The 56,532-nt window shown below is 71.4% G+C and carries 50 protein-coding genes and 1 riboswitch (2 of these 51 cut by a window edge); of the genes, 35 read left to right on the top strand and 15 right to left on the bottom strand.

Annotated elements, in window-relative coordinates; genetic code table 11:
- The 4 genes from ACZ6S0_RS17745 to ACZ6S0_RS17760 all read left to right on the top strand — a co-directional run.
- Positions 1-303, top strand: partial view of a serine/threonine-protein kinase gene (locus ACZ6S0_RS17745; protein WP_465918371.1) — the 3' portion only. The gene continues 1,527 nt to the left of window position 1, outside the view; only the last 303 of its 1,830 coding nucleotides appear in the window; its start codon lies off the left edge, out of view; its stop codon occupies positions 301-303.
- A gap of 35 nt (positions 304-338) precedes the next feature.
- Positions 339-1,553 carry a serine/threonine-protein kinase gene (locus ACZ6S0_RS17750; RefSeq protein WP_465918375.1) on the top strand — a complete coding sequence of 405 codons (1,215 nt, stop codon included), beginning with the start codon at positions 339-341 and terminating at the stop codon, positions 1,551-1,553.
- 218 nt (positions 1,554-1,771) lie between these two features.
- Positions 1,772-2,551 carry an electron transfer flavoprotein subunit beta/FixA family protein gene (locus ACZ6S0_RS17755; protein WP_465918377.1) on the top strand — a complete coding sequence of 260 codons (780 nt, stop codon included), beginning with the start codon at positions 1,772-1,774 and terminating at the stop codon, positions 2,549-2,551.
- A gap of 18 nt (positions 2,552-2,569) precedes the next feature.
- Complete coding sequence (locus tag ACZ6S0_RS17760) at positions 2,570-3,523, top strand: electron transfer flavoprotein subunit alpha/FixB family protein (RefSeq protein ID WP_465918380.1); 954 nt, start codon at positions 2,570-2,572, stop codon at positions 3,521-3,523.
- A 110-nt stretch (positions 3,524-3,633) separates the two neighbouring features.
- Here the strand turns inward: ACZ6S0_RS17760 and ACZ6S0_RS17765 are convergent, their stop codons facing one another.
- The 3 genes from ACZ6S0_RS17765 to ACZ6S0_RS17775 all read right to left on the bottom strand — a co-directional run bounded on the left by ACZ6S0_RS17765 (position 3,634) and on the right by ACZ6S0_RS17775 (position 6,172).
- Positions 3,634-4,131 (bottom strand): HIT family protein, encoded by a 498-nt coding sequence (locus ACZ6S0_RS17765; protein ID WP_465918384.1) that lies wholly within the window; start codon positions 4,129-4,131, stop codon positions 3,634-3,636.
- Positions 4,132-4,143: 12 nt separating this feature from the next.
- Complete coding sequence (locus tag ACZ6S0_RS17770) at positions 4,144-5,334, bottom strand: MFS transporter (protein ID WP_465918388.1); 1,191 nt, start codon at positions 5,332-5,334, stop codon at positions 4,144-4,146.
- 328 nt (positions 5,335-5,662) lie between these two features.
- Positions 5,663-6,172 (bottom strand): TetR/AcrR family transcriptional regulator, encoded by a 510-nt coding sequence (locus tag ACZ6S0_RS17775; protein WP_465918391.1) that lies wholly within the window; start codon positions 6,170-6,172, stop codon positions 5,663-5,665.
- A gap of 60 nt (positions 6,173-6,232) precedes the next feature.
- On the opposite strand from ACZ6S0_RS17775, the gene ACZ6S0_RS17780 reads away from it, so the two are divergent.
- Positions 6,233-7,390, top strand: a complete 1,158-nt coding sequence (locus ACZ6S0_RS17780; protein WP_465919290.1) for a cysteine desulfurase family protein — start codon at positions 6,233-6,235, stop codon at positions 7,388-7,390.
- Between the two features lie 21 nt (positions 7,391-7,411).
- On the opposite strand, the gene ACZ6S0_RS17785 is transcribed toward ACZ6S0_RS17780, so the two are convergent.
- Positions 7,412-8,464 carry a DUF695 domain-containing protein gene (locus tag ACZ6S0_RS17785; RefSeq protein WP_465918395.1) on the bottom strand — a complete coding sequence of 351 codons (1,053 nt, stop codon included), beginning with the start codon at positions 8,462-8,464 and terminating at the stop codon, positions 7,412-7,414.
- A gap of 66 nt (positions 8,465-8,530) precedes the next feature.
- On the opposite strand from ACZ6S0_RS17785, the gene mnmA reads away from it, so the two are divergent.
- Positions 8,531-9,589, top strand: a complete 1,059-nt coding sequence (gene mnmA, locus ACZ6S0_RS17790) for a tRNA 2-thiouridine(34) synthase MnmA (protein ID WP_465918399.1) — start codon at positions 8,531-8,533, stop codon at positions 9,587-9,589.
- Between the two features lie 22 nt (positions 9,590-9,611).
- Here the strand turns inward: mnmA and ACZ6S0_RS17795 are convergent, their stop codons facing one another.
- Entirely contained in the window at positions 9,612-10,244 is a 633-nt protein-coding gene (locus ACZ6S0_RS17795; RefSeq protein ID WP_465918403.1) for an MBL fold metallo-hydrolase, read from the bottom strand.
- 24 nt (positions 10,245-10,268) lie between these two features.
- Between ACZ6S0_RS17795 and ACZ6S0_RS17800 the strand changes: the two genes are divergently transcribed.
- The 7 genes from ACZ6S0_RS17800 to ACZ6S0_RS17830 all read left to right on the top strand — a co-directional run bounded on the left by ACZ6S0_RS17800 (position 10,269) and on the right by ACZ6S0_RS17830 (position 20,827).
- Entirely contained in the window at positions 10,269-11,261 is a 993-nt protein-coding gene (locus ACZ6S0_RS17800; protein WP_465918406.1) for a methionine synthase, read from the top strand.
- Positions 11,262-11,349: 88 nt separating this feature from the next.
- The gene (gene ligA / locus ACZ6S0_RS17805) at positions 11,350-13,539 is read left to right on the top strand and encodes an NAD-dependent DNA ligase LigA (RefSeq protein ID WP_465918408.1); all 2,190 of its coding nucleotides are present in this window, start codon (positions 11,350-11,352) and stop codon (positions 13,537-13,539) included.
- 193 nt (positions 13,540-13,732) lie between these two features.
- Positions 13,733-15,799, top strand: a complete 2,067-nt coding sequence (locus tag ACZ6S0_RS17810; RefSeq protein WP_465918411.1) for a putative bifunctional diguanylate cyclase/phosphodiesterase — start codon at positions 13,733-13,735, stop codon at positions 15,797-15,799.
- A 116-nt stretch (positions 15,800-15,915) separates the two neighbouring features.
- On the top strand, positions 15,916-16,215 hold the full coding sequence (gene gatC, locus ACZ6S0_RS17815) for an Asp-tRNA(Asn)/Glu-tRNA(Gln) amidotransferase subunit GatC (RefSeq protein WP_465918413.1): 300 nt from the start codon (positions 15,916-15,918) through the stop codon (positions 16,213-16,215).
- Positions 16,212-17,702, top strand: coding sequence for an Asp-tRNA(Asn)/Glu-tRNA(Gln) amidotransferase subunit GatA (gatA, locus tag ACZ6S0_RS17820; RefSeq protein ID WP_465918416.1), 1,491 nt, complete (start codon positions 16,212-16,214; stop codon positions 17,700-17,702). The genes gatC and gatA overlap by 4 nt, the downstream gene beginning before the upstream one ends.
- Positions 17,703-17,763: 61 nt before the next feature.
- A complete protein-coding gene (gatB, locus tag ACZ6S0_RS17825; RefSeq protein ID WP_465918419.1) occupies positions 17,764-19,269 on the top strand; it encodes an Asp-tRNA(Asn)/Glu-tRNA(Gln) amidotransferase subunit GatB in 1,506 nt (501 codons plus the stop codon).
- 139 nt (positions 19,270-19,408) lie between these two features.
- Complete coding sequence (locus ACZ6S0_RS17830) at positions 19,409-20,827, top strand: MFS transporter (RefSeq protein ID WP_465918421.1); 1,419 nt, start codon at positions 19,409-19,411, stop codon at positions 20,825-20,827.
- Here the strand turns inward: ACZ6S0_RS17830 and ACZ6S0_RS17835 are convergent.
- The 3 genes from ACZ6S0_RS17835 to ACZ6S0_RS17845 are packed head-to-tail and all read right to left on the bottom strand — an operon-like array spanning position 20,811 to position 23,774.
- On the bottom strand, positions 20,811-22,319 hold the full coding sequence (locus ACZ6S0_RS17835) for a tripartite tricarboxylate transporter permease (RefSeq protein WP_465918424.1): 1,509 nt from the start codon (positions 22,317-22,319) through the stop codon (positions 20,811-20,813). The genes ACZ6S0_RS17830 and ACZ6S0_RS17835 overlap by 17 nt on opposite strands.
- A gap of 1 nt (position 22,320) precedes the next feature.
- On the bottom strand, positions 22,321-22,806 hold the full coding sequence (locus tag ACZ6S0_RS17840) for a tripartite tricarboxylate transporter TctB family protein (RefSeq protein WP_465918426.1): 486 nt from the start codon (positions 22,804-22,806) through the stop codon (positions 22,321-22,323).
- Positions 22,806-23,774 carry a Bug family tripartite tricarboxylate transporter substrate binding protein gene (locus ACZ6S0_RS17845; protein ID WP_465918430.1) on the bottom strand — a complete coding sequence of 323 codons (969 nt, stop codon included), beginning with the start codon at positions 23,772-23,774 and terminating at the stop codon, positions 22,806-22,808. Before ACZ6S0_RS17845 ends, ACZ6S0_RS17840 begins: the two co-directional genes overlap by 1 nt.
- A 136-nt stretch (positions 23,775-23,910) precedes the next feature.
- Here ACZ6S0_RS17845 and ACZ6S0_RS17850 point away from each other — a divergent pair, with 136 nt between their 5' ends.
- The 3 genes from ACZ6S0_RS17850 to ACZ6S0_RS17860 all read left to right on the top strand — a co-directional run bounded on the left by ACZ6S0_RS17850 (position 23,911) and on the right by ACZ6S0_RS17860 (position 28,282).
- A complete protein-coding gene (locus tag ACZ6S0_RS17850; protein ID WP_465918433.1) occupies positions 23,911-25,524 on the top strand; it encodes an ATP-binding protein in 1,614 nt (537 codons plus the stop codon).
- Positions 25,521-26,177 carry a response regulator gene (locus ACZ6S0_RS17855; protein WP_465918438.1) on the top strand — a complete coding sequence of 219 codons (657 nt, stop codon included), beginning with the start codon at positions 25,521-25,523 and terminating at the stop codon, positions 26,175-26,177. The genes ACZ6S0_RS17850 and ACZ6S0_RS17855 overlap by 4 nt, the downstream gene beginning before the upstream one ends.
- Before the next feature lie 92 nt (positions 26,178-26,269).
- Entirely contained in the window at positions 26,270-28,282 is a 2,013-nt protein-coding gene (locus ACZ6S0_RS17860) for a VanW family protein (protein WP_465918442.1), read from the top strand.
- A 58-nt stretch (positions 28,283-28,340) separates the two neighbouring features.
- Here ACZ6S0_RS17860 and ACZ6S0_RS17865 read toward each other — a convergent pair whose 3' ends face one another.
- A complete protein-coding gene (locus ACZ6S0_RS17865) occupies positions 28,341-29,399 on the bottom strand; it encodes a PQQ-dependent sugar dehydrogenase (RefSeq protein WP_465918446.1) in 1,059 nt (352 codons plus the stop codon).
- Between the two features lie 128 nt (positions 29,400-29,527).
- On the opposite strand from ACZ6S0_RS17865, the gene ACZ6S0_RS17870 reads away from it, so the two are divergent.
- The 12 genes from ACZ6S0_RS17870 to ACZ6S0_RS17925 all read left to right on the top strand — a co-directional run bounded on the left by ACZ6S0_RS17870 (position 29,528) and on the right by ACZ6S0_RS17925 (position 41,766).
- Positions 29,528-30,346: a 2-hydroxyacid dehydrogenase gene (locus tag ACZ6S0_RS17870; RefSeq protein WP_465918449.1), complete on the top strand. Its 819-nt coding sequence runs from the start codon at positions 29,528-29,530 to the stop codon at positions 30,344-30,346.
- A 237-nt stretch (positions 30,347-30,583) separates the two neighbouring features.
- On the top strand, positions 30,584-33,211 hold the full coding sequence (locus tag ACZ6S0_RS17875; protein WP_465918452.1) for an EAL domain-containing protein: 2,628 nt from the start codon (positions 30,584-30,586) through the stop codon (positions 33,209-33,211).
- A 204-nt stretch (positions 33,212-33,415) separates the two neighbouring features.
- Positions 33,416-35,155 carry an acetolactate synthase large subunit gene (locus ACZ6S0_RS17880; RefSeq protein WP_465918456.1) on the top strand — a complete coding sequence of 580 codons (1,740 nt, stop codon included), beginning with the start codon at positions 33,416-33,418 and terminating at the stop codon, positions 35,153-35,155.
- Entirely contained in the window at positions 35,148-35,672 is a 525-nt protein-coding gene (gene ilvN, locus ACZ6S0_RS17885; RefSeq protein ID WP_344882356.1) for an acetolactate synthase small subunit, read from the top strand. The genes ACZ6S0_RS17880 and ilvN overlap by 8 nt, the downstream gene beginning before the upstream one ends.
- Before the next feature lie 23 nt (positions 35,673-35,695).
- On the top strand, positions 35,696-36,679 hold the full coding sequence (ilvC, locus tag ACZ6S0_RS17890; protein WP_465919293.1) for a ketol-acid reductoisomerase: 984 nt from the start codon (positions 35,696-35,698) through the stop codon (positions 36,677-36,679).
- 234 nt (positions 36,680-36,913) lie between these two features.
- A complete protein-coding gene (locus tag ACZ6S0_RS17895; RefSeq protein ID WP_465918463.1) occupies positions 36,914-37,276 on the top strand; it encodes a hypothetical protein in 363 nt (120 codons plus the stop codon).
- A gap of 15 nt (positions 37,277-37,291) precedes the next feature.
- Positions 37,292-37,615, top strand: a complete 324-nt coding sequence (locus ACZ6S0_RS17900) for a hypothetical protein (protein ID WP_465918466.1) — start codon at positions 37,292-37,294, stop codon at positions 37,613-37,615.
- Positions 37,616-37,716: 101 nt separating this feature from the next.
- Entirely contained in the window at positions 37,717-38,298 is a 582-nt protein-coding gene (locus tag ACZ6S0_RS17905; RefSeq protein WP_465918470.1) for a PadR family transcriptional regulator, read from the top strand.
- 87 nt (positions 38,299-38,385) lie between these two features.
- Complete coding sequence (locus tag ACZ6S0_RS17910) at positions 38,386-39,369, top strand: NAD(P)-dependent alcohol dehydrogenase (protein WP_465918474.1); 984 nt, start codon at positions 38,386-38,388, stop codon at positions 39,367-39,369.
- Between the two features lie 85 nt (positions 39,370-39,454).
- A complete protein-coding gene (map, locus tag ACZ6S0_RS17915) occupies positions 39,455-40,222 on the top strand; it encodes a type I methionyl aminopeptidase (protein WP_465918479.1) in 768 nt (255 codons plus the stop codon).
- A gap of 281 nt (positions 40,223-40,503) precedes the next feature.
- Positions 40,504-40,752: a hypothetical protein gene (locus ACZ6S0_RS17920; protein WP_344882374.1), complete on the top strand. Its 249-nt coding sequence runs from the start codon at positions 40,504-40,506 to the stop codon at positions 40,750-40,752.
- Positions 40,753-40,863: 111 nt separating this feature from the next.
- Entirely contained in the window at positions 40,864-41,766 is a 903-nt protein-coding gene (locus ACZ6S0_RS17925; RefSeq protein WP_465918485.1) for a hypothetical protein, read from the top strand.
- A gap of 116 nt (positions 41,767-41,882) precedes the next feature.
- Here ACZ6S0_RS17925 and ACZ6S0_RS17930 read toward each other — a convergent pair whose 3' ends face one another.
- The 3 genes from ACZ6S0_RS17930 to ACZ6S0_RS17940 all read right to left on the bottom strand — a co-directional run bounded on the left by ACZ6S0_RS17930 (position 41,883) and on the right by ACZ6S0_RS17940 (position 45,149).
- Entirely contained in the window at positions 41,883-42,719 is an 837-nt protein-coding gene (locus ACZ6S0_RS17930) for a CAP domain-containing protein (RefSeq protein ID WP_465918488.1), read from the bottom strand.
- Between the two features lie 231 nt (positions 42,720-42,950).
- Positions 42,951-44,498, bottom strand: a complete 1,548-nt coding sequence (gene dacB / locus ACZ6S0_RS17935) for a D-alanyl-D-alanine carboxypeptidase/D-alanyl-D-alanine endopeptidase (RefSeq protein WP_465918489.1) — start codon at positions 44,496-44,498, stop codon at positions 42,951-42,953.
- A gap of 99 nt (positions 44,499-44,597) precedes the next feature.
- Positions 44,598-45,149, bottom strand: coding sequence for an FHA domain-containing protein (locus tag ACZ6S0_RS17940; RefSeq protein WP_465918490.1), 552 nt, complete (start codon positions 45,147-45,149; stop codon positions 44,598-44,600).
- 171 nt (positions 45,150-45,320) lie between these two features.
- Between ACZ6S0_RS17940 and ACZ6S0_RS17945 the strand changes: the two genes are divergently transcribed.
- Positions 45,321-46,001, top strand: coding sequence for an ABC transporter ATP-binding protein (locus tag ACZ6S0_RS17945; RefSeq protein ID WP_465918491.1), 681 nt, complete (start codon positions 45,321-45,323; stop codon positions 45,999-46,001).
- Entirely contained in the window at positions 45,998-48,559 is a 2,562-nt protein-coding gene (locus tag ACZ6S0_RS17950) for an FtsX-like permease family protein (RefSeq protein WP_465918493.1), read from the top strand. The genes ACZ6S0_RS17945 and ACZ6S0_RS17950 overlap by 4 nt, the downstream gene beginning before the upstream one ends.
- Here ACZ6S0_RS17950 and ACZ6S0_RS17955 read toward each other — a convergent pair.
- Complete coding sequence (locus ACZ6S0_RS17955; RefSeq protein WP_465918496.1) at positions 48,519-49,880, bottom strand: MFS transporter; 1,362 nt, start codon at positions 49,878-49,880, stop codon at positions 48,519-48,521. The genes ACZ6S0_RS17950 and ACZ6S0_RS17955 overlap by 41 nt on opposite strands.
- A gap of 110 nt (positions 49,881-49,990) precedes the next feature.
- Positions 49,991-50,845 (bottom strand): hypothetical protein, encoded by an 855-nt coding sequence (locus tag ACZ6S0_RS17960; protein ID WP_465918498.1) that lies wholly within the window; start codon positions 50,843-50,845, stop codon positions 49,991-49,993.
- A gap of 242 nt (positions 50,846-51,087) precedes the next feature.
- Here ACZ6S0_RS17960 and serA point away from each other — a divergent pair, with 242 nt between their 5' ends.
- Positions 51,088-52,677, top strand: a complete 1,590-nt coding sequence (gene serA / locus ACZ6S0_RS17965; protein ID WP_465918500.1) for a phosphoglycerate dehydrogenase — start codon at positions 51,088-51,090, stop codon at positions 52,675-52,677.
- Between the two features lie 591 nt (positions 52,678-53,268).
- Positions 53,269-53,658, top strand: coding sequence for an SSI family serine proteinase inhibitor (locus tag ACZ6S0_RS17970; RefSeq protein WP_465918502.1), 390 nt, complete (start codon positions 53,269-53,271; stop codon positions 53,656-53,658).
- 117 nt (positions 53,659-53,775) lie between these two features.
- On the opposite strand, the gene ACZ6S0_RS17975 is transcribed toward ACZ6S0_RS17970, so the two are convergent.
- Positions 53,776-54,180 (bottom strand): C40 family peptidase, encoded by a 405-nt coding sequence (locus ACZ6S0_RS17975; protein ID WP_465918505.1) that lies wholly within the window; start codon positions 54,178-54,180, stop codon positions 53,776-53,778.
- On the opposite strand from ACZ6S0_RS17975, the gene ACZ6S0_RS17980 reads away from it, so the two are divergent.
- The 3 genes from ACZ6S0_RS17980 to ACZ6S0_RS17990 all read left to right on the top strand — a co-directional run.
- Positions 54,179-54,322: a hypothetical protein gene (locus tag ACZ6S0_RS17980; protein ID WP_465918508.1), complete on the top strand. Its 144-nt coding sequence runs from the start codon at positions 54,179-54,181 to the stop codon at positions 54,320-54,322. The genes ACZ6S0_RS17975 and ACZ6S0_RS17980 overlap by 2 nt on opposite strands.
- A gap of 173 nt (positions 54,323-54,495) precedes the next feature.
- Positions 54,496-54,637: riboswitch (cyclic di-AMP (ydaO/yuaA leader) on the bottom strand.
- 98 nt (positions 54,638-54,735) lie between these two features.
- On the top strand, positions 54,736-55,782 hold the full coding sequence (locus tag ACZ6S0_RS17985) for a 3-isopropylmalate dehydrogenase (RefSeq protein ID WP_465918510.1): 1,047 nt from the start codon (positions 54,736-54,738) through the stop codon (positions 55,780-55,782).
- A gap of 259 nt (positions 55,783-56,041) precedes the next feature.
- Positions 56,042-56,532, top strand: the start of a protein-coding gene (locus tag ACZ6S0_RS17990) for a branched-chain amino acid aminotransferase (RefSeq protein WP_344882409.1). It continues 607 nt past the right edge of the window; only the first 491 of its 1,098 coding nucleotides appear in the window; it begins with the start codon at positions 56,042-56,044; the stop codon falls past the right edge of the window.

Consider the following 56,532-nt stretch of genomic DNA (forward strand, 5'->3'; position numbering starts at 1 on the left):
GCCGGCCTGTTCGTGCTGCCCGGCGGCGGCGCGCCCCGCAAGGCGGTCACCCGTACGCTGACCGGCGTGCTGCGCAGCCCCGGCGCCGCGCTGGTGGCGGTCGTGCTGGTGGGCACGGCGGCGCTGTTCGCGGTGATGTTCGCGCTGGGGCAGGATCCGGTGTGGTCGCCGTGGCGGGCCCCGCAATCGGTGATCAACGACCTGGCCAGCGACGCCAGGCAGAGCACGGTCGGCCTGATCGTCGGGCTGGTCGGCAGTCTGCTCGACGGTCTGGGGCTGGGGTTCCTGAATCCCTGGTCCTGAGTGTTCGTGCCGTCCCTCGGGGGGAGAGATGGAGTATGAGCGAGCGCCTCGGCCCGTACGAGCTTCTCTCCCGTCTCGGGTCCGGCGGATTCGGCGCGGTGCACCTGGCGCTCGACCCTGAGGGCCGCACGGTGGCGGTCAAGGTGCTGCACCCGCACGTCGCGGCCGACGGCGTGGCGCTGGCCCGGCTGGCGCGCGAGGTCGAGACCATGCGGATGGTCGGCGGGCCGCACGTGGCGGAGGTGCTGGACGCCTCGCTGGAGGGCGACAAGCCCTACCTCGTGACGCGCTACGTGCAGGGCCGCCCGCTCAGCGCCGTGCCCGTGCCCGTGTCCGACCTGCGGCGGCTGGCGTCCGGGCTGGCCGACGCGCTGCTCGCCATGCACGAGTCGGGCGTGGCGCACCGCGATCTCAAGCCCGCCAACGTGATGATGACCGAGGGCGCGCCGGTCGTCATCGACTTCGGCATCGCCAGCGCGCTCGACTCGCTCTCGGTCACGGCCTCCGGCGCGGTGGTGGGCACGCCGGGCTATCTGGCTCCCGAGGTGCTGGAGGGGCGGGCGGCGGGCATGGAGGCCGACGTGTTCTCGTTCGGCGCGACGCTGGCGTACGCGGCCACCGGGCGGCAGCCGTACGGGCAGGGGCCCGCCTCCGCGATCGCCTACCGGGTCGTGCACCATCCGCCCGACCTGGAGGGCGTGCCCGAGTGGCTGGAGCCGCTGTTACGCGAGTGCCTGGCCACCGACCCGGCCGCGCGGCCGACGGCCGACCGGATCTGCGCCAGGCTGGGCGTGGCGCCCGTCTCGCACGCACCGCGCACACCGGCTCCCGTCGTACGCCCGCGTTCGGCCGCCGACGACCTGAGCACCAGGGAGTGGCAGCCGGGCAAGAAGCGGCACGGGCGTTCGGTGGAGGAGTCCAGGGCCAGGCACCGGGAGAAGGTGCGGCGGCGCTGGCTGATCGGGTCGGGGCTGTTCGTGTCGCTGCTGGCGGCCGCCGCCAGGGAGCCGTTGCCTGAGGTGTCGTTGTTCCTGCTGGCGGCGTACGCGCTGGGCTGGGTGTCCGACGCTGGGGTGGCGCTGTTCTCGCGGGGGCCCTTCCGGCGTGGGCGCGTGATCGCCGATCTGGTCAGCGTGGCGGGGTCGGTCGGGCTCGCGTTCGGGCTGGCGGCGGTGTTCAGCCCGTTCACGCTGGCCCTGTTCGCGGGTACGGCTCTGGTGGTCGGGATCGTGTTCCTCGTGTCCGCGTGAAGCGTACCGAATAAAGTTCGGTATGGTGGAGGGCGATTGACGCGCGGATCACACTCTCGGCTGGTTTGCCGGGAAGCTACCGGCGGGTAACATAACGGCGAAACCACCGCACCCTCTGCCGGAGGTCCTGCGGGCACCTGGCAGTCTGTACAGATGGATTCGGCGCCCACGCAACGAGGCGGGGGCGCACGCGAACTACGGGAGGTCGGCCACCGGCCATGAACATCGTCGTCTGCGTGAAGCAGGTCCCCGACACGGCGACCGAGCGCAAGCTGCGGTCCGATGACAACACGCTCGACCGGGACGCCGCCGACGGCGTGGTCAACGAGCTTGACGAGTACGCGGTCGAAGAGGCGCTGAGGCTCAAGGAAGCCCATGGTGGCGAGGTCACCGTCCTCACCATGGGCCCCGCGAAGGCCGGCGAGACCATCCGCAAGGCGCTGGCCATGGGCGCCGACAAGGCCGTCCACCTCAGCGACGACGCGCTGCACGGCTCCGACGCCCTGTCCACCTCGTACGCGATGGCGCAGGTGCTCAAGAAGATCGGGTTCGACCTGGTCATCCTGGGCTCCGAGTCCACCGACGCGCGCACCGGGATGCTGGCCGCCATGCTGGCCGAGCGGCTCGGCACGCCGCAGCTCACGCTGGCCAACAAGGTCGAGGTCGACGGCGCCTCCATCAGGATCCAGCGCCTGGCCGACTACGGCTACGACCGGGTCGAGGCCACGCTGCCGGCCGTCGTCTCCGTGGTCGAGAAGATCAACGAGCCTCGTTACCCGTCGTTCAAGGGCATCATGGCGGCCAAGAAGAAGCCGGTCGAGACGCTCGCCATCGGCGACGCCTCCATCGACGCCGCCCAGGTCGGACTGGCCGCCGCCTGGTCCGAGGTCGTCGACTTCGCCCCGGCCCCGCCGCGCGAGGCCGGCACGATCGTCAAGGACGAGGGCGACGGCGGCGCGAAGGCGGCCGAGTTCCTGGCGTCCAAGAAGTTCATCTGAGAGCGAGGGCTAACTGAAATGTCGGAGATTCTCGTTCTCGTCGAGCAGGTCGAAGGCGAGGTCAAGAAGGTCACGCTCGAACTGCTGACCCTGGCCCGCACCCTCGGCACGCCCGCCGCCGTCTGGGCCGGGCCCGGCATCACGGCCGAGGCCAAGGCCCGCCTCGCCGAGTACGGCGCCGAGAAGATCTACGTCGCCGGCGCCGACGACCTCGTCGACCACGTGGTCGCGCCCAAGGCCGAACTGCTCGCCCAACTCGTCGCCGCCTCGTCGGCCGCCGCCGTCCTGGTGGCCTCGACCGCCGAGGGCAAGGAGATCGCCGGCCGCCTGGCCATCAAGATCGACTCCGGCATCATCACCGACGCCGTGGGCCTGGGCGAGGGCTTCACGGCCGACCAGTCCATCTTCGGCGGCGGCGTCAACGTGCACGCGCGGGTGCGCAAGGGCACCCCGATCATCGCCGTACGCCCCAACTCCACCGCCCCCGTGGCGGCGGCGGGCGCCGGGGCCGAGGAGGAGGTGTCCGTCACCCTGTCCGACGCCGCCAGGGCCACCCGGGTCGTCGAGCGCGTCAAGCAGGAGAAGGGCGCCCGTCCCGAGCTGACGGAGGCCGCGATCGTGGTCTCCGGCGGGCGCGGCGTGGGCTCGGCCGAGAACTTCTCGATCATCGAGGGCCTCGCCGACGCCCTGGGGGCCGCCGTGGGCGCCTCCCGCGCCGCCACCGACGCGGGCTGGTACCCGCACCAGTTCCAGGTGGGGCAGACGGGCAAGACGGTCTCGCCGCAGCTCTACATCGCGGCCGGGATCTCGGGGGCCATCCAGCACCGGGCCGGCATGCAGACGGCCAAGACGATCGTGGCCATCAACAAGGACCCGGAGGCCCCGATCTTCGAGCTGGCCGACTACGGCGTGGTCGGAGACCTGCACCAGGTCGTGCCGCAACTCACCGAGGAAGTCAGAAAGCGCAAGTAGGGCCTTCCCCGCGAAGGCGCGGCCTTCGCTCTCCGTCGTCCCGCACGCGGAGAGCCTGGCCGCGCCGCCGGGGGCACGGCCGTTCGTCACCGCCGATCCGCAGCGGGCTCTCAGGCCAGCGCCACCCGTAGGCGACCTGCCAGTTCCTCGGCCTGGGCCTGGCTCCAGGGGATCAGGCCGTTCTCGGACATGAGCGCGTAGAACTGCTGCTCCCGGTACGGCGTGCCCGGCGGGAGCGGGGCCACGTGCCAGTGCAGGTGCGCGTTGCCCTGCCGGCTGCCGAGCGAGAGCACGTACGTGCGCTCCGACGGCAGCACCGCCTCCACGGCCAGCGCCACCTTCCTGACCACGCCCATGATCGCGTGGTAGGCGTCCTCGTCGAGGTCGCGTACGACGTGCTCGATGTGCCGCTTCGGGCTGACCAGCACGTAGCCGGGCATGGTGGGGTAGCGGGCCAGGAAGGCGAGGTGCCGGTCGTCCTCGTAGACGATCTGCTCGTGGGTGTAGTCGGGGTCGCCGGCGACGACGGCGCAGATGAAGCAGGGGCGTGACTTCACCCGCGCCTCGTACGCCTCGATGTCGAAGGGCACGTTCCGCTCAAGATCCATCCATGGATGGTCTCAGGCGGCGGCTTCTGCGGGTTCTCTTTCGGGCTGGTCGTTCGGCTGGGCGGCGCGTTCGCGGGCCGGGAGCAGGCGGGCGGCGAGCGCGATCAGCACGCCCAGCACCACGCCGACCCCCAGCGCGGTACGCAGCGAGGTGGCGTCCGACAGGAAGCCGATCACCACGGGGCCGAGCAGCAGGCCCGTGTACCCCATGGCGCCCGCCTGGGCGATCGCCGGCCCAGGCGCGTCGGTCGCGGTCCCCGCCAGCGACAGCGTGAGCGGCGAGATCGTCGCCACGCCGAGCCCGACGAAGAACATCGCGACCACCGCGACCACCGCCGCCGGAGCCAGCAGCACGACCGCGAAGAACCCGGCCGTGGCCACCCCGGAGCCGGTCAGCATCCCGCGCACCCCGAACCTGACCCGCAGCCGGTCACCCGTGAGCCGGGCGACGAGCATGCCCACCTCGAAGACCGGGTAACCGAGCGCGGCCAGGGCCTCGGGCGCGCCCAGCTCGTCGCGCAGGTACAGGCCGTTCCAGTCGGCGACCGTGCCCTCGACCATGAAGGCGAAGAACATGATCGCGCCGAGCAGGTAGACGACCGGGGGCAGGCGGCGTCGCCCCGCCGACCGCGCGGCCACCGCCGGGGGCTCGGGCAGGTACGTACGGCCGAGCAGCACCATCACCGGCAGCGAGACCAGGGCGACCAGCGTCACGTTCGCGGTGAACGGCAGGCCGGCGGCGATCGCCAGGCTGCCCAGCGCGCCCGCCGAGATGGCGCCCACGCACCAGCCGGCGTGCAGGCCGTTCATCAGGGGCCGTCCGTACGCCTGCTCGACGGCCGAGCCCTGGGCGTTCATGGCGACGTCCACGGTGCCGAAGGCCATGCCGAACAGCGCCACGGCCACCAGGAGCAGGGGCAGGTCGGGGGCGAGGGCCACGCCGAGCAGGCTCAGCGCCGTCAGTGGACCGCCTGCCCGCAACACCGCCCGGCTGCCCACGCGCGCCATGACGCGGCGCATGGACTGCATCGTCACCAGCGCGCCCAGGCCCCAGACCAGCAGGACTGTCCCGACCATGGCCTCGGACAGGCCGAGTTTGTCGGTCAGGGAGGGGATGCGCACGGTCATCGTGCCCACCATCAGGCCGGCGAGGACGAAGGTGAGGACCGCCCCGTAGCGGGCACTCCTCAGGTCGCGGGTCATAAGGCCACACCTCATTCAATTTCGTTATAAGTCGGGATTTGTGGGCCAAGGCGCCGAGCCCCGTGGGGGAGGGCGAGACCGTGGCGGGTGAGGTTCTCCCCGTGCGCCGCGCCCGAGGGGGCGGTCCGGCGCACGCGGAGGCCGCGGCCCAGGTCAGGGCCGCGGCAGATCGGTGAAGGGACGGGACGGGAGAAGGGACGGCGAAGGGCCGGGCGGGGAATCGGGGCAGGGGAAGCCGGGCCAGGCCCATGAGCCGGGCGGGGGTCGGGACGGGCAGGCTCAGGAAGGGGCTGAGACGGCGAGGCTCAGAGGGCTGAGACGGGGAGGCTCAGGAGGGGCTGAGGAGTGCTCTGAGGCGGTGCTCCAGGGCCTGGAGGTCTTCCTCGGTGTTGAGCCCCGGGTCGTGGCTGGCCACGTCCCAGAGCCCCTCACACGCCAGGCGGACGATCTGCGCGGCCAGCGGGTCGGGCTCGTCGCCCAGGCCCTCGCGGTGCCAGCGGGTCATCGCCTCGCGCAGCGGCGCGAGCAGGAAGAGGTTGCCCGACGCCCCGGTGACGACGGCCCACCGTCGCAGGCGGCCCGATCGTACGGAGGCCAGCGTCGCGCCCAGGTAGCGCTCGGTGTAGGTCGCTCCGGGCTGGGCGGCCAGCAGCTCGTCGAAGTCTTCGATCAACCGCTCCACCATGCCCTTGATCAGGGCCTCTTTGGAGCCGTAGTGATAGAGCAGCCCGCCCTTGCTCACGCCCGCCCGGTCGGCCACGGCCGCCAGGGTGAGTGCGGCCGAGCCCTGGTCGCAGAGGAGATCCTCGGCGGCGTCCAGCAGCTCGTCCCTTCGCATGCAGATTACTGTACCGTCCGGACGGTACAGTTGCAAACGAGATACCCTGAACGCGTGACCATACCGTCGGCCTACCTTGATCATGCGGCTACCACCCCCATGTTGCCCGAGGCGATCGAGGCCATGACGGAGCAACTCAAACGCGTCGGCAACGCCTCCTCGCTGCACGCGGCCGGCCGTCAGGTGCGCAGGGTGGTCGAGGAGTCCCGCGAGACGATCGCCGACGCGCTCGGCGCCCGGCCCAGCGAGGTCGTCTTCACCTCGGGCGGCACCGAGGCCGACAACCTGGCGATCAAGGGCCTCTACTGGGCCCGCCGCCCGCGCCGCCGCGTCCTGATCAGCTCCGTGGAGCACCACGCCACGCTCGACCCGGCCCACTGGCTGGGCGACAGCCAGGGCGCCGAGGTCGAGCTGCTGGACGTCGACGAGCACGGCCGGGTCCACCCCGAGACCCTGCGCGCCGCCATCGAACGCGACCCAGGCGACGTGGCCATGGTCAGCGTCATGTGGGCCAACAACGAGGTCGGCACCGTCCAGCCCGTCCGCGTGCTGGCCGCGCTCGCCCACGATCACGGCATCCCGTTCCACACCGACGCGGTCCAGGCCGTCGGGCAGTTGCCCGTGTCGTTCTCCGGCTCGGGGGCCGACGCGCTCACGCTGACCGGCCACAAGATCGGCGGCCCGATGGGGGTCGGCGCGCTGCTGCTGGCCAGGGGCCTGACGCCGGTGTCCGTGCAGCACGGCGGCGGGCAGGAGCGCGACGTTCGCTCCGGCACGCTCGACGCGCCCGCCATCGCCGGGCTGGCCGCCGCCGTCAGCACCGCCGTACGCGAGCAGGAGGCGCTCGGGCTCCACCTGGCGGCGTTGCGCGACGACCTCATCCGGCGCGTCCGCCAGGCCGTGCCCGACGTGGTGCTCAACGGGCACCCCGACGACCGGTTGCCCGGCAACGCCCACTTCTCCTTCCCCGGCTGTGAGGGCGACGCGCTGCTCATGCTGCTCGACGCCAAGGGGGTGGAGTGCTCGACGGGGTCGGCCTGCTCGGCGGGGGTGGCGCAGCCGTCGCACGTGCTGCTGGCCATGGGGGCCGACGCGGCGGCAGCCCGCGGCTCCCTCCGCTTCACCCTGGGGCACACCTCGACGCGTGACGACGTCGACCGGCTGATCGAGGTGCTGCCGGCCGTCGTCGAGCGCGCCCGCCGCGCAGGGGTCGGGTAGGCCCCACGGGCTGGGCGCCGGTCAGGTGAGGAACGGGGCGGCGGCCGTCCAGGCGGGGTCGGCCGACACGTCCACCCGGGGCTTGCCCTCCTCCCAGCCCACGATCAGCTCCTTGGCGTGGATCGCCGCGTCGCTCGTCGGGTCGGCGTAGACGTGGATGACCCGGTGCCCCTCGGTGCTCATGTGCGCGGCCAGCAACGCGTCGTCGCGCAGCTTGAGCAGCCGGGTGGCCAGCCGTTCCTCGAAGTCGCGCAGCGCGGTCAGGGAGTCGCCGGCAGGCAGGCCGTTCTCGTCGCGGTGCGTGTAGGGGAGCGTGATCGCGATGTGCTGGTCGAGCATCGGATGGTCCACCGGCCGCAACGGGTAGCGCGCGGTGGCGACCAGCGGCGCGCCGCCGGCGGTCTGGCCCTCCAGCAGCACCCACTCCTCCTCGCCGAAGCCCGAGGCCACGTCGGCGACCACGGCGGGCAGGTGCGCCGCCGCCACCGCGTCGATCGGCTCGAACGCGACCGCCGTGATCTCGCCCAGCCAGCGGGCCACGTCGTCCTCGCCGAGCAGCCAGTCGAGGGCCAGCAGCGTGGCCTCCGTCCGGATGTCCTCGTCGAGATCGGCGAAGATGGGGTGGTAGGCGGCCACGTCGACCCTGGGCTGGTTGCGCGGCACGCGCAGCCCCAGCGTCAGCTTGTCGAGCGCGAACTCGAGGCCGCCCACGTCGAGCGTCAGCTCCGTCGCCCGCGGGTTGGCCTGACGCGACGGGCGGAACTCCCACAGCAGGTCGGGCGGCGGCGCCGCCTTGGCCCAGCGGTGCGCCAGCGAACGCAGCTCGGCGTCGCCCGCCGCGGTCACCACCAGGGAGTGCGCGGCCTCCTTGCCCGGGGCCACCTCCCAGACCAGCCCGGGATGGATCGCGGCCGCCGCCGGGGCCAGCAGATCCTCCAGCCCCTCCGCCTCGCCGGCGGCCACCAGCGAGTCGAGCCGCGGCCTGGTCTCCTGCCACCACGCCCAGAATCCGGCGATGGCCTCGTCAGGCCCGGTGGCCCCGTCGTCTGCGTCCTTGCGCCCGAACAGTCGCATGGCCGAATCCTTCCAGACCGAGCGCATGGTCGCGCACACCCCGCCGGACAGTACGCTGGAACGGTCATGGGACTTCGTGTGCTTGCCGCCATGTCGGGCGGCGTCGACTCCGCCGTGGCCGCCGCCCGGATCGCCGAGGCCGGTCACGACGTCACTGGTGTTCACCTCGCGCTGTCGGCCAACCCCCAATCCCACCGCACGGGGGCCAGGGGCTGCTGCACGATCGAAGACTCGCGCGACGCGCGCCGGGCCGCCGACGTGATCGGCATCCCGTTCTACATCTGGGACATGGCCGAGCGTTTCCAGCGCGACGTGGTCGAGGACTTCGTGTCCGAATACGCGGCGGGCCGCACGCCCAACCCGTGCCTGCGGTGCAACGAGAAGATCAAGTTCGCCGCGGTGCTCGATCGGGCGCTGGCGCTGGGCTTCGACGCGGTCGCCACCGGCCACCACGCCAATCTGGCCGACGGCGTGCTGTCGAGGAGCGTCGACGCGGGCAAGGACCAGTCCTACGTGCTGGGCGTGCTCACCCGCGAGCAGCTCAGCCACGCGATCTTCCCGCTGGGCGGCTCGACGAAGGCCGAGGTGCGCGAGGAGGCCGCCCGGCGTGGTCTCACCGTGGCCGACAAGCCCGACAGCCACGACATCTGCTTCATCGCCGACGGCGACACCCGCGGCTTCCTGGCCGAGCGGCTGGGCGCGGCCGAGGGGCCCATCGTCGACCAGGAGGGCGCGGTCGTGGGCAGCCACCAGGGCGCCCACGGGTTCACCGTGGGGCAGCGCAAGGGCCTGCGCATCGACCGTCCGGCGCCCGACGGCAGGCCCCGCTACGTGCTGTCCATCGAGCCGGTGTCCAACACGGTCACCGTCGGTCCGCGTACGGCGCTGGAGGTCGGCTCGATCACCTGCGGGCGTCCGGTCTGGAATGGGCCGTCCCGGTTCGACGACCTGACCGTGCAGCTCAGGGCGCACGGTGAGGTCTACGCCTGCCGGTTCGAGGAGACCCCCGACGGGCTCACGATCGAGCTGGACCGGCCCGCCACGGGTGTGGCCGCCGGTCAGGCCGCGGTGCTCTACTCCGGCGCCACCGTGATCGGCTCGGCCACCATCGTCTCGGCCCGCTGAGCCGGGCCGGGGGCGAGCGGCGCTAGTCGAGGACGGCCGACTCGCCGACCGCGAGGCGGCGCAGGTCGGAGCCCTGCTTCTCCGACTCCATGCGCAGCCAGTTGTCCACCAAGCCCAGGCCGACCTCGTTGTAGAGGCCGTCGTGGGTGGAGAACGCCCGCGCCGGACGCACCGTACGGAGATACTCCACCGTCTCCCCGAGCTTCAGCCACGGCGCGCCGGTCGGCACCAGCAGCGTCGGCACCTCCACGCCGGGCACGGTGAGCGCGTCGCCGGGGTAGAAGACCTCGTCGTCGACCAGGAAACCGATGTTCTGGACAGGCGGTATGTCGGGGTGGTTCGTGGCGTGCCACTCGCCGAACGCCTTCACCTGGAACCCGGCCGTCTCGAAGGCGTCGCCGTGGCGCACCACCTGGACCTGGCCAGGGACCTCGGCCAACTGCGCGGCGACGCCCTCGCAGGTCCAGATCTCCAGGCCGGGTGAGGCGGCCTTCAACTGGTCGACGTCCACGTGGTCGGCGTGCTCGTGGGTGATGAGCACCGCGTCGGCCCCGTCGAGCACCGGGCTCCGTACGAAAGTGCCCGGGTCGATGACCAGGACCTTGCCGTTCTTCTCCACGCGGACGCAGGCGTGATCGTATTTCGTGAGCTTCACCCGCCAGAGCCTACGCTTGTGCCCATGTCTACGTGGGAAGCCACCGGGGTCGGCTCGCATCCGGGCGAGGACCATCTTGAGGCGATCAGGGTTGTGTTCGGTGAGGTGCCCGGGTTGCCGTATCTGCCCGAGTTGCCCGCCAGGGGGGTCGGGGCCGACCTGGTGGGCCGGTCGGCGGCGCTGCTGGTCGATCTGTCCGTCGAGGTGCAGCCGTCGGGATGGCGGCTGACCGACCGGCCAGGCCGCGACCACCAGCGGGCCGTCGACCATCTGCGGCGCGACCTCGACGGGCTGGAGGAGATCGGGCACGACTACTCCGGGCCGCTGAAGGTGCAGGTCTGCGGGCCGTGGACGCTGGCGGGGGCGATCGAGTTGCGGCACGGCGACAAGATGCTCTCCGACGCGGGGGCCGTACGCGACCTGACCGCCTCGCTCGCCCAGGGTGTGGCCGAGCACTGCGCCGAGGTGCGGCGGCGGCTGCCGGGGGTGACCGAGATCGTGTTGCAGCTCGACGAGCCGGGGCTGCCAGGGGTGCTGGCGGGCACGGTGCCGACGGCGTCGGGGTTCGGGCGGCTGGCGGCGGTCGAGGAGTGGCGGGTGGAGGAGTCGATGGGGCTCTTCGACCGTCCCGTGGTGCACTGCTGCGCCCCGGGGGTGCCGTTCGGACTGCTGCGCCGGGCGGGGGTGCGCGGGGTGTCGCTGGACGCGGCGCTGCTGCGGCGGGCGCACGAGGACGCGCTGGGGGAGTCGTTCGAGGCCGGGATGGCGCTGTTCCTGGGGGTCGTGCCGGGCACCGACACCCGGCTCGCCGATCCGGGAGTGGTGGCCAAGCCCGCGCTGGAGCTGTGGCGACGGCTGGGGTTCGCGGCAGAACGGCTGGCGGAGCAGGTCGTGCTGACCCCGTCGTGCGGTCTGGCGGGGGCCTCGCCCGCGTACGCGCGGGTGGCGCTGGCCGCCTGCCGCAAGGCGGCCCAGGTGCTCAGGGACGATCCCGCGAACGGTCGGCCGGGCGGCTGAACGTGGCTTCACGCGGGCTCGGCGGTAGCGTTTGCTCAGGTCGTACGGGGTCGTAGGCCGTACGGGGTCGTAGGGAAGGAGAGGCTGCGTGAGTGAGTCAGGCACCGAGGTCGGGGGCGTGCCGGTAACCGCGCTCAAGCGGCACGCCGAGCTGAGCGAGCTGGTCGAGGAGGCCCGCTGGCGCTACTACGTGCTCGACCAGCCGACGGTGAGCGACGCCCGGTTCGACGAGTGGTTCAAGGAGCTGCTCGCGCTGGAGGAGGCGCATCCGACGCTCCAGACGCCCGATTCGCCCACCCAGAAGGTGGGCGCGCCGGTGTCGGGAGACTTCGCGAAGGTCCGGCACCTCAACCGGATGGAGAGCCTCGACAACGCCTTCAGCGCCGAGGAGATGGCCGCCTGGCAGGTCAGGGCCGAGCGGCTGGCCGAGGGCGACCCCGGCCCCTACCTGTGCGAGCTGAAGATCGACGGCCTGGCCATCGCGCTGGTCTACCGCGACGGCAGGCTCGAACGCGCCGCCACCCGCGGCGACGGGCTCACCGGCGACGACGTGACGGACAACGTACGCACGATCAAGGGCGTCCCCCACCGGCTCACGGGCCACGACGTGCCGAGCCTGGTCGAGGTGCGCGGCGAGGTCTACATCCCGGTCGCCGACTTCAAGCGGCTCAACGAGCAGCTCGTCGAGCAGGGCAAGCCGCCGTTCGCCAACCCGCGCAACTCCGCGGCGGGGACGCTGCGGCAGAAGGACCCGCGCGTCACGGCCCAGCGTCCGCTGCGGATGCTGGTGCACGGCATCGGCCTGTGGGAGGGGGCGCCAGAGCCGAGCGCGCAGTCCGACGTCTACGACCGGCTGCGCGAGTTCGGGCTGCCCGTCAGTGACCTCTACAAGGTGCTGCCGGGGCTCGGCGAGATCAACGAGTTCATCGAGCACTACCGCGAGCACCGGCACGACCCGGCCTACGAGATCGACGGGGTCGTGGTGAAGGTCGACGACTTCCGCACCCAGCGGGAGCTGGGCTCGACGTCCCGGGCGCCGCGGTGGGCGATCGCGTACAAGTATCCGCCGGAAGAGGTCAACACCAAGCTGCTCGACATCCAGGTGGGGGTGGGGCGCACCGGGCGGGTCACGCCGTTCGGGGTGATGGAGCCGGTCGTGGTGGCGGGCTCGACGGTCGAGCGCGCCACCCTGCACAACGCCGCCATCGTGGTCAAGAAGGGCGTGCTCATCGGTGACACCGTGGTGCTGCGCAAGGCGGGCGAGGTCATCCCCGAGATCGTCGGGCCCGTCACGGCGCTGCGCGACGGGTCCGAGCGGGAGTTCGTCATGCCGACGCACTGCCCCGAGTGCGGCACGGAGCTGGCGTACGAGAAGGAGGGCGACGCCGACCTGCGCTGCCCCAACGCCCGCGGTTGCCCCGCCCAGATCCGCGAGCGCGTCTACTTCGCGGCCGGGCGGCGCGCGTTCGACATAGACGGGCTCGGCTACGTCGCCGCCACCGCGCTCACCCAGCCGCTGCCGCCGCAGCAGCCGGTGGTGCGTACCGAGGCCGACCTGTTCGACCTGACGCTGGAGCAGCTCGTCCCCATCAGGTCGGTGGTCCGCGACGCGGAATCCGGCCTGCCCAAGATCGACCCGAAGACCGGCGAGCAGAAGGTCGTCACCTTCTTCTCCAATCTCAACGGCGAGCCCAGCCAGAACGCGCTGCGCCTCATGGACGAACTGCCGCGCGCGAAGCAGTCCTCGCTCGCGCAGGTGCTGGTGGCCCTGTCGATCCGGCACATCGGCCCGCCCACCGCCCGCGCGCTGGCCGACGCCATGCGCTCGATCGACGCCGTCATGAACGCCTCGGAGGAGGAGCTGGCCGAGGTCGAGGGCATCGGGCCCAGGGTGGCGGCCACGATCAGGGAGTGGTTCGAGGTCGACTGGCACCGGGAGATCGTCGAACGCTGGCGCGCGGCCGGGGTCCGGATGGAGGACGAGCCCGCTCCCGAGAAGGGCCCGCAGCTCCTGGACGGGCTGACGTTCGTGGTGACGGGCACGCTGGAGGGCTACACGCGTGACTCGGCCGCCGACGCCCTGACCAGCAGGGGCGGGAAGGTGTCGGGGTCGGTGTCCAAGAAGACGTCGTTCCTGATCGCGGGGGAGAACGCGGGGTCGAAGTACGACAAGGCGGTGGCCGCGGGAGTGCCGATCCTCGACGGGGCCGGTTTCGAGGTCCTGCTCGGCGAGGGGCCGGAGGCGGCAGCGGCGGCGGCGGTCACCCCGGAGGTGTAGTCCGGTCGCCCGGAGGGGCCTGCTGTCCGGTCAGGGGCGGAGGCTCCGGGCCGCAGCGTGCTCGGTTTGCTACTGAGGGTGCTTTTTGGGTATATGTCGGAAAGGAGAAGTGACGGAACGTACGCGCTTGGTTTCGCGAAGTGGGGTGAAGGTCGTACCCTCCCATAGTGACCTAATGGGGGTTCTGTTACCGATGACTGACCCAACCGACACCCGCGACACCGGACCACGCGTCGGCACGCCGCTGTGGGGATACCTCGCGGGCATCACCGTGATCGGCTTCACCGCCCTGCTGGTGGCCATGCTCAGGCTGGATCCCGCCGGTCTGGTGGAGCTGGCCCGCGCGCCCCTGTTCTGGGTGCTGGCGGTGCTGGTGATCCTGGGCGAACTCAGGCCCGTGATGGTGTCCTCGGCGACGATCGTGGGCGGCACCTATCCGTCCACCATGTTCACCTTCGCCGTGCTGATGCACTTCGGCCTGCCCGTGGCGGTGCTCATGCAGGCCGTCGCCGTCACCATCAACGGCGTGGTGACGCGCAGGTCGTGGCATCGGGTCATGTTCAACATCGCGCAGTCCACCCTCGCGCTGACCGCGGCGGCCGTGGTGCTCGGGACGTTCGGGATCGCGCCGAGCCCGGCCGTGCCGTGGGTGCCCACGGGAGGCGACCTGCCGGCGATCGTGCTGGCCGGGGTCGCGTACTTCGTGAGCAGGGCGGCCCTGGTGACCGGCGCGGTGGCGCTGCACGAGCGGCGCTCGATCGTCCGCGTGCTCAAGGTCACCGTGGGCCCCCAGGGCCTCGTGTACGTCGGGCTGCTCGGCCTGGCCCCGCTGGTCGTCGTGGTCATGAGCCATTCGCCGGGACTCGTGCCCCTCTTCGTCGCCCCGCTGGCCGCCGTCTACTTCACCGCCACGCTGTCCATGCGCCGCGACCACCAGGCGCTGCACGACGAGCTGACCGGCCTGCCCAACCGCAAGATGCTCATCGTCAGCACCGAGGAGGCCCTGGCCGAGGTCCGCCAGGACGAACGGGTCGGCCTGTTCCTGCTCGACCTCGACCGGTTCAAGGAGGTCAACGACACGATGGGCCACCCGGTGGGCGACCGGCTGCTGCAACTGGTCGCGCACCGGCTCACCCACTCCGTACGGCCGGGCGACGTCGTGGCCAGGCTCGGCGGCGACGAGTTCGCGGTGCTGCTGCCCTCGATCAGGGACGCCCACGCGGCCAGGGAGGTGGCGGCCCGGCTGCGGGCGGCGCTCACCGAGCCGGTACGCCTGGAGGGCATGACCTTCGACCTCGACGGATCCGTCGGCATCGCCCTCTACCCCGACCACGCGCCCGACTTCGAGCTGCTGCTGCAACGGGCCGACGTGGCCATGTACCTGGCCAAGGAGGGGCGCACGGGCGTCGAGCTCTACCAGCCCGACAAAGACCGCAACTCCCCCGAACGCCTCACCCTCCTCGGCGACCTGCGCCGCGCCATCGACAACCGGGAGCTGCGCCTGCACTACCAGCCCAAGGTGGGGCTGGGCGGCGGCGACGTCCAGGGGGTGGAGGCGCTGCTGCGCTGGCGGCACCCGGTGCACGGGCAGCTCCCGCCGTCGGAGTTCGTGCCGCTGGCCGAGCAGTCGTACCTGATGCGCCAGCTCACGGCGTACGTGGTCGAGGAGGCCCTGGAGCAGGCCGCCGCCTGGTGGCACACGGGGCTGCGGGTGCAGATCTCGGTCAACATCTCCGCCCGCGACCTGCTCGGCTCCGCCCTGCCCGAGCAACTGGAGGTCGGCCTGGCCAGGTACGGCCTGCCACCGGCGGCCATCCAGCTCGAGGTCACGGAACGCATCCTGACCGGCGACCAGGCCTACACCCAGGACACCATCAAGGCCCTGGCCGCGCTCGGCGTCCCGCTGGCGCTCGACGACTTCGGCACCGGATACTCCTCGCTGATCCGGCTCCAGCGGCTGGCGGTGTCGGAGGTCAAGATCGACGCCTCCTTCGTACGCCGGATCGCCGAGTCGGAGGACGACTACCGGATCGTCCGCTCGATCGTCGACCTCGTCCGCTCGCTGGGGCTGAGGTCGGTGGCGGAGGGAGTGGAGTCGGACGAGGTGGCGATGCGGCTGGCGGAGCTGGGGTGCGACGTGGGGCAGGGCTGGCTGTTCGGCGAGCCGATGCCGGCCGACGAGGCGGCGGTCTGGCTGCGCGACCGGCCCGGCGCGGCGGTGCGGTACGGCTACCAGCCCGAGGTCAGCAGCTCCGCCTGAGGAGGGCTCACGTCTCGCGGATGTTGCGGGGTAGTTAAGGGTTCGGGCCTGCTAGGTCAAGCCCCCTAGGATGGCAGTGTCCAAAGACTCCATCCACGAAACGGGTTCAACGACTCATGTCCGCCATAACCCGCGACGAGGTCGCACACCTGGCCCGGTTGTCCAGGCTGGCGCTCACCGACGACGAGCTCGATCACTACGCCACCCAGCTCGATGCCATCATCGAGGCGGTCGCGAAGGTGACCGAGGTCGCCGCCGAGGACGTGCCGCCTTCGTCGCACGCGCTTCCGCTGACCAATGTCTTCCGTGCCGACGAGGTGCGACAGTCCCTGACGCCTGACCAGGCGCTCTCCGGCGCTCCCGCCGTCGAGGACGACCGTTTCCGGGTACCGCGCATCCTCGGGGAGGAGGCATGAGCTTGATCCGCAAGACCGCCGCCGAGCTGGGCTCGATGATCGCCGGTGGCGAGGTGTCGGCCGTCGAGGTGGCCGAGGCGCACCTCGACCGGATGGCCGAGGTCGAGCCGAAGGTCCAGGCGTTCCTGCACGTCGACCGGGAGACCACGCTCGACCAGGCGCGGGCCGTCGACGCCAGGCTCAGGGCCGGGGAGCGGCTCGGGCCGCTGGCCGGGGTGCCGATCGCGCACAAAGACATCTTCTCCACGCACGACATGCCCACCACCGCCGCCTCCAAGATCCTCGAAGGCTGGCGGCCGCCCTACGACGCGACCGTCACGGCCCGCCTGCGCGCGGCCGGGCTGGTCATCCTGGGCAAGACGAACCTCGACGAGTTCGCCATGGGCTCCTCCACGGAAAACTCCGCGTACCAGACGACGCACAACCCGTGGGACCTGACGAAGGTGCCGGGCGGGTCGTCGGGCGGCTCGAGCGCCGCCGTGGCCGCGTACGAGGCGCCGCTGTCCACCGGCACCGACACGGGCGGGTCGATCCGGCAGCCCGCCGCGGTGACCGGGATCGTGGGCATGAAGCCGACCTACGGGGGCTCGTCCCGCTACGGGCTGATCGCGTTCGCCAGCTCGCTCGACACGCCGGGGCCGTTCGCCCGCAACGTGCTCGACGCGGCGCTGCTGCACGAGGCGTTCTCCGGCTACGACCCGATGGACTCCACCTCGGTCGACGCGCCCGTGCCCTCGGTCGTCGAGGCCGCCAGGACGCCCGACGTCGCCGGCCTGCGGATCGGCGTCGTCAAGGAGTTCGCGGGCGAGGGCTACCAGGCCGGTGTCCTGGCCCGCTACCACGAGGCCGTCCAGCTCCTGGAGTCGCTCGGGGCCAAGGTCGTCGAGGTCTCCTGCCCGTCGTTCACGACCGCGCTGCCCGCCTACTACCTGATCGCGCCCTCGGAGTGCTCGTCCAACCTGGCGCGCTTCGACGCCATGCGCTACGGCCTGCGCGCGGGCGACGACGGCACCCGCAGCGCGGAAGAGGTCATGGCGCTGACCAGGGCCGCGGGGTTCGGTCCCGAGGTCAAGCGGCGCATCATGCTGGGCACGTACGCGCTGTCGAGCGGCTACTACGACGCCTACTACGGCCAGGCGCAAAAGGTGCGCACGGTCATCTCCCGCGAGTTCGAGGCCGCCTACCAGCAGGTCGACGTGCTGGTGTCGCCGACCACGCCGACCACGGCGTTCTCGATCGGCGAGCGCGCGGACGACCCGATCGCGATGTACCTCGCGGACCTGTGCACGATCCCGTCCAACCTGGCGGGCAACGCGGCCATCTCCGTGCCGTGCGGCCTGGCCGACGAGGACGGCCTGCCGGTGGGTCTGCAGATCATGGCCCCGGTCCTGGCCGACGACCGCTGCTACCGGGTCGGCGCGGCCGTGGAGCAGGCCCTGGAGAGCCGCTGGGGCGGTGGCCTGCTGTCCAAGGCCCCCGAGCTGTAGGACGAGGAGGCGACGGCCGCGTGCTCACGCGAACGCTACGATCTGATCTAAGGACCTCACCATGACTGCCGGTACGCTCATGCCGTACGACGAAGCGCTCGAGCGGTTCGAGCCGGTGCTCGGCCTCGAGACGCATGTCGAGCTGGGCACCAAGTCGAAGATGTTCTGCGGTTGCAAGACGACCTTCGGCGCCCCGCCCAACACGCAGGTCTGTCCCACCTGCCTGGCGCTGCCCGGTTCGCTGCCGGTGGCCAACGCGGCGGCCATCGAGTCGACGATCCGCATCGGCCTGGCGCTCAACTGCTCGATCGCCGAGTGGTGCCGCTTTGCCCGGAAAAACTACTTCTATCCGGACATGCCGAAGAACTACCAGATCTCCCAGTACGACGAGCCGCTCTGCTTCGACGGCTACCTCGACGTCGAGGTCGAGGGGCAGATCGTACGCATCGGGATCGAACGGGTGCACCTGGAGGAAGACACCGGCAAGTCCACCCACGTGGGCGGCGCGACCGGGCGCATCCAGGGAGCCGACTACTCGATCGTCGACTACAACCGGGCCGGCATCCCGCTGGTCGAGATCGTGACCAAGCCCATCCCGGGCACCGACCGGCTCGCGCCCGAGGTGGCCAAGGCCTACGTCACCGAGCTGCGCGAGATCATGCGCTCGCTGGGCGTCTCCGACGTGCGCATGGAGGAGGGCTCGCTGCGGTGTGACGTCAACGTCTCGCTCATGCCGCGCGGCTCGTCCGAGTGGGGCACCCGTACGGAGACCAAGAACGTCAACTCGCTGCGCAGCGTCGAGCGGTCCGTGCGGAGCGAGATCGAGCGGCAGGCGGGCGTCCTGGCCGGGGGCGGGAAGATCGTCCAGGAGACCCGCCACTTCCACGAGGACACCGGCACCACCACGTCCGGGCGGTCCAAGGAGGAGGCACAGGACTACCGCTACTTCCCCGAGCCCGACCTGGTGCCGATCGCGCCCGACACGGCGTGGGTGGCCGAGCTGAAGGCGGCCCTGCCCGAGCTGCCGTCGGTCCGGCGCAAGCGGCTGCAGGCCGAGTGGGGGCTGTCCGACCTCGACATGCAGGCCATGCACAACGCCGACGCGATCGACCTGGTCGAGGCCACGGTCACGGCCGGCGCCCCGGCGGCCGACGCGCGCAAGTGGTGGATGGGCGAGCTGGCCCGGCGGGCCAACGAGACCGCCACGCCGCTGGCCGACCTGCCCATCACGCCCGGGCAGATCGCCAGGGTGACCGAGCTGGTGGCCTCGGGCGCGCTCAACGACAAGCTCGCGCGCGAGGTGCTCGAAGGCGTGCTGGCCGGAGAGGGCACCCCCGACGAGGTGGTCGAGCGGCGCGGGCTGCGGATCGTCAACGACGAGGGCGAGCTGTCGGCGATCATCGACCAGGTGCTGGCCGACAACGCCGACGCGGCCGAGAAGGTCCGCTCAGGGAAGATCGCGGCGGCGGGCGCGCTCGTGGGCGGCGTCATGCGGGCCAGCAAGGGCAAGGCCGACGCGGCCCGCGCCCGGCAACTGATCCTGGAGAAGCTCGGCGTCTCCGAGTGACCCACCGCCGATGAGGGCCCTGCCGCCGCCGCGGCGGGGCCCTCTCGCCTGACCGGGCTCGGGTCCTAGGCCCAATGGCCGAATCCGTGACGGGCTCTGGCTGGAGGCGGGCCCCGACCGGCCGACGTACGTTCGCGGCATGACGACGAGCAGCATGACGACAGGCGACATGACGACCGGCGGCACGCCTAGAAGAAGCGGCACGGCGGGCGGCGGCGTGACGAGAAGGGCGTTGACGGCGGGCCTGGTGGCGATGGTGTCGCTGGTGGCCTTCGAGTACATGGCGGTCGCGATCGCGATGCCGGTCGTGGCCGGCGAACTGGGCGGACTGCCGCTCTACGGGCTGGCGTTCAGCAGCGCGATGGCGGCGGGCGTGGTCGGCACGGTGCTGGGCGGCCGGTGGGCGGACGTGCGCGGGCCCCGCGCGCCCCTGTGGACCGGGGTGGCCGGGTTCGCCGCCGGCCTGACCGTGGCAGGGCTGGCGCCGAGCATGGAGGTGCTGATCGCGGGCCGGTTCCTGCAGGGCTTCGGCGGCGCGCTGGTCAACGTGGCACTGTACGTCGTGGTGGCCCGGGTCTACCCCGAGCAGACGCATCCACGGATCTTCTCCCTGTTCGCGACCGCGTGGGTGGTGCCCTCGATGGTGGGCCCGGTGGTCGTGGGCCTGGTGACCGACACGCTGGGCTGGCGCTGGGTGTTCCTGCTGGTGCCGTTCCTCACCGCGCTGGGCGCGCTGGTGCTGCTGCGCGGGCTGGCCGGGCAGCCGGTGGACGGCGGGCAGGCCGGTCCGGCCCCCGGCCGGTCACGCAAGGTCGGCTGGGCGGCCGTGACGGCCGTAGGCGCGGCGCTCATGCAGTACGGCAGCAGCCAGTCGCTCCCGCTCCTCCTCGCCGGCCTCGCGGTGCTGGCCGTGGCCCTGCCCCGGCTGCTGCCCACCGGCACGCTGCGCGCCGCGAGAGGGCTGCCCACGGTGGTGGCGTTGCGTGGTCTGGCCGCCGGGGCGCTCTTCGCGGCCGAGGTGATCGTGCCGCTCATGCTCGTCCATGAGCGCGGCCTGTCGACGTTCACGGCCGGGCTCGCCCTCATGACGGGCTCGCTGACCTGGTCGGCCGCCTCCTGGCTGCAGGGCAGGGAGGTCTTCGGCCGGATGACGAACCTGCGTCTCGGCTCGGCCATGATCGCGCTGGGCATCGTGGGCATGGGGGCGGTGGCGTTCGCCGCGGTGCCGGTGGGGCTGGCGTTCCCGGCGTGGGCCGTCACCGGGTTCGGGATGGGGCTGGTCTACCCGACGCTGTCGGTGGTCACGCTGGAGCTGTCGGCGCCCGGTGAGCAGGGCAGGAACAGCTCGGCGCTGCAGGTGGGCGAGTCGGTGTTCTCGGTGGTGGCGGTGGCGGCCACGGGGGCGCTGTTCACGGCGTCGGGCTCGGGCTACTGGACGGTCTTCGCCGCGACCTTGGCCATGGCGCTGGCCGGGCTCGCCATCGCCCCCAGGACGGCCGCGAAAGGCCCCGCCACGCCGGCGGGGCCGTCCGGGGAGCGGGTCAGCCGGTCCGCGTGACCTTCGACCTGCGCGCCACGAGCTTCCTGAACAGCGGCGTGAGCAGCGCCAGGGCGGCCAGGAGCAGCAGGACGGCGGCGATCGGGCTGCGGACGAGCACGCTCACGTCCCCCGCCCCGATGGCCAGCGCCCGCCGGAGCTGGATCTCCGCCATCGGGCCCAGGATCATGCCGATCACCGCGGGCGCGACGGGCAGGCCGAAGCGCCGCATGGCGTAGCCGAGCAGGCCGAGCAGGTAGAGGACGAACAGGTCCACCACGGTGCCGTTCAGCGCGTAGACCCCGAGGGCGGCGAAGAGCACGATCCCGGCGTAGAGGTACGGCCGCGGGATCCGCAGCACGCGGGCCCAGAGCGGGGCCAGGGGCAGGTTCAGCACCAGCAGCATCATGTTGCCGATGAACAGCGAGGCGATCATGCCCCACACCAGCGCCGGGTTGTGGTCGAAGAGCTGGGGTCCGGGCTGCAGGCCGTACTGCTGGAAGGCGGCCAGCAGGATCGCGGCCGTCGCGGACGTGGGCAGGCCCAGCGTGAGCAGCGGGACCAGGGTGCCGGCCGCCGCGGCGTTGTTGGCCGCCTCGGGGCCCGCGACGCCCTCGATGGCGCCCTTGCCGTACTCCTCGCGGGCCACGCCGCGGGCCAGGCGCCGCTCGGCCGCGTACGACAGGAAGGTGGGGATCTCGGCCCCGCCGCCGGGCAGCGCGCCGAACGGGAAGCCCAGCGCGGTGCCGCGCAGCCACGGCAGCCAGGAGCGCCGCCAGTCGGCGCGGCCCATCCAGGCCCGGCCGACCGGCACCACCTCGGGTGTCCCGTGGCGCAGGCGGGAGGCGACGTAGAGGGCCTCGCCCACCGCGAACAGGCCGACCGCGACGATCACCACGTCGATGCCGTCGAGCAACTGCGGGATGCCCAGCGTCAGGCGGGCCTGCCCGGTCTGCTGGTCGATGCCGACCAGGCCGATCACCAGGCCGAGGCCGAGCGAGGCCAGGCCGCGCACGACCGAGCGCGACAACACCGAGGACACGGCCGTGAAGGCGAGGATCGCCAGGGCGAAGTAGTCCTCCGGGCCGAACGAGATCGCGAAGCTGACCACCGCCGGCGCCGCCACGACCAGGAGCGCCGTGGCGATCGTGCCGGCCACGAACGAGCCGATGGCGGCCGTGGCCAGCGCCTGGGCGGCCCGGCCGCGCCGGGCCATCTGGTTGCCCTCCAGCGCCGTGATCATCGACGCCGACTCGCCGGGGGTGTTGAGCAGGATGGAGGTGGTCGAGCCGCCGTACATGCCGCCGTAGTAGATGCCGGCGAACATGATGAACGCGCTGGTCGGCGGCACCGTGAACGTGATCGGCAGCAGCAGCGCCACCGTCATCGCGGGCCCGATGCCGGGCAGCACGCCGACGAGGGTGCCGAGGGTGACGCCGATGAGCGCGTACAGGAGGTTGACCGGGGTGAGCGCGGCGGCGAAGCCGTCGAGCAGCAACTGCAGGGAGGTCACCTCAGATCACCCCCGCCAGCGGCCCGCCGGGCAGCGTCACGCCCAGGCCCTTGACGAACAGCAGGTACGTCACCACGCCCATGACCACCGAGACCCCGGCCGCGCGCACCTTGTGCTCGGCCCCCAGCGCCACCGACAGGCCGAAGAACAGCAGGCTCGCGCCGATGATCCAGCCGAGGACGTTCAGGAGCGCCGCGAAGGCCAGGAAGATGCCGCTGACCAGGGCGACGCTGCGCCAGTCCGTGGGCGCGTCCGCGTCGATGTCCTCGCTCTCCTCGGGTTCGGCGTGGCCGCCGCGTACGACGTCGGCGACGTAGAACAGGCCGATGAGCACCATCGCGCCGCCCACCAGCATGGGGAAGAAGCGCGGCCCGAGGCCGAGCTGGGAGGCCGCCGCGGTGACGTCGAGCGTCCCGACCACGACGAGCACGCCCAGCACCAGCACCACGACCGCCAGCCCGAGCTCGGGCCGCCACCAGCGAGTCATCAGGAGACGAGCCCCATCTCGGCGATGATCCCCTTGACCCTGGTCTGCTCGGCGCCGAGGAAGTCGGCGAACTGCTGGCCGGTCTGGAAGGAGTCGATCCAGCCGTTCTTGGCCACCGCGTCCTTCCACGGCTGCGAGTCGTGCATCTTGGTGACCAGGTCGGTCAGGGTCTTCTTGTCGGCGTCGGAGAGCCCGCCGGGGGCGACGAAGCCGCGCCAGTTGGACAGCTCCACGTCCAGGCCGCCCTCCTTCAGCGTGGGCGCGTCGAGGCTGGGCAGCCGCTCGGCGGACGTCACGGCCAGGGCGCGCAGCTTGCCGGACTTGACGTGCTCGGCGAACTCGGACACGCCGGAGATGCCCGCGCTGACCTTGTTGCCGAGCAGCTCGTTGAGCGCCTCGCCGCCGCCCGAGTGGGCGATGTAGTTGACCTGCTTGGGGTCGACGCCCGCGGCCTTGGCCATCAGCCCGGCCACGATGTGGTCGGTGCCGCCCGCCGAACCGCCCGAGATGGACACCTTCGCCGGGTCGGTCTTCCAGGCCGCCACCATGTCGGCCAGCGTCTTGAACGGGGACGCGGCCGGGACCACGACGATCTCGTACTCCTCGGTCAGCTTGGCGATGGGCGTGGTCTCGGCCAGCGTCACCTTCGACTTGTTCTGCTCGATGGCGCCCACCATGACCAGGCCCATGGTCATCAGCAGGTTGCCGTTGCCCTTCTCGCCGGCGAGCTGCGCCAGGCCGATCGTGCCGCCGGCGCCCGGCACGTTGAACACCTCGACCTTGCGCGCCGGGTCGGCCGTTTTGAACGCCTGCTCCGCCGTACGGGAGGTCTGGTCCCATCCGCCGCCCGGCGCGGCCGGGGCCATGATCCGCAGCGACGAGGCGGAGGCGGTGGTGCCGGACTCACCGCAGGCCGTCAGCGCGCCGAGGGAGAGTGCCGCGAGGGCGGCGAGTACGCGCAAGCGCATGATCACTCCAAGGGGGGTTTTCACCTTCGTTGAACAGGCATGGTGAGGTGACTTCCCGTGGGCGTCGAGGCTTTGCGCGGTTGCCGTCATAGTGGTCGTATTGGTCGCGACCTGGCCGTGACCTGTGTTTGTTTCCATGTGCAGGGTGAGACGGGTTCGTGACGCCTCCCTCGGCACCCAGCTCTTCGTGCTCCAGATGGTGATCGTGCTGCTGGCCGTCGGTGGCACCGGAGGAGTGTGGGCCGAGCACACACGCGACCAGCTCGACTCGCTGCACCAGCAGCGGGCGCTGGCGATCGCCCAGTCGGTGGCCGGCCTGCCGCAGGTGCGCGCGGCGTTCGAGCTCGAACGCCCGGAGAGCGTGCTGCAGCCGCTGGCCATGAGCGTCCAGCAGGAGACCGGCGCCGACTACGTCGTGATCGCCAACACCGACCAGCAGCGCTACGCCCACCCCAACACCGCGCTGATCGGCAAGCGACTGTCCACCGACGGCAGCACGGTCCTGCGTACGGGCCGGAGCTGGGTCGGCACCGAGACCGGCACGATCGGCACCACGGTCAGGGGCAAGACGCCCATCCGCGACGAGTACGGCAACGTCATCGGCCTCGTCTCCGTCGGCGTGCTGGAGACCACGGTCGTCAGCCAGCTCTCCCAGGCCCTGCCGCCGCTGATCTGGACCGCGCTGGCCGTGCTGGTGGCCGGGCTCACGCTGGCGGCGATGATCACCGCGCGGGTGCGCAGGCAGACGTTCGGCCTGGAGCCGCGCGAGATCGCGGCGCTGCTGGAGCAGCGCGAGGGCGTGCTGCACGGTGTCAAGGAGGGCGTGCTCGCGCTCGACCTGTCGGGGCGGGTCACCCTGGTCAACGACGCCGCCCGCGAGCTGCTGGGCGACGTCGGGGAGGACCTCACGCGGATGCCGGTCTCCGAGCGCATGCGCGACGTGCTCGGCGGCGCCGACCCCGGCGAGGACCGCGTGGTGCTGCACGGCGAGCGCGTGCTGGTGCTCAACCGCACCCCCGTCTGGGTACGCGGCCGGCACCGCGGCTGGGTGGTCACCCTGCGGGACCGTACGGAGCTGGTGCGCCTGGCCCGCGAGCTGGACGACTCCAGCAGCGCCACCGAGGCGCTGCGGGCCCAGGCCCACGAGTTCGCCAACCGCATGCACACCGTCGTGGGCCTGCTGGAGCTGGGCGAGCACGAGGCGGCCGTCAGCTTCATCACCCGCACCACGCGCGGCACGTACGCCACCGACCTGCGCGAACGCGTGCAGGACCCGACCCTCGCCGCCCTCCTGCTGGCCAAGTCCGCCGAGGCGGCCGAGCGCGGGGCCACGCTCGTGCTGGCCGACGACTCCTCGGTGCCCGCGGGCCTGCTCGGCGACCCGCAGGACGCGGTGCTGGTGGTCGGCAACCTGGTCGCCAACGCGATCGACGCCCTCGACGGCGCGGAGGGCACGATCGAGGTGTCGGTGCAGGCCGATGCCGGCGGCCTGCGCGTACGTGTCGGCGACTCGGGGCCGGGCATCGCGCCCGACCTGGTGGAGGAGGTCTTCAGGGAGGGCTTCACCACCAAGGCCGCCCAGTCGGGGCCGCGCGGGCTGGGGCTGGCGCTGACCAGGCAGGCGTGCCTGCGCCGGGGCGGCTGGGTACGCGTGGGCAGTTCGGGCCCAGGCCCGGCCGCCGACGACGTCTCGGGGCCCTCCGGCGGCGCGGTGTTCACGGCGTTGCTCCCGGCGAAGGCGGGCCCGTGATCCGCGTCCTGGTCGTCGACGACGACTTCATGGTGGCCCGCATCCACAGCGGCTACGTGGCCCGGATGCCGGGCTTCAGCGTCGTCTCCGTCGCGCACAACGGCGCCGACGCGCTGGCCGCGGCCGACGAGCTGCGGCCCGACCTCGTGCTGCTCGACATCTACCTGCCCGACATGTCGGGCCTGGAGGTGCTCAAGGCGCTCCACGGCGTGGACGTCCTCATGATCAGCGCCGCCCGCGACGTGTCCACCGTCAAGGAGGCCATGCGCGGCGGCGCGGTCAACTACCTCATCAAGCCGTTCACCGCCGCCGCGCTGACCGAACGCCTCCAGCAGTACGCCGACACCCGCAAGCGCCTGACCGCGATCGGCCCCGAGGCCCGCCAGGACGACGTGGACCGTCTGTTCGGCACGTTCAAGTCCGCCGCCCCCATGCCGAAAGGGCTGTCGGCGGCCACGTGCGCGCTGGTCGCCGACACCCTCAGGGACGCCGGCCGCGATCTGTCGGCCGCCGAGGCGGCCGAGCTGACGGGCCTGTCGCGGGTGAGCGTCCGCCGCTATCTGGAACACCTGTGCGTGGTGGGGCAGGCCGAGTACCGGCCGCGCTACGGCACGGCCGGTCGTCCGGAACATCGCTACCGGTGGCTAGGTTGACACATTTCCGTAGCCATTTCCCGTGACATATGCGGATCCGCGTGCCTTACTGTTGCCTGAGACTTGGCTGCGGACCGGGAGGAGATTGAGGCGTGCGAAACGCCGGACCGATCGAATCACCGACCGACCCGTTCGCCTCGGTGCCGTTACCCACGTCGGGCGTCTCCAAGCGGCCGCGGATCGAAGGGCTGCCCCCGGGCGTGTCCCGGGACATCTTCGGCCCGCAGGAAAGGCAGGAGCCCCACCCGGCCCAAGGCCAGGGCGCCCAGGGTGGTCAGAGTGGTCAGGGTGGTCAGCCGGGCCGGGGCGCGCTGCCCCCGGTGGCGCCGCCCGCGCAGCCGTGGCCGATGGCCGGGCGAGAGTCCGCGCTCCCGCCCGCCCCCGCGTTCGGCGGACCGGAGAGCCCCTCCCCGTACACGCCCGAGCCGCCCAGGCGGCGCAGTGTGCTGCCAGGGCTGGGCGTGTTCGTGCTGGTGCTGGTCGTGCTGGCGTACGTGGTGCCGGCGGTGCTCATGTCCGGGTCGGTCCTGCGCGGCACGCGCGTGGCCGGGGTGGACATCGGCGGCCTGACCGTGACGCAGGCGGCCGACAAGCTGCGTACGGAGCTGGGCGCACGGCTCAGCAAGCCCGTCGTGGTCGACATCGGCGGCAAGAAGGAGACCATCCAGGCCGACGCGGCCGGGCTCGAACTCGACGTCGTCGGCACCATCGGGCAGGCGCCCAGCGGCTTCCCCACCCCGGAGGAGGTCTGGCAGGGCCTGACCGGCACGACCGAGCTGGAGCCGAAGATCAGCACCGACTCCGCCCAGCTCAACAGGACCGTCGAGAGCCTGGCGGAAGGCGTGGACAAGCACGCGCAGGAGGGCCGGGTGACCTTCACCGGGCTGGTGCCCAAGAGCCGCCGGCCCGCGCCCGGCGTGGTGCTCGACCAGGACGACGCCGTACGCCGGATCGGCGCCGCCTTCCTCGGCGGGGGCGGCGAGGTCGCGCTCACGCTCGAGCCCGCGACGCCCGTCACCACCCCCGAGGCCGTCGCCGAGGCGATGACCAGGGCGAAGGCCGCCGTGGCCGGCCCTCTGACGCTGACCATCGACGGCAAGCAGGCGCAGGTCTCCCCGGCCATGATCGCGGCGAACCTGACCTACGAATCCGACGGCGACGGCGGGCTCGCGGCCGAGTTCGACGCCAAGGCGGTGCTGGCCACGCTGGAGGGCAGCCTGGTGGACGCCGCCCAGCAGCCGCGCGACGCCACGTACGAGATCGTGGACGGCAAGCCGGTCCTGGTGGCGGCGCGGGACGGGCGGGGCGTCAACGACAAGCTGCTGGCCAAGGACGCCGAGAAGGTCTTCGACACGGGCGGCGCCCGCACGGTCCCCGTCAAGCTCGGCGCGGTCGCGCCGGAGGTGGAGACCTCGCAGATCCAGGGGCTGGGCATCAAGGAGCAGGTGAGCAGCTTCACCACCACGTTCGAGTGCTGCCAGGCCCGGGTGAAGAACATCCAGCTCATGGCCCAGCGGCTCGACGGCCACGTCGTGAGGCCGGGCGAGACGTTCTCACTCAACGAGGTGCTGGGGGAGCCGACGGTCGAGGACGGGTACGTCGAGGCGGCGCAGGTCGTCCGCGGGCGGACGGTGAACGCCGTCGGCGGCGGCGGCTCGCAGGTCGCGACCACGATGTACAACGCGGCCTACTTCGGCGGCTACGACCAAGTGGACCACCAGCCGGCGGACCACTACGACCCGCGCTACCCGGCGGGCCGGGACGCGGCGTTCGCGTACCCGGACCAGGATCTCAAGTGGCGCAACGACTCCGAGAACGGCGTGCTCATCAAGACCGCCGTCACCGAGACGTCGGTGGCCGTCGTGCTGTGGGGCGTCAAGCGGTACGACGAGGTGAAGCACGTGGAGTCGGAACGCAGGGACTTCACGCCGTTCGGCCAGGAGACGAGCGCCGCGGCCGACTGCCTGCCCACGGTGGGGGAGCAGGGGTTCACGATCGACGTGACCCGGGTGTTCCACGACGACGGCAAGGTGGTCAAGAAGGACAAGAAGCTGACCACCAAGTACAGCCCGCGAACCCAGCTCACCTGCACCGCCGCCCGCTGAACCCGCCCTTCCCCGGCGGGTGCGGGCCCGCGGGCACCGGGGAAGGCCCCGGAGCGCCTCAAGGGGTGAGGGAGAGTATGCGGTCGTCGCCGTTCCTGGGGGAGCCGCGGCCGTCCCTGTTGCTGGTCGCGAACCAGAGGGACCCGTCGGGGGCGGTCGTGACGGCGCGGATGCGCCCGTAGCGGCCGGTGAAGTGCGCCACCGGCCTGCCGACCGAGCCGTCGGCGGTCAGCGGCACCTGCCACAGCCGTTCCCCGCGCAGCGCGCCCACCCACAGGGAGCCGTCCGCGTAGGCCATGCCCGACGGTGACGCCTCGGACGTGGGCCACGTGAGGAGCGGGTTGGTGAAGCGGGGGTCGTCGCTGCGGCCCTCGGCCTCCGGCCAGCCGTAGTTGGCGCCCGGCTTGATCAGGTTGATCTCGTCGTAGGTGTTGGCCCCGAACTCGGAGGCGTACAGCCGGCCGGACGGGTCCCAGGCCAGGCCCTGGACGTTGCGGTGGCCGTAGCTGTAGACCAGGGTGCCGAACGGGTTGCCGGGGGCGGGGGCGCCGTCCGCGGTCATGCGCAGGATCTTGCCCGCGAGCGAGTCGCGCTGCTGGGCCAGGCCGGGGTCGCCGGTCTCGCCCGTGGTGGCGTACAGGTGGCCGTCGGGGCCGAAGGCGAGGCGGCCGCCGTTGTGGATGGAGCCCTTCGGGATGCCCTTGACAATGATCCGCGCGTCTGTCAGGCCGTTGCCTGACAGGCGGTAGCGGGCGATCCGGTTGTCCTGTTCGGCGGTGTAGTAAAGGAAGATTTGTTGGTCTTTGACCGCTACGCCCATCAGGCCGCCCTCGCCGTCCGGCCGCACCTCGGCGATCTTCGCCAGCTCCGTCGCCTGTCCTGCGGGGGTGACCCGGAGGAGGCGGGCGGTGTCGCGTTCGGTCACGAGCGCGTCGCTCCCGGGCAGGAACGCGATCCCCCACGGTACGGAGAGCCCGGTCGCCACGTCCTTCGGCGCTCCGGGCGCGTCCTGGGCCGGTACCGCCGCCGTGGGAAGCACCTCGGCGCCACCGGGGGAGACGCCGCCGGAACAGGCCGTGAGAGCGGCCAACAGCATGATCGTCCAGAGCTTGCTCATGTGTTCCATACTTCCCTCGGGGTCGTAAGGTTCTCGGCATGAAGACCTGGGTTCCATCCGATTCGGTGGCTGATGTGCTGTCCGACCTGCCCGGCGTTGAATGTGCTGTGTATAACAGCACGTCCCCGATGCCGGACGGGGTGGAGGACGTGGAGGTGTGGATCCCGCCGCTGGCCGCCCTGCCCGGCGTGCCGGGGACCCTGGCCCGTATGCGGTCGCTGCGGCTGGTCCAGACCGTGACCGCGGGTGTGGAGCAGTACCGGCCGCACATCCCCGAGGGGGCCGTGCTGTGCAACGCCCGCGGCGTGCACGACGCGGGCACCGCCGAGTGGGCGGTCGGGGCGATGATCGCGGTGCTCAGGGAGTTCCCCGGCTTCGTGGACGCGCAGCGCAGAGGCGAGTGGACCTACCACCACACCGGCGCGCTGGCCGACTCGCGCGTGCTCATCGTGGGTCACGGCTCCATCGGCGCCGCGCTCGAAAGACGGCTGGAGCCCTTCGAGGTCGACGTCGTACGCGTGGCCAGGAGCGCCCGCGACGGCGTGCACGCCCTGGCCGAGTTGCCCGCCCTGCTGCCAGAGGCCGACGTCGTCGTGCTGCTCGTGCCCGCCACCGCCGCCACGGCCGGGATGGTGGACGCCGCGTTCCTGGCCAGGATGAAGGACGGCGCCGTACTGGTCAACGCCGCCAGGGGCGGGATAGTCGACACCGGCGCGCTGCTCGCGGAGCTGAAGGCCGGGAGGCTGCGCGCCGCCCTCGACGTGACCGAGCCCGAGCCGCTGCCCGAGGGGCACCCTCTGTGGAGCGCTCCCGGCGTGCTCATCACCCCGCATGTCGCGGGCAGCACCCCGGCCTCCGGGCGGCGCATGTTGCGCTATCTCAGAGCCCAGCTCGGGCGTTACGTCGCAGGTGAAGAGCTGATCAACGTCATTACCGACTCGTACTGAGAGGATCCCGGAACGTGGCTGGTCCGTGACCTTCGGTGCGTACGGTGGCGTTTGCAAGGGTCTCCTGACTCACTGTCAAGAAACTCTTGGCGGTAATTGGTCTTGTCTGGTTATCAGATCGGTGACGACATCGGCGTTGTCACCACCCGCGCACCCACGACCGAACACACTGGCGGAGTGATCGGCCGGGCTTCGGCGGTCGCAGGTGCAGAGTTCGAGACGGGATGGGCAACGACTGTGATCCGCTGGCGTGATCCACGGGTGCCGCCGGCCGCCGCGGCGGCCACGGGCGCGGTGGCCTTCGCCGCAGTCCTCGCGGCAGGAGCCCCGGCCGCGATCACCGGTGCGGTCGCCGGGGGGCTCGCGGCGCTGATCGCCGCCGCCTCCCTGCTGGTCGCCTCGGTGCAGCAGGCCGCGCATCGCCCCACTGGCACGGCCGCGCGCTGGATGGGCGGCGGGGCCGTCATCTGGGCCGCCGGGGTGACGCTGCGGCCGTTCGCCGAGGGCTTCGCGGTCAGTTTCGCGGACATGTTCGTCCTGCTCGGCGCGGTGGTCACGGCCGGCGGGGCGCTGATCGCCGCCGACCGCAGGTTCCCGGTCGGGGCCGCATTACGGCAGATCACCGACGCCTACCTGTGCACCGCCTCGCTGTTCCTGATCGGCTGGGTGGTGGCCCTGCGGCACGTCTACACCGACGGCGGCGACCCGGCCGGGTTCACGCTGGCCGTGGCGCCGCCGATGATCGCGTTGCTGGTGACGTGCGCCGTGCTCCCGTCGGTGCTCACCAGCAGGTCCTCGTCCTGGCTGCTCGGCCTGGCCGGGGTGGGCGTGCTGGCCGCCATGACCGTGGCGGGGCTGGGGTCGGCCGTGGCCCGGCTGGTCGGTGCCGAGCCACAGCTCTGGAGCGTGCTGCTCGCGCCCGTCGGCTTCCTGCTGCTGGCCGCCGTTCCGTGGGGGCCGCGGGTCAGGCAGGTGGGCCGGCCGGCCGTGGGCCACGTGGTCGGGCTCGTGCCGCTGGCCCTGGTCGCCGTCGCCGCCTGCACGCTGCTGGCCCACCAGGCCGGCGGGCGCGCGGGGAGCCCGGTCGCCGGGATCGTGGTGCTCGCGGTCTCCGTGGTGCTGCTCCTGCTGGTGCGCCTGTTCGTGGTCTCGGCCGCCAACGTCCGCCTGCGCGGCCTGGTCAAGCTGGGCGAGCGCCAGCTCAGGGAGCTGGCGGAGAGCACCGGTGACGTGGTGTTCACCTGCGACTACGAGGGCGTCGTCCGCGAGATCGGCGCCGGTGTCCAGGCCACGTACGGCTACCGCGCCGACGAGCTGGTGGGCGGCTCGATCTTCGACTACATCCACCCGGAGGACGTGCCCGGCATCCAGGTCGCCCTGCGCGCCCTGAACCTCGACGAGGAGCCCTCGGCGCCCGGCGCCTGCCTGATCGCCTGCCGCGTACGCGCGGCCGACGGCACCTGGCGCCCCACCGAGTCGGTGGCCACCCGCCAGGTCGGCGGCGACGACCTGATGCTCGTGACGACCAGAGACGTCAGCGACGAGGAGGCGCTGCGCAACCAGGTCGCCCACCTGACCTTCCACGACGGCGTCACCGGCCTGCCCAACCGCGCCTACTTCGAGGAGCGCACCAGGGAGGTGCTCGCGGGGCGCACGTCGGGTCAGGGCGCGGCCAACGTCGCGGTGATCTTCCTCGATCTCGACGGGTTCACCTCGGTCAACGACTCGGTCGGGCACGCCAGCGGCGACTACCTGCTCGGCCAGGCGGCCCGCCGGCTGCGCGGGGCCGTACGCGCCGACGACACCCTGGCCCGCTGGGGCGGCGACGAGTTCGCGGTGCTGGTGGAGACCGGCGGGGAGGCGCAGGTCGCGGTCGACCTGGCCGAGCGGCTGCTCGGCGCGGTCTCGCAGGAGCCCTTCCGGGTCGCCGACCGCGACGTGGCGCTGACCGCCAGCGTGGGCGTGGCCTTCACCGAGGAGGACACGCCGGCTGGCGACCTCATGCGTAACGCCGATGTCGCAATGGCGCGCTCCAAAGAGCTGGGTGGGCGGCGCGTGGAGGTGTTCGCCGCGCAGATGCACGCCGACGTGCTACGTCGCCTGGAGTTGGCGGCCGACCTGCAGCGGGCGCTGATCGAGCAGCAGTTCGCCATCGAGTACCAGCCGGTGGTCGACCTGGCCACGTCGCGGGTGACCGCGGTCGAGGCGCTGGTGCGGTGGTGGCGCGGGTCGGTGTTCGTGCCGCCCGAGCAGTTCCTCGGCCCGGCCGAGGACACCGGGCTGATCGTGCCGCTGAGCGAGTGGATCCTGCGCGAGTCGTGCCGCGAGGTGGCCGCCTGGCGGGCCTCGTCCTGGGACATCGGGCTGTCGCTGAACCTGTCGGCCCGCCAGATCATGGCGCCCAGGTTCGTCGAGTCCGTGGCGGGCGCGCTGGCCGAGAGCGGGCTGCCCGCCTCCGCGCTCACGCTTGAGGTGATCGAGGAGATGCTCGTCGAGGACGCGGAAGAGACGGTCAAGCGGCTGGGCGAGCTGCGGGCGCTCGGGGTGCGGCTGGCCATCGACGACTTCGGCACCGGCTACGCCTCGCTGGCGTTCCTCAGGCAACTCCCCGTCGACATGATCAAGATCGATCCGTCGTTCGTGTCCGGGCTCGGCAACGATGAGACGCTCACCCTGCTCACCCGTACGATCGTGCGACTGGGGCACGACCTGGGGCTTATCGTGGTGGCAGAGGGGATTGAGCGTCCCGAGCAGCTCGAACTGCTGAAGCGGATGGGCTGCACACGGGGGCAGGGTTTCCTGGTGGCGCGGCCGATGACGGCCCGCGGAGTCGACTCGCTGATGCGTACGAGTCTCACTGTTTGAGACATGTGTCCACGAAGTTGGCACCGGGGCGTTCGGAGCGGCTATGGTATAGGGCATGCTTCGCAGTGAGATTCTCGTAGTACTTCGCCGGCGCGCAGGCCGATAGCGAAGCACGACGACCTGCGCGCCGCCCCAGACCCGCCGCCCGGTGGGACGGGGCCTTTTTTATGTCCTTAAGCGAGTAGCCACGCAAGGAACGAGCCGATGACCGAACGGATGACAGGTGCACAGGCCCTGGTCAGGGCGCTGGAGCACGTTGGAGTCGACACAGTGTTCGGGATCCCGGGCGGTGCCATTCTGCCGGCCTACGATCCTCTCTACGACTCGACCAAGGTCCGGCACGTGCTCGTACGGCACGAGCAGGGTGCGGGGCACGCGGCCGAGGGCTACGCGCAGGCCACGGGCCGGGTCGGGGTGTGCATGGCGACCAGCGGCCCCGGCGCCACCAACCTGGTGACCCCGATTGCCGACGCCTTCATGGACTCCGTGCCGATGGTGGCGATCACGGGGCAGGTGGCCGCCCCGATGATCGGCACCGACGCCTTCCAGGAGGCCGACATCTCCGGTATCACCATGCCGATCACGAAGCACAACTTCCTGGTCACCGATGCCGCCGACATCGCCCGTACGATCATGGAGGCGTTCCACATCGCCTCCACCGGCCGTCCTGGGCCGGTCCTGGTGGACATCTCGAAGGACGCGCTGCAGTCGGAGACCACGTTCAGTTGGCCGCCCACCATGCAACTCCCGGGCTACCGCCCGGTCACCCGGCCGCACTCCAAGCAGATCCGCGAGGCCGCCAAGCTGATCGCCGAGTCCCGGCGGCCCGTCCTGTACGTCGGAGGCGGCGTCCACAAGGCCCGCGCCTCGGCCGAGCTGCTGCAACTGGCCGAGCTGACCAACATCCCGGTCATCACCACCCTGATGGCGCGCGGCACGTTCCCCGACAGCCATCCCCAGCACATGGGCATGCCCGGCATGCACGGCACCGTCGCGGCCGTCGGCGCGCTCCAGCAGTCCGACCTGATCATCGGCCTGGGCGTGCGGTTCGACGACCGGGTGACGGGAAACCTGGCGTCGTTCGCGCCGCACGCGAAGATCGTGCACGCCGACATCGACCCGGCGGAGATCTCCAAGAACCGCCACGCCGACGTGCCGATCGTGGGCGACTGCAAAGAGGTCATCGGCGATCTCATCACCGTCATCCAGGCGTCCGGCCAGAAGGGCGACTACGCCGACTGGTGGACCGTGCTCAACGGCTACAAGCAGACCTACCCGCTGGGCTACGAGGTGTTCGAGGACGGCTCGCTGGCCCCGCAGTACGTCATGGAGCGGCTGAGCGCGATCGCCGGCCCCGACGCCTACTACGTGGCCGGGGTCGGGCAGCACCAGATGTGGGCCGCCCAGTTCATCGGCTACGAGCGGCCGGGCACGTTCATCAACTCCGGCGGCCTGGGCACGATGGGCTTCGCCGTCCCGGCCGCGATGGGCGCGAAGATGGGGCGCCCCGAGGCCACCGTGTGGGCCGTCGATGGCGACGGCTGCTTCCAGATGACCAACCAGGAGCTGGCGACGTGCGCCCTGGAGGGCGTGCCGGTCAAGATCGCTGTGATCAACAACGGTAACCTCGGCATGGTCCGCCAGTGGCAGACGCTCTTCTACGACCAGCGCTACTCCAACACCGACCTGCAGACGACGCGCCGCATCCCGGACTTCGTCAAGCTGGCCGAAGCCTACGGTTGTGTGGGCCTGCGGTGCGAGCGTCCTGAAGACGTGGACGCCGTGATCGAGAAGGCCATGGAGATCAACGACGTGCCCGTCGTGGTCGACTTCGTCGTCCACCAGGACGCCATGGTCTGGCCCATGGTCGCGGCCGGCACCAGCAACGACGACATCAAGATCGCCCGTGACATGGCGCCGAAGTGGGAGAACGACGATGAGTAGACACACGCTGTCCGTGCTTGTCGAGAACAAGCCGGGTGTCCTTGCGCGCGTGTCGGCGCTGTTCAGCCGCAGGGGGTTCAACATCGACTCCCTGGCCGTCGGGCCCACCGAGCACGACGACATCTCCCGCATGACCATCGTGGTCAGCGTCGAGGAGCTGCCGCTGGAGCAGGTCACCAAGCAGCTCAACAAGCTGGTGAACGTGCTCAAGATCGTCGAGCTGGACCCGTCCCAGTCCGTGCAGCGCGAGCTGACGCTGATCAAGGTCAAGGCCGACGCCGAGAGCCGTTCGCACGTGCTGGAGCTCGTCCAGCTCTTCCGCGCCCGCTGCGTCGACGTGGCGGCCGACGCCGTGACCATCGAGGTCACCGGCACTCCCGACAAGCTCGACGCGTTCGTGAAGGTTCTCGAGCCGTTCGGGATCAAAGAACTCGTCCAATCGGGCATGGTGGCCATCGGCCGCGGTGCCCGCTCCATCACCGACCGGTCCCTCAGGGCACTGGACCGTACCGCCTGAAAGGTTTTCTGCACGTGACCGAGATCTACTACGACGACCAGGCCGACCTGTCGATCATCCAGGGACGCCACGTGGCCGTGCTGGGGTACGGCAGCCAGGGCCACGCCCACGCGCTCTCCCTGCGTGACTCCGGCGTGGACGTGCGCGTCGGCCTGCCCGAGGGCTCCAAGAGCCGTGAGAAGGCCGAGAACGACGGCCTGCGCGTGCTCACCCCGGCCGAGGCCGTCGAAGAGGCCAACCTCACGATGATCCTGGCGCCCGACCACATCCAGCGCCACCTGTACGCCGAGCACGTGGCTCCCAACCTGGTCGAGGGCGACGCGCTCTTCTTCGGCCACGGCCTGAACATCCGCTACGGCCTCATCGAGGCCCCCGAGGGCGTCGACGTGTGCATGGTCGCCCCCAAGGGCCCCGGCCACCTCGTGCGCCGCCAGTTCGAGGCCGGGCGCGGCGTGCCGTGTCTGGTGGCCGTGGAGAAGGACGCCTCGGGCAAGGCGCTCGACCTGGCGCTCTCGTACGCCAAGGGCATCGGCGGCACCCGCGCCGGCGCGCTGCGCACCACGTTCAAGGAGGAGACGGAGACCGACCTGTTCGGCGAGCAGGCCGTGCTGTGCGGCGGCGTCTCCGAGCTGATCAAGGCGGGCTTCGACACGCTCATCGAGGCCGGCTACCAGCCCGAGGTCGCCTACTTCGAGTGCCTGCACGAGATGAAGCTCATCGTCGACCTCATGTACGAGGGCGGCATCTCCAAGATGTACTGGTCGGTCTCCGACACGGCCGAGTACGGCGGCTACACCCGCGGCCCGCGCGTCATCACCGACGAGACCCGCCAGGAGATGCGCCGGATCCTCGGCGAGATCCAGGACGGCACCTTCGCCCAGCAGCTCGTCGAGGAGTTCGACGGCGGCCAGAAGGAGTTCAAGCGCCACCGCGCCGAGCTGTCCGAGGACGCGATCGAGAAGACGGGCGCCAAGCTGCGCCCGATGATGAGCTGGCTCAAGGGCTGATCCGGTTAACGCGACGGGCGGGGGCTTTCTCCGCCCGTCGCGGCTTTTCCCGTGGACAGTTCCCGTCCCCGGCTCATGGCTCCGGAGCGTACGGCCGCGTGCCCCGCGTTTTTGCGCTGAGTTCTCCCGACGCCGCCGGTCACTTTCCGTTGTCGCGTATCGCTCGCTGCTATCTTCGGTGAATCATCTGGCGAGAATGGCGAGGGCGCGTTGAGGAATTTCGTACGGCTTGCTGTGGTCACCGCGGTCGGCTGCTGCGCATTGCTGGCTCCGAGCGGCGCGTCGGCCGCCACACCACCCGGCGGCAGTTCTCTGCTCACCCGGCTGCTCGGCGCGGACCTCGGCACCCTGATCAGCACGCTGCCCAACGTGGTCTGCGGCAATCGCCTGATCGCCTACAACTCGCCGTCGCCCAACTCCCCGGTCACGTGCATCAACGGCCCGAACAACAGCGGAAACTCCACCAACAGCGGGAACTACCACAATGAAGGACACCCGATCAACAGCGGTAACTTCTCGAACACCAACGGTTCCACCAACAGCTCCAACACCATCGACGGCAGCAACTTCGCGAACGGTCCTCAGTCCTCCTCCTAGGCACGGTGACCGGCGATGAACGGCTTGCGGGGAAGCGTCGGAACGGTCGCGGCGTGCCTCGGCCTGATGGTGCCGGCCGGAATGCCGGTGGCGTCGGCCGGGGCCGCGGTGCACGCTGTCCGGGCCGGATTTCCCAAGGACAGCGGCAATTTGTGGAAGAGCGGCAATTACCTGGCCAAGGGCCGGGCTGTGAACAGCGGCAACTTCGTGAACGCGAACGGCTCCGTGAACTCCGCCAACACCAACAGCGGCTCCAACTACGCCAACGGCCCCCAGTGCCTCCTCGAGCGGAAGGTCACCGCCAAGAAGACCTGCTGGCCCGCCTGGTGGCGGAAGTGACGACGCCACGGCCGATCTCTCCTCCGGCCCGTCGGTAGGCGGGCAACCGGCCACGGTGTGGTCTGCCGAGCTAGTCAAAATTGAGTAGACGAGGTGGGCAAGTGTCGGCGATCCGGCTGCTGGTCCTGGGCGCGGTACGGCGGCACGGCCGGGCCCACGGCTACCAGGTGCGCAACGACCTGGAGTTCTGGGGAGCGGACGAGTGGTCCAACACCAAGCCGGGCTCGATCTACCACGCGCTGAAGCAGATGGCCAGGCAGGGGCTGTTGCACGCGTACGACGTCGCGCCGAGCACGGCCGGCGGCCCGCCGCGCACCGAGTACGAGGTCACCGAGGCGGGCACGGCCGAGTACTTCGCGCTGCTGCGCGCCGCGCTGACCGCGCACGACCGGCTCGACCTGCTGTCGGCGGGCCTCGGTTTCATGGCGGACCTGCCGCGCGCGGAGGTCGTCGCCCTGTTGCGGCGGCGGCTGGCGAACCTGCGGGCCTGGCGTGAGACGGTCACGGGCTCGGCCGAGGGGAAGGAGCTGGGGCACCTCGGGGAGATCACCCGCCTGTGGGTGCACTCGGCGCAGTCCGGTGCGGAATGGACGGCGGGGCTGATCGAACGCATCGAGGGCGGCGCGTACGCCTTCGCCGACGAGGACGGCGACCCTTTCGCCGGAGTGCTCGCCGAGGAGTGAGTCCGGTCACGGTCTGCTCGCCGAAGGCTGGGGAGAGCTATGGTTTTCATATGTCAGAAATTCCTTTCACGTGTCAGAGAGGGCACCATGACGATGAAGGCCATCCGCTACCACGCCTACGGCCCGCCGGAGGTCATCGAGTTGCGGGAGGTGCCGAGGCCCGCGGCCGGTGACGGCGAGGTGCTCGTCCGCGTGCGCGCTGCGGCGGTCAACCCCGGCGACTGGCACCTGCTGCGGGGCAGCCCGTACGTCCTGCGGGCGGTGTCCGGACCGACCCGGCCGAAGGCCCACGGGCTGGGCGCGGACTTCGCGGGGACGGTCGAGGCCGTGGGCGCGGGCGTGGCGCGGTTCGAGCCCGGCGACGAGGTGTACGGCTGCGCCCCGGGCTCGTTCGCCGAATACGTCACCGTCCGCGCCGACGGCCCGGTGTCGGCCAAACCGGCCGGGCTGACGTACGAGCAGGCGGCGGCCGTGCCCACCTCGGGGCTGACCGCCCTGCAGGCCCTGCGCGACAAGGGGCGGGTCGGGGCGGGCCAGAGGGTGCTGGTCAACGGGGCGGCCGGCGGGATCGGCACGTTCGCGGTGCAACTGGCCAAGGCGTACGGCGCCGAGGTGACCGGCGTCTGCGGCAGCGCGAACGTGGACCTGGTGCGCTCGATCGGCGCCGACCATGTCGTCGACCACACCAAGGCGGACTTCACCCGCACCGGCCGCCGCTACCACCTCATCCTCGACAACGTGGGCAACCGCTCGCTGTCCGACTGCAGGCGCGCGCTCACCCCCGACGGCGTCCTCATCCCCAACAGTGGCTCCGGCGGACGCTGGGTGGGCCCCATGGGCCGCATCATCGCGGTGAACGTCCTGTCGTGGTTCGTCCGGCACCGGTTCTTCACCTTCGTCACCCGCGAGAACGCCGCCGACCTCGCCGCCCTGGCGGGCCTGATCGAGGCGGGCGACCTCACGCCGGTCATCGACCGCGTCCACCCGCTGGAGGAGGTTCCCCAGGCCATCGGCTACCTCGAACGCGGCCACGCCAGGGGCAAGGTCGTCGTCGCCGTCCAGCCCGGCTGAGATCCGCCGGGACGCCGTGGCGGCTCGACCGGCCCGTGAACCGTGATAATAATACCGGTATAGTTATCGGCATGCGGGAGGGATCGTGATCGAGATCAAGACGGCCGGCGAGATCGCCGCCATGCGGGAGTCGGGGAAGGTCGTGGCCGCGGTCCAGGCCGCGGTGCGGCAGGAGGCGGCCGTCGGGGTGACGCTGAAGCGCCTCGACGAGGTGGCCAGGACGGTCATCGCGGAGGCCGGGGCGGGGGCGTCGTTCCTGGGCTATCACCCGTCGTTCGGCGCGATGCCGTACCCGGGGGTGATCTGCACCTCGGTGAACGGGGTCATGCTGCACGGGCTGCCCACCCCCTACCGGTTGCGCGACGGTGACCTGATCAGCGTGGACTGCGGCGCGTACGTCGACGGGTGGCACGCCGACGGCACCGTCAGCTTCACCGTCGGGCAGCCCCGGGCCGAGGACCTCAAGCTGATCAGGGTCGCGGAGGAGACGCTCGCGGCGGGCATCGAGGCGGCGCGGCCCGACGGCCGGATGGGTGACATCGGGCACGCCATGTCCACGGTCGGTCGCGGCGCGGGCTACGGCATGCAGAACGACTTCGGCGGCCACGGCATCGGCCGGGCCATGCACGAGTCGCCGTTCGTGCCCAACGAGGCCCGTCCTGGGCGGGGCATCCGGCTGCGGCCGGGGCTGGTGATCGCGATCGAGCCCAGCCTGATGGCCGGCGGGCGCGATCGCTACTACATGGACTCCGACGGCTGGTCGGTGTGCTCGGGCGACGGGAGCAGGAGCGTGCACGTCGAGCACACCGTGGCCATCACCGAGGACGGCCCGGTGATCCTCACCCTGCCGTAGATCCGCCCTTCGCAAAGGGTGACGATTTCGTACATCAACCCGCATATCGGGCGGTGATTTGCGGGCACCTCTCGGTCATGAGGTGGTCAGGAATGGATCTTCGGGGCTTCAGCCGCTGGCACCTGCTCGTCAAGTAGGACGATCTTCGTTACCTGTTTGGCCTGACGCCGTCTTCAAGCAGGTCAAGAGCAAAAATGTGGGCGTTTGTCGAACTTGGGCGGGGGGCAGATCTTCCTCCGAACGCTACGGAGAGTAGTCGAGAGGTATCAGGGGGAAACACTATGTACAGACAAGGACTCGTCCTGGCCGGGCTCGTCGGCGGGATGGTCATGTTCGGGGGCTCCGCGCTCGCTGCGTCACCCAGCGTCACGGCCGAGTCCGCTCAGGCCCGCATCCTTCCCGGCCCGAACCACGGGCACGACGACAAGAAGGAGTGGGACTTCGGCGAGTGGAACAACTTCGGCGAGGACAACGACATCCTCGACCTGGACCTCCTGAACCAGCTCCTCAAGTCCGTGCTGAGCGGCTGACGAGAACGTACTAAGGGGCCCGCCCTGAGGGCGGGCCCCTTCGCCGTGTTCCGGGGCCGATCGCCGGGGTGACTTGCCTCTGACACCGTGTCATGGCCTTGCATCGGGTCCATGTTCGCCTACATCGGATCAGGACCGTACTGCTACGCCAACTCCCTGGCCATGATGCTCGGCCAGGCCGCCCCGGCCGCCGGGGTGATCGAGACGCTGACGGGGTCGCCGTTCGGGATGCAGCTCATCGGGGGCGCGGAGCCGTACTTCGACCCCTACGGCTGGGACCCCGAACTCGGGCTCGACGCGGCCGTCCAACTGCTCGGCTGGGAGTGCGAGCGCACTCACGGCGGCACGCCGGAGGAGGCGCTCGACCGGCTGCGCGCCGCTCCCGGCCCTGCGCTGGCCGGACCGGTGGACATGGCGCTGCTGCCGTACCTGTCCGGGGTGAGCGGTGACCACTACGTGGTGGTGCTCGCGGTGGAGGACGGCACCGTCGTGGTGCACGACCCGCACGGCCATCCGTACGCCACGCTGCCCGTCGCCGCGTTCCTGGCCGCCTGGCGGGGGGAGGCGGTGGCCTACCTCGACACGTCCTATGTGCTGAGAACCGGGTTCGCGCGGGTCCGGGAGACCTCCGTGCCGGAGGCGTTGCGCGCCTCGCTGCCGGGCGCCGTCCGGTGGCTGGCGGGCCGCGACGATCTGCCGGTGCCCCCGGGCACCCTGGGCGGTGCCGCGGCGGCGTCGCGCCTGGCCGAACTGGTGGAGGGCGGACTGGACGACGGGGTGCGCGGGTTGCTCGTGCACTTCGGCGTGCGGGTGGGCGCCCGGCGGGCGGCCGACGCGGCCATGTGCCTGGAGAGCCTCGGGCTCAAGGAGGCCGCGGCCGCCGCCGCCCGGCAGGCCCGCGTGCTCGGCGGGCTGCAACATCCGCTGGTCACGGGCGACGACGCGGCCGTGGCGGCGGGGCTGCGCCGGCTCGCCCCCGGCTACGACGGGCTGCGCGCCGCGCTCGGCCGCTGACCGCCCCGTCGGTGGCGGGATGATCGGTGGCGGGATGAGAGGTGCGGACCCGGCCGCGGTCCTGTGCGGGGGGAGGCGCGGCCGGGTCCGCTCGGAGGGGAGCGTGTGAGCGTGTCTCAGCGGGCGGCGAAGTCCTGCGTCCAGACCCGGCCCTCGGCGTCGTGACCGACCCCGATGTGGGTGTAGGAGCAGTTCATGATGTTGGCCCGGTGACCGGGGCTGTTGAGCCAGCCGCGGACGACGGCGGCGGCGCTGGGATGGCCGTCGGCGATGTTCTCGGCGGCCCGGCTGAAGACGAAGCCGGCCGTCCTGATGCGCTGGGCGAACGTGCGGCCGTCGCGCGAGTCGTGCGAGAAGTAGTCGTTGCGTGCCATGTCGGCCGAGTGGCGCTCGGCGGCGAGGTGCAGCCTGGCGTCGTGGATGAGAGGGCGGCAGCCCTGCCTGGCCCTGGCCTCGTTGGTGAGCCTGACGACCGCCGTCTCGGCGGCCGAGGCGAAGCCGGCGCTCGAGGCCGTGCGAGCGCACGACAGGTTCGCCGAGCCCGACTGGTCCTCGCGGCCCTGCGAGTCGAGGGCGACCACGTAGTAGCGGCGCGAGGTGGCGGTGCAGTCGGCGTTCGCGGTGATGCGGGCGTTGCCGACGAGCTTGGAGCCGCTCTTGACGACCTGGTCGTCGCCCGGCACGGCGACCTGGATGCGGACGCGGAGGCGAGCCTGGTCGGCGCAGCCCGCTCGGGCCACGGTGCCGCGGATCTTGCCCTGGGAGACGTACGGCTTGAGCGCGAGCACGCGGCACGCCTGGGCGGCGGCGGGACGGGCGGCGGGACGGGCGGTGGTGGGACGGGCGGCGGTCGGGCTGGCGGTGGTCGGCTCGCCGGAGGCCGCGACGGGCGCGGGCGAGCTGCATGCCGCGAGACTCCCGAGGCAGGCGATCGCCTGGAGCTGTCTGCGCATTCTGGTCCTCCGATTGAGGCTCGACAATGCGTCGAACCCGCATTCTGGTCGCCTGAAGTCGGCTTTGTCCGGAAATTGAGGGCCGAACTTGGAGCTCCAAGTGGCCGAACCGTAATGCAAGCCGCTCTGGACCCGGTAAACCATAGCGGCCCCCTGGGCGTCAGGGGGCCGCTGGACCGTTCAGCGTCTCGTCAGCACTTGACCATCTATGTGGTCGTCAGCAGTGGGTCGTCAGCATTGGGCGGGCTTGAGCCATGAGCACTCCAGGTCGCCGCCGCCCGGTGCGCCGTCCGTGGCGCGGAGCTGGGCGGTGTCGCCCGCGGCCGCCGTACGGGAGAACTGGGCGAGGCGTACGGCGATCTTGTCCTCGATGTCTTTCGGCGAGGACGACAGATACTGGTTGAGCATGATCGAGAAGATCAGCGGCTCACCGTCGGTGCTCGTGACGTAGCCGGACAGCGACGTGACCCCGGTCAGCGAGCCCGTCTTGGCGTGCACGTTGTCCGCCGCCGGAGTGCCGCGCATGCGGCTGCGCAGCGTGCCGCCGGTGAACCGGTCGGCGTTGCCCGCGATGGGCAGGGACTTGTACCAGGTCGGGAACCACGGCTTGCCGCGTACGGCCGACAGGAGCTGCACGATCGAGCCCGGCGAGAACCCGTCGCGCCGCGAGAGCCCCGAGCCGTCCCGCAGGTTGAGCACCTGCACGCCGTTCGCCCTGGCGAAGTCGGTGCTGACCTTGAGACCGGCCGCCCACGTGCCCTGGTTCGCGACCTTGCGTCCCATGGCCTTGGTGAGGATCTCGGCGTGGATGTTGTTGCTCAGCTTCATGAACGGCACCAGCAGCTCGCCCAGCGTCATCGACTCGTGCTCGGCCAGCTCCTTGGCGCCCGCCGGCGTCGCGCCGACGACGGTCGGCCCGAGCACCTTGACGCCGTGCCTGTCCAGCGCCTTGCGGAACAGCGACGAGACGTACGCGGTGGGGTCGTCCACGGCCACCCACTCCTGGTACGGCCCCGCCACCGTGCCGGTGATCACCACCGTACGCGTGCCGTGCTGCCGCTCGATGAGCACGTCGGTCTCGGAGCCCACGGTGGCCTTGTTGACGATCTTCAGGTAGTCGGTCGCGGGGGTGGTGGACACCTTGACCGCGTCCCCGTCGGCCGACACGGCGACGACCACCGAGCCGGCGTCGTAGTCCCGGTCGGGGGAGGCGGTCAGGGCGGAGATCGGCGCCGCGTAATAGGCGGTCTCGTCGTCCCAGGCCCAGTCGTTGCCGAGCCGCTGCGTGTCGAACCACGTGTCGTCCGCCACCAGTTTGCCGGTCACGACCTTGATGCCCGCGGCGGCGACCTCGGCGGCCAGCGCGTCGTAGTCCTCGGCCAGCATGGTGGGGTCGCCGGTGCCGCGCAGCACCAGGTCTCCGGTCAGCGCCGAGCCCGCCCTGCGGCCGGTGTTCAGCACGGTGGTGGGGAAGCGGTAGTCGAGGCCGAGCGTCTCCGCCGCCGCGGCCGAGGTGAACAGCTTGGTGTTGGAGGCGGGGATGAGGAGCTTGCCGGCGTCGGTGGCGTACAGTTGCTCGCCGGTCGTGGCGCTCTTGACCACGACGCCCGCGCGGGCGATGGTGAGGCGCGAGTCGCTGAGGATCTGGTTGAGGTCCTGGGTCAGGTCGGCCACGCCGGTGGAGGGGTCGAGCGCGACGGCGGGGCTGGAGGGTCCGGACGCCCACGCGAGGGCCGCGACGAGCGCGCCCGCGACGAGGGAGGCTGAGGTGCGCCGCATGGGGTCTCCAAGTGACTGGGGGATCGCATGAGAGCATGGATCAGCACAGTCAGCCTGTAATCCGCAAATATCCGTATTTATCGGCTATTGAGGGGTTCGTCAGGACGACGGCTGCTGCGACGTCACCAGGAACCCGCAGTCGCCGAACGAGATCTCGTCGCCCGACTTCACCCGCGCCGGCCCCACCAGCCGCCACCCGTTGAGCCGGGTGCCGTTGAGCGAGCCGAGATCGACCAGCATCCACCCGCCGTCGCCCTCGCGGCGCAGCTCGGCGTGCACCCGGGAGACCGTCAGGTCGGACAGGACGAGGTCGCAGGCCGACCCGCGGCCCACCACGTAACGCAGCCGGTCGTCGTGGGGCAGCGCGAGGCCCGGCAGCCGCGGACGCCGCCAGGCCGACTGGAGCTTGGTGGTGAACTCCGACACCGAGGAGACGGCGTCGGCCACCCGCTGCCGGAACGTCGCCCGTCGCGGCAGGTCGGCCACGAGTTCGTCGAGTTCGTCCTGGTTGCGGGCGCGCAGCGCCTGGTCCACCCGGCCGACGAAGGTGTCATGGGAGATCCGGCCCTCCACGGCGCGGTCCCTGAGCTCGTCGATCGCGCGGTCGCGTTCCCCGTCTGAGGCACGAAAGGGCGGAAGCGTGGAGCTCATGTAGCGAGTATCGGCCTGAACCTCGGCCCGTGTCCAGAATACGCGGATCAGTTGCGATAGACATACTCGGTATGCATACTCCGTATTCATGGTGATCAGTATCGGGCCACCCGCGTTGCCGAGCGCCGGATCGCGGCCCGGCCGCAGGGCCGTCTCCGAGGAGAAGATCCGATGACAGTGGTGGAGCTGCGGGAGGTCACCCGCGAGCACGGCCGGGCGCACGCGCTGCGGGGCGTGAGCCTGGAGGTCGCGGCGGGCGAACTGGTCGCGGTCATGGGCCCCTCGGGCTCGGGCAAGTCCACCCTGCTCAACCTGGCGGGCGGCCTCGACCGGCCCACCTCGGGCAGCGTGACGATCGAGGGCGAGGACCTCGCCGGGGTGCGGGACCTGGCCGCGCTCAGGCGCACCAGCGTCGGGTACGTCTTCCAGGACCTGAACCTCATCCCGTCCCTGACCGCCGCCGAGAACGTGATGCTGCCCAGGGAACTGCACGGCGTACGCGCCCGGCGGGCCCGCGCGGAGGCGCTGGCCGTCCTGGCGGAGGTGGGCGCGGCGGAGGTCGCGGGCCGACTCCCCGAGGAGCTGTCGGGCGGGCAGCGCCAGCGCGTGGCCATCGCCAGGGCGCTGGTGGGCGAGCGGCGGCTGCTGCTGGCCGACGAGCCGACCGGCGCGCTCGACACCGCCACCGGCGACGAGATCCTGCGACTCCTGCGCGCCCGAGGTGACGCGGGCGCGGCCGTGCTGCTCGTGACCCACGAGCCCCGCTACGCCGCCTGGGCCGACCGCGTGGTCTACCTGCGCGACGGGCTGATCGCGGAGGCGGGCTCCGTACGGCTGGAGAGCGCCAGATGAGCGCGCTGCGCGCCGCCCTGCGCATCTCCCGCAGGGACGCCCTCCGCTTCAAGGGCCGCAGCGCCCTGATCATGGTGATGATCGGCCTGCCGGTCCTGGTCATCTCGGCCGTGCTCACACAGATCGTCAGCACGGATCTGTCGCCACGCGAGGAGGTGCCGCACCGCCTCGGGTCGGTGGCCGACGCGGCCGTCTACACCCAGTCGCTCCGGCTCCCGGTCGCACAGGACCCCGCGGGCAGGTCCGGACAGCAGGGCACGAGCGACGCGCCGCCCGCAGGACTGTGGCCGACCTCCGAGGTCGCCGCGCTGACCGGCGGCCGGCTGCTGCCGTTCTACGCCTGGTCCACCGAGGTCCGCCTCTCCGACGGCTACGACCGCGTGGAACTGCTGGAGGTCGACCTGCGCGACCCGCTCGCCACGGGTCTGAGGACGCTCGCCGAGGGCAGGCTCCCCGCCACGCTCCAGGAGGTCGTGGTCACGCCCGCGCTGCTCGACCGGGGCGTACGCGTGGGCGGCACGATCGAGGTGACCCGTCGCGCCGCGCCGAAGCGCGTGGTGGGCGTCGTCGAGCACCCGGCCAGGCCCGGCATCCAGGAGGTGGCGGGCCTGTACAGCTCGGTGCTGCCGGACAAGACCGACCCGCAGGGCTCCGGCTGGCTCGTCGACACCCCGGCCCCGGTCACCTGGGAGGAAGTGCGCCGGCTGAACCAGGCCGGCCTGCGCGTGGCCTCCCGCGCCGTGATCGACGACCCGCGCATGGAGGCGCACGACCTCCTCCCCGGCTCCGAACAACAGTGGCGCTGGACGGCTATCGGCGTGCTGCTCGTCGTCACGGAGACGGTCCTGCTGGCCGGGCCCGCGTTCGCCGTGGGGTTGCGGCGGCGGGGCAGAGAGCTGGCCACGATCGCCGCCCAGGGCGGTTCGCCCGCTCACCTACGCACGATCGTGCTGGCCGACGGGCTGGTGCTCGGCGGCGTGGCGGCCCTGACCGGAGGCGCTCTGGGCGTCGGCGCGGGGCTGGTGGTGGAGCGGGTGCTGGCCCGGCTGCTGGATCGGACGAGCAGTTCGGAGGTGCCGTGGGCCGAGGTGCTGGCCGTCGTCGCGCTCGGGTTGCTCAGCGCGGTGGTGGCGGCCGTGGCCCCGGCCGTGCGGGCGGCCCGGCAGCACCCCGCCCAGGTGCTCGCCGACCGGCCCGCCGAGATCCGCGACCGCGCGGGCGCTCAGATCCTCTGGCCCGTGCTCGGGCTCGTGCTCGTGGTGCTGGGGGTGGTCGCGATGCTCACCCTGGGAGCCAGGGACGCCCTGGTGGTGGTGGCCTCGGCCACGGTGGTGCTGTTCGGGATGATCGCGCTGACGCCCTGGATCGTACGCCGTACCGGCGGGCTGGCCGCGCGACTGCCGCTGCCGGCGCGTCTGTCGGTCCGCGACGGCGCCCGCCATGGCATCCGTACGACCTCGGCGGTGGCGGCCGTCATGGCGGCCACCATGGGCGCGGTCACCGTCGGCATCGCCTTCAACAGCATGTACGTCATGCACCTGGACAACAACCGGACCGAGGTCCCCGACGGCACGTTGATCGCGCACGCCCCCGACATCGACGACCGGGCCTGGTCGAACGTACGGGCGGTGGCCCAGGAGAGGCTTCCTGGAGTGAGCCTGGTCACCGGGCTGGAGGCCGTGGACGACAAAGGGCGGAGCCTGGTCGCCACCGTCTCTCGGGGAGAGGAGCCGTGCTCTGACGGCTGCACGCACTTCGGGGTGTTCCCCTACGAGGCGGCCGTCGGCGACTCCCGGCTGCTCGCCCACTTCCAGGGCAGGCGGGACCCGCGGGCGCAGGCGGCGCTCGCCGAGGGCAGGGCCGTGGTCTTCGACTCCCGGCTGGTCAGGGACGGCACGGTCCAGGTGCGAGTGTCCGGCCTGGAGAAGAGCGACAGCGTGGCCACGTTCCGCGTGCCCGCCGTGGTGGCCCAGGGCGCCCAGCCCCACCAGGGCGGTGCGGTCCTGCCCGCCTCGGTGCTGGCCGGGGCCGGGTTGAGGACGGCCGAGCGGTGGATCTACGCCTCGCACGCCCCGGCCGACGTGCGGCGTTTCGAACGGGACCTGCAGGCGGTGGCCCGCCCCGCCCGAGCCTGGCTGGTCGACCCCGAGGACAGCTACGGCAGTCTGCTTCTCGTCATGAACGCGACTCTGGCGGGGGCCCTGGTTCTGGTGCTCGGCGGTACGTTCGCCGCCACCGGGCTCGCCGTCGCCGACATGCGCCGCGACCTCGACACCCTGTCGGCCGTGGGCGGACGCCCGCTCACCCGCAGGCTGGTGGTGGCGGCGCAGGCCGGTTACGTCGCGGGGCTCGGGGCCTTCATGGGCCTCGCGGGCGGCGCGGTCGCCGGGTACGCGCTGTCCGAGCCGCTGCGCGGTTTACGGGGGGCGAGCGGCGGGGCGGGGGCCGGGGTGCCATGGACGTCCGTGGCCGTGGTGGTGGGCCTGCCGCTGCTGGCGGCCCTGCTCGCGGGGCTGTTCACTCGGACGCGGACGGCACCGGTCCGGCGGGTGGCCTGAGCCTGTACTTGAGCGTCATCAGCACCGACGCGAAGATGATCAGCGCGGGGACCGTGGTCTGCCCGATGAGGACCGCGGTCACCGCGCTGTCCGGCTGCTGGACCGGCCGGCTCGGCTCCGACTCGATGAAGCCGCCGATCGACAGGATCACCCCGAAGATCAGCGCGCCGAACGAGCTGACCCCGCTCTCGATGGCCGTCCACAGGCCGGTCAGCACGCCCGCGCGCCGCTTGCCCGTCTTGGCCGCGTCCGCCGCGATCACGTCCGCGAGCATCGAGAACTGCAGGAGCTGTACGCCCGCGTATCCCACGCCCACCAGCAGGATCGTGCCGTGCGCCCACAGCGGGCCGAACAGCGGCGTGGCCATGGCGGCCGTCGTGCCGCCGCCGAGCAGCGCCGTGGCCAGGATCATCGCGCCGCGCTTGTCGAGACGCCTGGTCAGCCGCACCCACAGCGGCATCGTCAGCAGCATGGGGCCGACCAGCGCGGCGAAGAGCGTCTGCGTGGCCCCGGACGAGCCGAGCGTGTACGTCGCGAAGTAGGGCGCCGCGGCCAGCATCATGCTGACGGCCAGCATCTGCGTGCAGGCCAGCACCGTCAGCCACAGGAACGCCGAGTTCCCCTTGATCGCGGCGAACTGCTCGCGCCACCCGCCGCGATCCGCCTCGGGAGCGCCGGTCATGGGGGCGCGGGCGGTGCCGAAGAACGAGCCGAGCATGGCGACGAGCATGATGACCGCGATGGTGAGCGCCATCAGCCGGTAGCTGTCCAGCGTGCCGTGCTCGCCGCCGCCGTTGGCGATGGCCGGGGCGAGCACGCCGCTGATGGCGGTGGCCGCGCCGATGAACACCATCCGCCACTGCAGCAGCGACGTACGCTCGTGGTAGTCGTGCGTCATCTCGCCGGGCATCGCCTTGTACGGCACCTCGAACAACGCGTACGCCGTCGCCGTGGCCAGGAAGCAGAGCGCCACGTACAGGGCGGCCGGCACCCCGGTCAGCGGCGGCCCCGCGAAGACCAGGAAGAACGCGACCGGCAGCGTGCACGCCCCGGCCAGCAGCCACGGGCGGCGCGGCCCCCAGCGCGAGACGGTCCGGTCCGACCAGCGGCCGACCAGCGGGTTGACGACCAGGTCCCAGACCTTGGGCGCGGTCACCACCACGCCCGCCAGCCACGCGGGCACGGCCAGGAAGTTCGTCATGTAGAACAGCAGGAGCAGGCCGGGCACGGCGTTGACGGTGGCCGTGCAGAACGAGCCCACCCCATAGCCGAGGCGCACGCCCTTCGGGACGGTGGTCACGCTCACCGCCGGTGTGATCATGCCCATCATTGAAGCCGAGCGAGAGCTTGTTCGGGAGGGCCCACTTTTCGCGGGCCCCCCTCAAGCCGCCGTCCCGGGCCGACGCCGCCGCCCTCAGTCGCTGATGTCGGCTAGTCGCTCACGTCGGCGCACACCACGTGCGCGCCGATCTCGATCATCCGGCGTTCGCTGCGCGCGTCGGCGACCCTGGCCATGAGGATCGGCGCCCCCGAGGCGGCGAACTGCGGCAGCCGGGCGCGTACCAGGCGGTGCAGGTCGCGTACGACGTCCTCGGCGGCGGACATGTGCACCTTCACGTGCAGCATGATCCCCGTGGCCCCCGACGCCGTACGGGCCTCGGAGATCCAGACGTGGTGCACCAGCGGGAAATCCATGAGCAGGTACGCGATCGCCTGCCGCAGCGCGGGCAGGATCGGGTGCGCGCAACGCCGGTATCCCGGGTCCACCTGCTGCATGGGCCCCGACAGGTGCGGCCGGGGCGCGGGCACCCACGGCAGCGAGGGGGCCTGCGGGGTGGGCGGCGCCACCTGGGCCAGCGCGGCGCCGCGCGACACGGTGGCCATGGCGCCCGTGGCGTAGGCGGCGGGAGCCGCCCCCGACAGCACGGGCGTCGGCCCCGTCCGCGACGCGGTGAGGAAACGCTGCAGATCCTCGATGGGCACGGCCGCGGCGGCCGGTCCGGCCGCGTCGATCACGATCTCGCGTACCCCGGTGACCCGCTGGATGTCCAGGATGGTGTCGGCGTCGCACGCTGAGAGGGAATGAGTGCCACGGTGCCTGGCGTAGGTGGCGGGGCTGGTGTACCCGAGCAGGACACGGTCGCCGACCTGGGTCGTGCCCAGGACGACGGAACGATCTGTTCGCACTGCCACCAGGACTCCACCGTCGGCAAGTGCGCTCAGCAGGCGGTGCGGAGTGCCATGCTGAGCGAGCACGTCGGCAAGCGCAGGATTCCCGATGCTCATAGGACGAACCATAGGTAGTCGGCCACGGCTTATCAGGCTAATGGTGAATAAATCTCCCGATCAAGACAAAGATGGGCCCTACGTGGATGACTTTGTGGCGCGGTGGGTACCGCGATCCTCGTCTCACTTCGTGGGTCTCTCGTGAACGCGTTCACAAGCGGTGGATAGACTCTGTGGGACCGCCGGGGGGATCCGTGGACGTGTCCCCCCATGCCCGCCGTGCCCAATAAGGATCCACACCAGTGAACAAGCCCGTCGTTCTGGTCGCAGAGGAGCTGTCCGAGGCTGGCCTCGCCGTACTCGGCGCTGATTTCGAGGTCCGCCACACCGACGGCGCAGACCGTTCCCAGTTCCTGCCCGCACTCGCCGGTGTGGACGCGCTGATCGTCCGCTCGGCCACGCAGGTCGACGCCGAGGCCATCGCCGCGGCGCCCAAGCTGCGCGTCGTCGCCCGCGCCGGCGTCGGCCTCGACAACGTCGACGTCGACGCGGCCACCAAGGCCGGTGTCATGGTCGTCAACGCGCCGACCTCCAACATCACCAGCGCCGCCGAGCAGACCATCGCCCTCATCCTGGCCAGCGCGCGCAACACGGCCCAGGCGCACGCCGCGCTGAAGAACGGCGAGTGGAAGCGTTCCAAGTACACCGGTGTCGAGCTGGACGAGAAGGTCATCGGCATCCTCGGCCTGGGCAAGATCGGCCAGCTCGTGGCCCAGCGGCTGGCGCCGTTCGGCGTCGAGCTGATCGCGTACGACCCCTACCTGCCGCCGGCCCGCGCCGCGCAGATGGGCGTCAAGCTGCTCGCCCTCGAAGAGGTGCTCAAGCAGGCCGACTTCATCACCGTGCACCTGCCCAAGTCCAAGGAGACGATCGGGCTCATCGGCGACAGGGAGCTGCACCAGGTCAAGCCGAGCGTGCGCATCGTCAACGTCGCCCGCGGCGGCATCGTCGACGAGGGCGCCCTGTATGCGGCGATCAAGGAGGGCCGGGTCGCGGGAGCCGGCCTCGACGTGTTCTCCAAGGAGCCGTGCACCGACAGCCCGCTGTTCGAGCTGGACCAGGTCGTCGTCACGCCGCACCTGGGCGCCTCCACGCACGAGGCCCAGGAGAAGGCCGGCACCCAGGTCGCGCGGAGCGTGAAGCTGGCGCTGGCGGGCGAGTTCGTGCCCGACGCGGTCAACGTCGAGGGCGGCGCCGTGGCCGAGGACGTCAAGCCGGGCCTGCCGCTGGCCGAGAAGCTCGGCCGGGTCTTCACCGCGCTGGCCGGCGAGGTGGCCACCAAGCTCGACGTCGAGGTGCGCGGTGAGATCGCCGCCCAGGACGTACGGGTGATCGAGCTGGCCGCGCTCAAGGGCGTGTTCGCCGACGTGGTGGAGGAGCAGGTCACCTACGTCAACGCGCCGCTGCTGGCCAAGGACCGCGGCATCACGGTCGAGCTGGTGACCAGCTCCGAGAGCCCCGACTGGCGCAACGTGGTGACCGTGCGCGGCGTGCTCGCCGACGGGCGTACGGTCTCGGTGTCCGGCACGCTCTCCGGGCCCCGCCAGATCACGAAGATCGTCGAGGTCAACGGCTACGAGATGGAGATCGAGCCGACGGCCCACCTGTGCTTCCTCACCTACACCGACCGTCCCGGCATCGTCGGCGTGGTCGGCCGGCTGCTCGGGGAGCACGGCATCAACATCGCGTCGATGCAGGTGGCCCGGGACGTCAAGGGCGGCAAGGCGCTCATCGCGCTGACCGTCGACTCCGCGATCCCCGCCGACATCGTCGAGCAGATCGTGACCGAGATCGGCGCCGAGAGCGGCCGCTCGGTGGACCTGGAGGACTGACCTCCTGCTCTTCCGTCCTGTCAGGGCCGTCACCCGATCCCGGGTGGCGGCCCTTTCGGCGTCTCAGCATGCGAGATACTAGGACATCCAACGAGATGCCTCGGGTACTGTGGCAGTGATGCGCCAGGTACTCGTACTCATTACCTGCCGCGGCGGGGCCTGTTAGGGCAGGTCGACGGCTCGCCGCGGAGATCGGCGCCTGTGTCGGCCAGTAAGTCCCCCAGTGAGTCCTACGCCCGGTCCGCGAGATCAGGCCCGGTCGGATTCGCGACCGGAGTCCGGCTTCCCCTCCTTTGGAACGCGTCCGCGAGAAGAGATGAGTCACATGTACGAGATGTATGCCTGGAACCGTGCCGAAGACCACGACGACGAGGCGGCCGAGGCCGTGCAGATCGCGCTGGACCGTCGCGACAACGGCGGCGCCCCCCAGAACTCCAGCCGGTAGGGCCCTGCCCCGTCCGTGCCGCTCCTGGTGACGCGGCGGCATGTCCGCACGTCAGGCCGGTGACAGGGGTACCGACACCTCCCTCCACGGATACGCAGAGTGCTGATAGCGTCGCGCTGCGTATTCGTTCGAGGTGGAGGTTCCCCATGTACGCTGCCCTGATCCGGCGCGCCGCCGCAGTCGCCCTGCCCGTCGTGGCCGGCGCGGCCCTGTTCGTCACCCCCGCCCACGCGCAGGCGGCCGAGCTGCACATCGTCAAGCACAACCTGCCCGCGGGCACCACCGAGCGCTGGGTCCTGACGTGCCACCCCGACGACGGGACGCACCCCGACCCGTTCGCCGCCTGCGACCGGCTCCGCCGCATCGGCGGTGACCTGGAGCGGATCAGGTTCCGGCCCGACGTGCCCTGCCCGCGGATCTTCGACCCCGTCCGGGTCGAGATCAACGGCTGGTTCTACGGTCAGCACAAGCACTTCGACGAGCACTACCCCAACCCGTGCTTCGTGGAGAAGATCGCGAGCCCGATCGTGCCCTGACCGGGAGTGATCGCATCCGCGCCGGGGCTTTGATCGACGGCCTGGCCAGGGGTGAGGGAGCACGGGCGGCCCCGTCCGCGCACGGGGCCGCCCGTGGCTTTCCGCGCCGGCGGCCCGTCAGAGGGTGGCCGTGACGATGGCGTCGGCGGGGGTCGTGCGCTCTTCGACCACCTTCGCCCAGAGGCGCACCCCCTTGGGGTCCGGCCGGACCGCGCCCACGAACGCGGTTCTGCGCCAGTCCGAGAGCTTCTCCTCCTTCACCACGTCGCCCGAGTGCGGCGAGTGCACCATGTAGCCGGGCTTGGAGATCATCCCGACGTGGCCCAGGTCGCTGAAGAACACCAGGTCGCCGGGCTTGAGCTGGTCCCAGGAGATCTTCCTGGAGAAGGCCGCGTACTGCTCGTTGGTGGTGCGCGGCAGTTCGATGCCGGCCGCCTCGTACGCCCTGAGCATGAGCCCCGAGCAGTCGTAGCCGCTGTCGCTGGTGCCGCCCCACACGTACGGGATGCCGCGCCTGTCCATGGCGAACTTGAGTGCCGTCTTCCAGGCGGGCTTCGGCGCGCTCTGCGCCCGGATGCGCTTGATGTCGTTGACGGTCAGGGTGGTGGGGTCGTCGTCGGTGTCGGCTTTGGCCGTCGTGTGGGCCTTGGCCGTGCGGGCCTGAGCCGCGGAGTGGGCGTCACCCGTGGTGCGGGCCTGGCCTGCGGTGTCGGCCTGAGCTGCGTCGGCCTGAGTGGCGGTGTCGTCCTGGGCCGTGGTGGCGGCCTGTGCCGCGGGGGTGGCCAGGATGAGTCCGGCGGCTCCCGCCGCCAGGACGATGGCGATACGAGACAGAGCACTGTCCTTCCATGAGGCCGGCCGGGTTAGCTGACGGGCTCGGGCCTGGAAGACAGCCCTACGGCGGTGCCGATTCGCCCCTGGGGCTCAAGTGGGTCCCCGGCTCCACGCAGCGGCTGCGTGAATTAGGCCCGACAAACACTAACGAAACGGTCAAGCAGTCGTAAACCCCCCAAAATCGGGCGTCCAGAAAATGAGATGGAGTGTTCGTCAGACGAGACGAGCCGGTAAGGTACCGCCATGGAGTCGCGTAACATCCGCCTGGCCGTCATCCCCGGGGATGGCATCGGCGCCGAGGTCGTCGCCGAAGGGCTCAAGGTCCTGGAAGCCGTGGGCACGAAGATCGAGGCCACGCACTACGACCTGGGGGCCGCACGCTATCACCGCACCGGCGAGACCCTCCCCGACGCGGTGCTCGACGAGCTGCGCGGCTACGACGCGATCCTGCTCGGCGCCGTGGGCGACCCCAGTGTGCCGCCGGGCGTCCTCGAGCGTGACCTGCTGCTGCGGCTGCGGTTCGCGTTCGACCACTACGTCAACCTGCGGCCGGTCAAGCTCTTCCCCGGGGTGCGGACCCCGCTGGCCGGCGCCACGCCCGGCGACATCGACATGATCGTCGTCCGTGAGGGCACCGAGGGCCTCTACGCCGGCACCGGCGGCGCGATGCGTCGCGGCACGCCGCACGAGATCGCCACCCAGGAGTCGCTCAACACCGCCTACGGCGTCGAGCGCGTGGTGCGTTACGCCTTCGAGAAGGCCCGGTCGCGCCCGCGCAAAAAGCTGACCCTCGTCCACAAGACGAACGTGCTCACCTTCGCCGGCGACCTGTGGCAGCGCACGGTCGACCGGGTGGCCGCCGAATATCCCGAGGTCACCACCGACTACTGCCACGTCGACGCGGCCTCGATGTTCTTCGTCACCCAGCCCGAGCGCTTCGACGTGGTCGTCACCGACAACCTGTTCGGCGACATCATCACCGACCTCGGCGCGGCCATCGCGGGCGGCATCGGCCTGGCGGCCAGCGGCAACGTCAACCCCGAGCGCACCTCGCCCAGCATGTTCGAGCCGGTGCACGGCAGCGCGCCCGACATCGCCGGCCAGGGCAAGGCCGACCCCACCGCGACCGTCCTGTCCGTCGCCATGCTCCTCGACCACCTCGGCCTGCACGCCGAGGCGGCCAGGGTCGAGCAGGCGGTCGCCGCCGACCTCGCCGAGCGACCCGCCGGGCCGGCCGGTCGATCCACCCGCGAGATCGGCGACGACATCACCGCGCGAGTATCCGGCTAGGACCGCCTAGCCCCGAAACGCGCCTGGCGGTCCGAGGAGGACTGCCGGGCGCTTTTGCGTGTTCCCAGCTCAGGCGGCCTTTCGCCGGCTTTTCGCGGGCGACCTCCCCATCGGCCGCTTGTCATCCCATATAGCGAGACAATAGGAAGTACGGACGCCCTCCGGGGCAGGGCTGCCCGCCGTCGAAGGTTCACAGATCCGCAGACAACGGGCAGATTCCGGTAGATTTCGGTAGATCGCAGAGAGAAGGACCGCCGTCATGACCATCGCTCAGAAGCTCAGCATCGACGTGCAGCTATCCGCCAACGCTCGCACCGCGGCCGAGCGCGAGCAGGTACTGGCGGACCCCGGTTTCGGGCAGACCTTCACGGATCACATGATCTCGATCGACTACACCGAGGACCGGGGGTGGCACGACGCCCGGCTCATGCCCTACGGGCCGCTCTCCCTCGACCCCGCCACGTCGGTCTTCCACTACGCGCAGGAGCTGTTCGAGGGTCTGAAGGCGTATCGCCAGCTCAGCGGCTCGATCGTGACGTTCCGCCCGTACGCGAACGCCGCCCGCTTCAACCGCTCGGCCCTCCGCATGGCCATGCCGGAGCTGCCGGAGGAGACGTTCGTCGAGTCGCTCGAAGTGCTCGTCTCGACGGACAAGGAGTGGGTGCCGACGACCGAGGGGCACAGCCTCTACCTGCGGCCCTTCATGATCGCCACCCAGGCGGGGCTGGGCGTCAACTACCCGTCGAAGAG

The organism is Nonomuraea sp. NPDC051298 (genome assembly GCF_055586305.1).

Bases quoted from the DNA above. Each gene is read 5' to 3' on its own strand.
- ACZ6S0_RS17750 (WP_465918375.1), top strand. From the start codon at position 339: ATGAGCGAGCGCCTCGGCCCGTACGAGCTTCTCTCCCGTCTCGGGTCC.
- ACZ6S0_RS17755 (WP_465918377.1), top strand. From the start codon at position 1,772: ATGAACATCGTCGTCTGCGTGAAGCAGGTCCCCGACACGGCGACCGAG.
- ACZ6S0_RS17760 (WP_465918380.1), top strand. From the start codon at position 2,570: ATGTCGGAGATTCTCGTTCTCGTCGAGCAGGTCGAAGGCGAGGTCAAG.
- ACZ6S0_RS17765 (WP_465918384.1), bottom strand. From the start codon at position 4,131: ATGGATCTTGAGCGGAACGTGCCCTTCGACATCGAGGCGTACGAGGCG.
- ACZ6S0_RS17770 (WP_465918388.1), bottom strand. From the start codon at position 5,334: ATGACCCGCGACCTGAGGAGTGCCCGCTACGGGGCGGTCCTCACCTTC.
- ACZ6S0_RS17775 (WP_465918391.1), bottom strand. From the start codon at position 6,172: ATGCGAAGGGACGAGCTGCTGGACGCCGCCGAGGATCTCCTCTGCGAC.
- ACZ6S0_RS17785 (WP_465918395.1), bottom strand. From the start codon at position 8,464: ATGCGACTGTTCGGGCGCAAGGACGCAGACGACGGGGCCACCGGGCCT.
- mnmA (WP_465918399.1), top strand. From the start codon at position 8,531: ATGGGACTTCGTGTGCTTGCCGCCATGTCGGGCGGCGTCGACTCCGCC.
- ACZ6S0_RS17800 (WP_465918406.1), top strand. From the start codon at position 10,269: ATGTCTACGTGGGAAGCCACCGGGGTCGGCTCGCATCCGGGCGAGGAC.
- ACZ6S0_RS17810 (WP_465918411.1), top strand. From the start codon at position 13,733: ATGACTGACCCAACCGACACCCGCGACACCGGACCACGCGTCGGCACG.
- gatC (WP_465918413.1), top strand. From the start codon at position 15,916: ATGTCCGCCATAACCCGCGACGAGGTCGCACACCTGGCCCGGTTGTCC.
- gatA (WP_465918416.1), top strand. From the start codon at position 16,212: ATGAGCTTGATCCGCAAGACCGCCGCCGAGCTGGGCTCGATGATCGCC.
- gatB (WP_465918419.1), top strand. From the start codon at position 17,764: ATGACTGCCGGTACGCTCATGCCGTACGACGAAGCGCTCGAGCGGTTC.
- ACZ6S0_RS17830 (WP_465918421.1), top strand. From the start codon at position 19,409: ATGACGACGAGCAGCATGACGACAGGCGACATGACGACCGGCGGCACG.
- ACZ6S0_RS17840 (WP_465918426.1), bottom strand. From the start codon at position 22,806: ATGACTCGCTGGTGGCGGCCCGAGCTCGGGCTGGCGGTCGTGGTGCTG.
- ACZ6S0_RS17845 (WP_465918430.1), bottom strand. From the start codon at position 23,774: ATGCGCTTGCGCGTACTCGCCGCCCTCGCGGCACTCTCCCTCGGCGCG.
- ACZ6S0_RS17850 (WP_465918433.1), top strand. From the start codon at position 23,911: ATGTGCAGGGTGAGACGGGTTCGTGACGCCTCCCTCGGCACCCAGCTC.
- ACZ6S0_RS17865 (WP_465918446.1), bottom strand. From the start codon at position 29,399: ATGAGCAAGCTCTGGACGATCATGCTGTTGGCCGCTCTCACGGCCTGT.
- ACZ6S0_RS17870 (WP_465918449.1), top strand. From the start codon at position 29,528: ATGCCGGACGGGGTGGAGGACGTGGAGGTGTGGATCCCGCCGCTGGCC.
- ACZ6S0_RS17880 (WP_465918456.1), top strand. From the start codon at position 33,416: ATGACCGAACGGATGACAGGTGCACAGGCCCTGGTCAGGGCGCTGGAG.
- ilvN (WP_344882356.1), top strand. From the start codon at position 35,148: ATGAGTAGACACACGCTGTCCGTGCTTGTCGAGAACAAGCCGGGTGTC.
- ACZ6S0_RS17900 (WP_465918466.1), top strand. From the start codon at position 37,292: ATGAACGGCTTGCGGGGAAGCGTCGGAACGGTCGCGGCGTGCCTCGGC.
- ACZ6S0_RS17910 (WP_465918474.1), top strand. From the start codon at position 38,386: ATGACGATGAAGGCCATCCGCTACCACGCCTACGGCCCGCCGGAGGTC.
- ACZ6S0_RS17920 (WP_344882374.1), top strand. From the start codon at position 40,504: ATGTACAGACAAGGACTCGTCCTGGCCGGGCTCGTCGGCGGGATGGTC.
- ACZ6S0_RS17925 (WP_465918485.1), top strand. From the start codon at position 40,864: ATGTTCGCCTACATCGGATCAGGACCGTACTGCTACGCCAACTCCCTG.
- ACZ6S0_RS17930 (WP_465918488.1), bottom strand. From the start codon at position 42,719: ATGCGCAGACAGCTCCAGGCGATCGCCTGCCTCGGGAGTCTCGCGGCA.
- dacB (WP_465918489.1), bottom strand. From the start codon at position 44,498: ATGCGGCGCACCTCAGCCTCCCTCGTCGCGGGCGCGCTCGTCGCGGCC.
- ACZ6S0_RS17940 (WP_465918490.1), bottom strand. From the start codon at position 45,149: ATGAGCTCCACGCTTCCGCCCTTTCGTGCCTCAGACGGGGAACGCGAC.
- ACZ6S0_RS17945 (WP_465918491.1), top strand. From the start codon at position 45,321: ATGACAGTGGTGGAGCTGCGGGAGGTCACCCGCGAGCACGGCCGGGCG.
- ACZ6S0_RS17950 (WP_465918493.1), top strand. From the start codon at position 45,998: ATGAGCGCGCTGCGCGCCGCCCTGCGCATCTCCCGCAGGGACGCCCTC.
- ACZ6S0_RS17955 (WP_465918496.1), bottom strand. From the start codon at position 49,880: ATGATCACACCGGCGGTGAGCGTGACCACCGTCCCGAAGGGCGTGCGC.
- ACZ6S0_RS17960 (WP_465918498.1), bottom strand. From the start codon at position 50,845: ATGAGCATCGGGAATCCTGCGCTTGCCGACGTGCTCGCTCAGCATGGC.
- ACZ6S0_RS17970 (WP_465918502.1), top strand. From the start codon at position 53,269: ATGTACGCTGCCCTGATCCGGCGCGCCGCCGCAGTCGCCCTGCCCGTC.
- ACZ6S0_RS17980 (WP_465918508.1), top strand. From the start codon at position 54,179: ATGGCGAACTTGAGTGCCGTCTTCCAGGCGGGCTTCGGCGCGCTCTGC.
- ACZ6S0_RS17975 (WP_465918505.1), bottom strand. From the start codon at position 54,180: ATGGACAGGCGCGGCATCCCGTACGTGTGGGGCGGCACCAGCGACAGC.
- ACZ6S0_RS17985 (WP_465918510.1), top strand. From the start codon at position 54,736: ATGGAGTCGCGTAACATCCGCCTGGCCGTCATCCCCGGGGATGGCATC.